Origin of the sequence: Streptomyces sp. Inha503 (genome assembly GCF_047215865.1) — a bacterium.
Classification (GTDB): domain Bacteria; phylum Actinomycetota; class Actinomycetes; order Streptomycetales; family Streptomycetaceae; genus Streptomyces; species Streptomyces lycopersici.
On sequence record NZ_CP178360.1, the window covers coordinates 2,576,964 to 2,634,634 of the forward strand.

At 69.9% G+C, this 57,671-nt stretch carries 41 protein-coding genes and 1 pseudogene (2 of these 42 cut by a window edge); 19 read left to right on the forward strand and 23 right to left on the reverse strand.

Annotated elements, in window-relative coordinates; all coding sequences use genetic code 11:
• From ACJX2R_RS10325 to ACJX2R_RS10340, 4 genes are all read left to right on the forward strand, one after another.
• Positions 1 to 290 carry the 3' portion of an amino acid adenylation domain-containing protein gene (locus ACJX2R_RS10325; RefSeq protein WP_413099817.1) on the forward strand. 4,651 nt of this gene lie to the left of the window's left edge, so the window shows 290 of its 4,941 coding nt (coding positions 4,652–4,941); its start codon lies off the left edge, out of view; its stop codon occupies positions 288 to 290.
• Positions 291 to 460: 170 nt separating this feature from the next.
• Positions 461 to 3,658, forward strand: a complete 3,198-nt coding sequence (locus ACJX2R_RS10330) for an amino acid adenylation domain-containing protein (RefSeq protein ID WP_413099818.1) — start codon at positions 461 to 463, stop codon at positions 3,656 to 3,658.
• Positions 3,655 to 4,455: an alpha/beta fold hydrolase gene (locus tag ACJX2R_RS10335; protein WP_413099819.1), complete on the forward strand. Its 801-nt coding sequence runs from the start codon at positions 3,655 to 3,657 to the stop codon at positions 4,453 to 4,455. Before ACJX2R_RS10330 ends, ACJX2R_RS10335 begins: the two co-directional genes overlap by 4 nt.
• A gap of 122 nt (positions 4,456 to 4,577) precedes the next feature.
• Positions 4,578 to 5,759 carry a GNAT family N-acetyltransferase gene (locus ACJX2R_RS10340; protein ID WP_413099820.1) on the forward strand — a complete coding sequence of 394 codons (1,182 nt, stop codon included), beginning with the start codon at positions 4,578 to 4,580 and terminating at the stop codon, positions 5,757 to 5,759.
• Positions 5,760 to 5,855: 96 nt separating this feature from the next.
• Here ACJX2R_RS10340 and ACJX2R_RS10345 read toward each other — a convergent pair whose 3' ends face one another.
• The 11 genes from ACJX2R_RS10345 to ACJX2R_RS10395 form a co-directional block, all read right to left on the reverse strand.
• Positions 5,856 to 7,694 carry a BTAD domain-containing putative transcriptional regulator gene (locus tag ACJX2R_RS10345; RefSeq protein ID WP_413099821.1) on the reverse strand — a complete coding sequence of 613 codons (1,839 nt, stop codon included), beginning with the start codon at positions 7,692 to 7,694 and terminating at the stop codon, positions 5,856 to 5,858.
• Between the two features lie 211 nt (positions 7,695 to 7,905).
• Positions 7,906 to 8,931, reverse strand: coding sequence for an isopenicillin N synthase family dioxygenase (locus tag ACJX2R_RS10350; protein ID WP_413099822.1), 1,026 nt, complete (start codon positions 8,929 to 8,931; stop codon positions 7,906 to 7,908).
• A complete protein-coding gene (locus ACJX2R_RS10355) occupies positions 8,928 to 9,617 on the reverse strand; it encodes a 7-cyano-7-deazaguanine synthase (RefSeq protein ID WP_413099823.1) in 690 nt (229 codons plus the stop codon). Before ACJX2R_RS10355 ends, ACJX2R_RS10350 begins: the two co-directional genes overlap by 4 nt.
• Before the next feature lies 1 nt (position 9,618).
• Entirely contained in the window at positions 9,619 to 10,599 is a 981-nt protein-coding gene (locus ACJX2R_RS10360; protein ID WP_262703185.1) for an aspartyl/asparaginyl beta-hydroxylase domain-containing protein, read from the reverse strand.
• Positions 10,600 to 10,682: 83 nt separating this feature from the next.
• Positions 10,683 to 11,273 carry a GTP cyclohydrolase I gene (folE, locus tag ACJX2R_RS10365; RefSeq protein ID WP_020872973.1) on the reverse strand — a complete coding sequence of 197 codons (591 nt, stop codon included), beginning with the start codon at positions 11,271 to 11,273 and terminating at the stop codon, positions 10,683 to 10,685.
• A gap of 37 nt (positions 11,274 to 11,310) precedes the next feature.
• Positions 11,311 to 11,673, reverse strand: coding sequence for a 6-pyruvoyl trahydropterin synthase family protein (locus ACJX2R_RS10370; protein WP_262703183.1), 363 nt, complete (start codon positions 11,671 to 11,673; stop codon positions 11,311 to 11,313).
• A gap of 37 nt (positions 11,674 to 11,710) precedes the next feature.
• A complete protein-coding gene (locus ACJX2R_RS10375) occupies positions 11,711 to 12,424 on the reverse strand; it encodes a 7-carboxy-7-deazaguanine synthase QueE (protein WP_262703182.1) in 714 nt (237 codons plus the stop codon).
• 13 nt (positions 12,425 to 12,437) lie between these two features.
• Positions 12,438 to 13,220 (reverse strand): class I SAM-dependent methyltransferase, encoded by a 783-nt coding sequence (locus tag ACJX2R_RS10380; protein WP_262703181.1) that lies wholly within the window; start codon positions 13,218 to 13,220, stop codon positions 12,438 to 12,440.
• A gap of 345 nt (positions 13,221 to 13,565) precedes the next feature.
• Entirely contained in the window at positions 13,566 to 16,481 is a 2,916-nt protein-coding gene (locus ACJX2R_RS10385; protein WP_413099824.1) for a BTAD domain-containing putative transcriptional regulator, read from the reverse strand.
• Between the two features lie 565 nt (positions 16,482 to 17,046).
• Complete coding sequence (locus ACJX2R_RS10390; protein WP_413099825.1) at positions 17,047 to 18,297, reverse strand: amidohydrolase; 1,251 nt, start codon at positions 18,295 to 18,297, stop codon at positions 17,047 to 17,049.
• Positions 18,298 to 18,438: 141 nt separating this feature from the next.
• The gene (locus tag ACJX2R_RS10395; protein WP_413099826.1) at positions 18,439 to 19,449 is read right to left on the reverse strand and encodes an Lrp/AsnC family transcriptional regulator; all 1,011 of its coding nucleotides are present in this window, start codon (positions 19,447 to 19,449) and stop codon (positions 18,439 to 18,441) included.
• A 274-nt stretch (positions 19,450 to 19,723) separates the two neighbouring features.
• Here ACJX2R_RS10395 and ACJX2R_RS10400 point away from each other — a divergent pair, with 274 nt between their 5' ends.
• Genes ACJX2R_RS10400 through ACJX2R_RS10415 form a run of 4 tightly spaced genes read left to right on the forward strand, consistent with a single transcriptional unit; the run spans position 19,724 to position 24,820 of the window.
• Positions 19,724 to 21,274, forward strand: a complete 1,551-nt coding sequence (locus ACJX2R_RS10400; RefSeq protein WP_413099827.1) for an ABC transporter substrate-binding protein — start codon at positions 19,724 to 19,726, stop codon at positions 21,272 to 21,274.
• Between the two features lie 19 nt (positions 21,275 to 21,293).
• Positions 21,294 to 22,277 carry an ABC transporter permease gene (locus tag ACJX2R_RS10405; protein WP_413099828.1) on the forward strand — a complete coding sequence of 328 codons (984 nt, stop codon included), beginning with the start codon at positions 21,294 to 21,296 and terminating at the stop codon, positions 22,275 to 22,277.
• The gene (locus ACJX2R_RS10410) at positions 22,264 to 23,982 is read left to right on the forward strand and encodes a dipeptide/oligopeptide/nickel ABC transporter permease/ATP-binding protein (RefSeq protein WP_413099829.1); all 1,719 of its coding nucleotides are present in this window, start codon (positions 22,264 to 22,266) and stop codon (positions 23,980 to 23,982) included. The genes ACJX2R_RS10405 and ACJX2R_RS10410 overlap by 14 nt, the downstream gene beginning before the upstream one ends.
• Positions 23,975 to 24,820: an ATP-binding cassette domain-containing protein gene (locus ACJX2R_RS10415; protein WP_413099830.1), complete on the forward strand. Its 846-nt coding sequence runs from the start codon at positions 23,975 to 23,977 to the stop codon at positions 24,818 to 24,820. The genes ACJX2R_RS10410 and ACJX2R_RS10415 overlap by 8 nt, the downstream gene beginning before the upstream one ends.
• 243 nt (positions 24,821 to 25,063) lie before the next feature.
• On the opposite strand, the pseudogene ACJX2R_RS10420 reads toward ACJX2R_RS10415, so the two are convergent.
• From ACJX2R_RS10420 to ACJX2R_RS10445, 6 genes and pseudogenes are all read right to left on the reverse strand, one after another.
• Positions 25,064 to 25,282 (reverse strand): annotated as a pseudogene (locus ACJX2R_RS10420) (thioesterase domain-containing protein); the annotation flags it as partial.
• Between the two features lie 264 nt (positions 25,283 to 25,546).
• On the reverse strand, positions 25,547 to 26,581 hold the full coding sequence (locus tag ACJX2R_RS10425) for a MerR family transcriptional regulator (RefSeq protein WP_413099831.1): 1,035 nt from the start codon (positions 26,579 to 26,581) through the stop codon (positions 25,547 to 25,549).
• On the reverse strand, positions 26,575 to 27,285 hold the full coding sequence (locus ACJX2R_RS10430; RefSeq protein WP_413099832.1) for a HEAT repeat domain-containing protein: 711 nt from the start codon (positions 27,283 to 27,285) through the stop codon (positions 26,575 to 26,577). Before ACJX2R_RS10430 ends, ACJX2R_RS10425 begins: the two co-directional genes overlap by 7 nt.
• Positions 27,286 to 27,388: 103 nt before the next feature.
• Positions 27,389 to 28,174, reverse strand: a complete 786-nt coding sequence (locus ACJX2R_RS10435) for an ABC transporter permease (RefSeq protein WP_413099833.1) — start codon at positions 28,172 to 28,174, stop codon at positions 27,389 to 27,391.
• Positions 28,174 to 28,362 (reverse strand): hypothetical protein, encoded by a 189-nt coding sequence (locus ACJX2R_RS10440; RefSeq protein ID WP_413099834.1) that lies wholly within the window; start codon positions 28,360 to 28,362, stop codon positions 28,174 to 28,176. The genes ACJX2R_RS10435 and ACJX2R_RS10440 overlap by 1 nt, the downstream gene beginning before the upstream one ends.
• 33 nt (positions 28,363 to 28,395) lie before the next feature.
• A complete protein-coding gene (locus ACJX2R_RS10445) occupies positions 28,396 to 28,851 on the reverse strand; it encodes a hypothetical protein (RefSeq protein WP_413099835.1) in 456 nt (151 codons plus the stop codon).
• Between the two features lie 347 nt (positions 28,852 to 29,198).
• On the opposite strand from ACJX2R_RS10445, the gene ACJX2R_RS10450 reads away from it, so the two are divergent.
• Positions 29,199 to 30,821: a translation initiation factor 2 gene (locus ACJX2R_RS10450; protein WP_413105818.1), complete on the forward strand. Its 1,623-nt coding sequence runs from the start codon at positions 29,199 to 29,201 to the stop codon at positions 30,819 to 30,821.
• Positions 30,822 to 30,855: 34 nt separating this feature from the next.
• On the opposite strand, the gene ACJX2R_RS10455 is transcribed toward ACJX2R_RS10450, so the two are convergent.
• Complete coding sequence (locus ACJX2R_RS10455; protein WP_413099836.1) at positions 30,856 to 32,874, reverse strand: hypothetical protein; 2,019 nt, start codon at positions 32,872 to 32,874, stop codon at positions 30,856 to 30,858.
• 165 nt (positions 32,875 to 33,039) lie between these two features.
• Here ACJX2R_RS10455 and ACJX2R_RS10460 point away from each other — a divergent pair, with 165 nt between their 5' ends.
• Together ACJX2R_RS10460 and ACJX2R_RS10465 are read left to right on the forward strand one after the other, a co-directional pair.
• Positions 33,040 to 37,224, forward strand: a complete 4,185-nt coding sequence (locus ACJX2R_RS10460; RefSeq protein WP_413099837.1) for a trypsin-like peptidase domain-containing protein — start codon at positions 33,040 to 33,042, stop codon at positions 37,222 to 37,224.
• A 118-nt stretch (positions 37,225 to 37,342) separates the two neighbouring features.
• Positions 37,343 to 40,081, forward strand: a complete 2,739-nt coding sequence (locus ACJX2R_RS10465; protein WP_413099838.1) for a SpoIIE family protein phosphatase — start codon at positions 37,343 to 37,345, stop codon at positions 40,079 to 40,081.
• On the opposite strand, the gene ACJX2R_RS10470 is transcribed toward ACJX2R_RS10465, so the two are convergent.
• Both ACJX2R_RS10470 and ACJX2R_RS10475 read right to left on the reverse strand, forming a co-directional pair.
• Positions 40,066 to 40,674, reverse strand: a complete 609-nt coding sequence (locus tag ACJX2R_RS10470; RefSeq protein ID WP_413099839.1) for a helix-turn-helix domain-containing protein — start codon at positions 40,672 to 40,674, stop codon at positions 40,066 to 40,068. The genes ACJX2R_RS10465 and ACJX2R_RS10470 overlap by 16 nt on opposite strands.
• Before the next feature lie 90 nt (positions 40,675 to 40,764).
• Positions 40,765 to 41,991: a PucR family transcriptional regulator gene (locus ACJX2R_RS10475; protein ID WP_413099840.1), complete on the reverse strand. Its 1,227-nt coding sequence runs from the start codon at positions 41,989 to 41,991 to the stop codon at positions 40,765 to 40,767.
• 243 nt (positions 41,992 to 42,234) lie between these two features.
• Between ACJX2R_RS10475 and ACJX2R_RS10480 the strand changes: the two genes are divergently transcribed.
• The 7 genes from ACJX2R_RS10480 (at position 42,235) to ACJX2R_RS10510 (ending at position 53,829) form a co-directional block, all read left to right on the forward strand.
• On the forward strand, positions 42,235 to 43,722 hold the full coding sequence (locus tag ACJX2R_RS10480) for an APC family permease (protein ID WP_413099841.1): 1,488 nt from the start codon (positions 42,235 to 42,237) through the stop codon (positions 43,720 to 43,722).
• Between the two features lie 190 nt (positions 43,723 to 43,912).
• Positions 43,913 to 46,972 (forward strand): aminotransferase class III-fold pyridoxal phosphate-dependent enzyme, encoded by a 3,060-nt coding sequence (locus tag ACJX2R_RS10485; RefSeq protein ID WP_413099842.1) that lies wholly within the window; start codon positions 43,913 to 43,915, stop codon positions 46,970 to 46,972.
• A gap of 13 nt (positions 46,973 to 46,985) precedes the next feature.
• The gene (locus tag ACJX2R_RS10490) at positions 46,986 to 48,425 is read left to right on the forward strand and encodes a gamma-aminobutyraldehyde dehydrogenase (RefSeq protein ID WP_413099843.1); all 1,440 of its coding nucleotides are present in this window, start codon (positions 46,986 to 46,988) and stop codon (positions 48,423 to 48,425) included.
• Positions 48,426 to 48,482: 57 nt separating this feature from the next.
• Positions 48,483 to 48,833: a hypothetical protein gene (locus ACJX2R_RS10495; RefSeq protein ID WP_413099844.1), complete on the forward strand. Its 351-nt coding sequence runs from the start codon at positions 48,483 to 48,485 to the stop codon at positions 48,831 to 48,833.
• A gap of 2 nt (positions 48,834 to 48,835) precedes the next feature.
• Entirely contained in the window at positions 48,836 to 50,548 is a 1,713-nt protein-coding gene (locus tag ACJX2R_RS10500; RefSeq protein WP_413099845.1) for a phytoene desaturase family protein, read from the forward strand.
• A 166-nt stretch (positions 50,549 to 50,714) separates the two neighbouring features.
• Positions 50,715 to 52,388, forward strand: coding sequence for a gamma-glutamyltransferase family protein (locus tag ACJX2R_RS10505; protein WP_413099846.1), 1,674 nt, complete (start codon positions 50,715 to 50,717; stop codon positions 52,386 to 52,388).
• A 97-nt stretch (positions 52,389 to 52,485) separates the two neighbouring features.
• Positions 52,486 to 53,829, forward strand: coding sequence for an MFS transporter (locus ACJX2R_RS10510; protein ID WP_413099847.1), 1,344 nt, complete (start codon positions 52,486 to 52,488; stop codon positions 53,827 to 53,829).
• 73 nt (positions 53,830 to 53,902) lie between these two features.
• Here ACJX2R_RS10510 and ACJX2R_RS10515 read toward each other — a convergent pair whose 3' ends face one another.
• Positions 53,903 to 55,435, reverse strand: a complete 1,533-nt coding sequence (locus tag ACJX2R_RS10515) for a monooxygenase (protein ID WP_413099848.1) — start codon at positions 55,433 to 55,435, stop codon at positions 53,903 to 53,905.
• Between the two features lie 61 nt (positions 55,436 to 55,496).
• Here ACJX2R_RS10515 and ACJX2R_RS10520 point away from each other — a divergent pair, with 61 nt between their 5' ends.
• A complete protein-coding gene (locus ACJX2R_RS10520) occupies positions 55,497 to 56,165 on the forward strand; it encodes a TetR/AcrR family transcriptional regulator (RefSeq protein ID WP_413099849.1) in 669 nt (222 codons plus the stop codon).
• Here ACJX2R_RS10520 and ACJX2R_RS10525 read toward each other — a convergent pair.
• Together ACJX2R_RS10525 and ACJX2R_RS10530 are read right to left on the reverse strand one after the other, a co-directional pair.
• Entirely contained in the window at positions 56,152 to 57,183 is a 1,032-nt protein-coding gene (locus ACJX2R_RS10525) for an NADP-dependent oxidoreductase (protein ID WP_413099850.1), read from the reverse strand. The two genes, ACJX2R_RS10520 and ACJX2R_RS10525, sit on opposite strands and share 14 nt — an antisense overlap.
• Before the next feature lie 39 nt (positions 57,184 to 57,222).
• Positions 57,223 to 57,671: the 3' end of an FAD-dependent oxidoreductase gene (locus ACJX2R_RS10530; protein ID WP_413099851.1), read on the reverse strand. 1,534 nt of this gene lie beyond the right edge of the window; 449 of the gene's 1,983 nt are visible here — the last part of the coding sequence; the start codon falls outside the window, past its right edge; its stop codon occupies positions 57,223 to 57,225.

Sequence of the window (57,671 nt, forward strand, 5' to 3'; positions counted from 1 at the left end):
ACGCCCTGCCCGACCCACGTCCGGTGTCCGCCGCGGCCCCCGTCACCCGCCGGGCCGTCACCAAGCAGCAGCTCCTCGTCGCCGACGTATGGCGGGAGTGCCTGGGCGTCGAGGAGGACTTCGGGCCACAGGACGACTTCTTCGACGTCGGCGGCACCTCGTTGACCATCACCACGGTCGCGGGCCGGCTCAGCGAGCGGCTCGGGCGCCGGGTCTCGCCGGTCCTGGTCTTCAGGAACCCCACCGTCGAGGGCCTTGCCGAGGCGCTCGGGGAGGACACCCAGCGATGAGCGGACGGCTCCGGCCGGCGGCACCCCGCGGACCCGGCATCCACGACCCGTATCGAACTGCTAGATCACGAGAGACCAGCGAGGGACGTGCCAAGATGATCCCCGGTGAAGAGGAAATGGGAAAGAGAGTGGTTTCCAGGAGTCCCGCGTCCGTTCCCGGCTATGACCGTGTGCGACATGGTATCCACAACCTTCAGCGTGCTGAGGTCATCGCCGATCCGCGAGTGTACTGGAACGCGATTGCGGAGCTCCCGCCGATCTTCTACGAAGAAGTAGGAGGCGTCTGGGTCTGCTCCGGCTATTCCGAGGCGGCCGAGATCCTCACCAATGGCCGAGCCTTCTCCTCTGCCCGTCATCACGCCCCTGGAGAGCTACAGCAGCGTGGTATGGAACATTTCCTGCCGACCGCGGAAATGCTTTCGGCGCAGTTCCTGTTCAGCGATCCGCCCGAGCACACCAGAATCCGGGACGCGCTGCGCGGGCAGTTCACCCGGGCGAGCGTGCGGCGGCACGATCCGGCGATGCGGGAGATGGTCGCCGAGTTGCTGCGCTCGCTGCCCGACCACGGGACCGTCGACGTCGTAGCGGACTTCGCTGAGCAGTTGCCGACGCGCCTGATGACGTATCTGCTGGGCATGGACGGCCGGGCCGAGGAGCTGACCCGGTGGGCGGATGCCTATGAGCGGCTGCTGAGCAGCATGTCCACCTTCCCCAGCCGGACGGACATCGAGATCGTTTCGGTTATCGACGAGGCACTGGCCGGGCTCCGCCAGATGACGGCAGAACGTCTGGCCACGCCCGGTGACGACCTCCTCTCCACGCTCGCGACCGCCCTGCGGGGCGACTTCGGCCCTCGCTCGGTTTCCTCTGGAAGTCCGCCCCAGGAACTGCTCCAGTTGGTCGCGACCAACGCCATGGTTCTCATCGCCGGCGGCTACCAGACCCTCACTCACCTGGTATCCACCGGGCTGCTGCTGCTCACCGAGCGACCTGAACAGCTCGAGCGGCTGCGCGCCGAGCCGTCCCTCATCGACTCCGCGGTGGACGAGGTGATGCGCATCGACGGATCGAGTCAGTACGTGGGACGCCATGTGGTGCGCGATGTCGAGGTCGGCGGAGTGCCCCTCAAGGCCGGGGCGAGTGTCATCGTGCTTCTCGGCGCCGCCAACCTCGACCCGCGGAAGTTCAGGGACCCGCTCGTCTTCGACATAGGCCGCCGTGAGGGGCGCCACCTGGGCTTCGGAGCGGGAGCGCACTACTGCCTCGGCGCGCCCTTCGCGGAACGGCTGGCCGGATTGGCGATTCAGGGCTTCATCGAGAAATACCAGGAGTTCGCACCGTCCGGCGGGCCGGCGGGTGCCGTCCAGTGGGGTCGGCACGGCAACACGCGGTCCCGGGCCCACGCCGGGATGACCGTTCAGCGCGGCGCCGGGGAGGACGCGCCCGGTATCGAGCCACCGGACAGGGCGCAGGATGTCCTCCCGGAGCCCCTCCCGGAGCCGAAGACGGTCACCGAACTCGAGCGGCACCAGCTGGTCACGGAGTGGAACGAAACCGGCGCCCCGGCCGGCACCTCCGCCTTGGCCTGCTGGCATGTGCTGTTCGAGGAGCGAGCCCTTCTGACACCGGACGCCATAGCGGTCGAGGACCAAGGCGTGCCCTACTCGTACGCCAGGATCGACGCGCTCGCGAACGGCAACGCACACCGCCTGCGCGCGCTCGGCGTCGAACCCGAGTCTGTCGTCGCCATCACCATGCGACGGTCCGTGGACCTCGTCGTGGCGCTACTGGCCGTTGCCAAGGCGGGCGGCGCCTTCCTGCTGGCGGACGCCGCGTGCCCCGCCGAACGCCTGAAGACGATGCTCGACCAGGCGCATGTGCGGGTGGTCCTCACCGATGACAGGACCGTCGACCGGGTCGAAGGGCTCGATGTCTCCGCGGCCGTCACCCTGTTGGACACGGCCACTGCGGCGGCCGAACCGCCCATCACGGGTGTCCTGCCGGGCAACACCGCGTACGTCGTGTTCACCAGCGGCACCACGGGCCAGCCGAAAGCCATCGTCAACAGCCATGAGTCGCTGGCGAACCTGCACATTGCCCAGCGACGTGTGTTCCGGGTGCGTCCCCAGGACCGGGTGCTGCAATTCCTCTCCCTGAACTTCGACGGCTGCATATCCGAAATCGTGCTGGCGCTGCTGTGCGGAGCGACCCTCGTTCTGGCGAGCACTGAGGCGCTGATGCCGGGCCCGTCCCTGGCGCGCCTGTTGCGCGAACGGCGGGTGACCATCGCGATCATGACCCCATCGGTATGGGCCGTGATTCCCTCTCCGGACCTGCCCGACCTGCGGATCGCCGCGTTCGCCGGCGAGCGGTTGCGCGGCGATCTGGTGCGCCGGTGGCGGGTGCGGGGACGCCGGTTGCTCAACCTGTACGGGCCCGCGGAGGCCGCGATCTGGTCCACGTGGCACGAGTGCTCGGAGGACGACGACGCCCCGCCGATCGGGCGGCCGGTCCATGGAAAACGCGTCTATGTGCTCGACGACGACCGGCGGCTGCTGCCCGTAGGCTGCCCGGGCGAGCTGTATATCGGAGGGGTGGGCGTCGGTAGATACCTCGGCCGTCCGGACCGTATGGCCGACTCGTTCGTGCCGGACGCGTTCACCGACGAGCCGGGACGGCTGCTGTACCGGACCGGTGATCTGTGCGTGTGGCGCGCGGACGGGGTTCTGGAGTACGTGGGCCGTCGCGACCGGCAGGTCAAGATCCGAGGGCAGCGGGTGGAGCTGGACGAAGTGGAGCGCGTCCTGGAGGGGGCGCCAGGGGTGAGCGCGTGCCTCGTCGCGGAACGCGACGGTCGGCTGACGGCCCTCGTCGTGCCCTCGTCGCCCGGTTCCTGGCGCGAGGCCGAGGTACGTACGTACCTCGCGGCGCACCTGCACACCGGGATGGTCCCCGCGACGTTCACCCTCGCCGACCGGCTGCCGATCACTCGCAATGGCAAGGCGGGGCACGAGGGGCCGGAGCCGGTTCCCGCCCAGGCGATCGAACCGGGCGGCGACGGGCCGGCCGCGGCGTCCCCCCGCGCGGTCTCCCGGCCCGCCGAAGTCCGCACCCAGGGCGCCGACGACCCGTCGTACGTCACCTGGGAGCTGGCCCGGCTCTTCTCGTCCTGCCTGGGCTTGCCGCAGGCGGCCGTCAAGTTGGACACCGACTTCTTCTCGGCGGGTGGCGACTCGCTGGCCATCGCCGAGTTCATGGTGACCGCCGAAGAGCGGTTCGACGTGGAGATCCGAGTGGAGGAACTGCTCACAGACCCCACGCTGGCCGGTCTGGTGCGGTTGGTGGGGCAGCGGGAGGAAGCGCGGTGAGCGGGTTGTCGACCACGGAACCGAGTGGGCCGCGGGTCAGGCCCGCCGTCAGCAAGGTTGGCGGCGCGGTCACCGCGACGGCTGGTCCGGTGGTGTTCGTGCATGGCTCCATGGACCACAGCATCAGCTTCCGGCGGGTCGTGGACCACCTCCCTGGGCGTCCGGTCGTCGCCTACGACCGGCGCGGGTGGGGCCGTTCACGGTCGATGGGCGGTCCGAACGTGTCCATGGCGACGCATGTGGACGACCTCTGTGCGGTCCTGGCGGAGCTGGACTCGCCGCCCGTGGTGGTGGGCCACAGCTTCGGCGCGCTGGTGGCGTTGGCCGCCGCCGCCCGCAGGCCGGAGTCGACCGCGGGCGTCGTCGCGTTCGAACCTCCGGTGCGGTGGCTGCCGTGGTGGCCTGCCTCCGACCCTTGGGAGGAAATGGTCAGCCGCAGCTCGGCCGACGGGGGACCCGAGCAGGCGGCTCGCGCGATGCTCACCGAAATCCTCGGCCGGGCAGGGCGCTTGGTGCTCGCTCGTGCGGAGCCGGCGGATCTCGCCGCCGACGGAGCCTCGCTGTTGGCCGAGATGGCGGATCCGACCGTCGATGTGCCGTTCTTCGACCCGCTGGACTTCCACACGCCCACCGTTGTCGCCGCCGGCTCCCTGTCCGTCCCCCATCACCGTGAGGTCGCTCGACGACTCGCCGACCTGCTGCCGCGCGGGCGGTTCGTGGAGATCCAGGACGCACGACATGCCGCCCACACCAGTCATCCCCAGGAGTTCGCCCGCCTGATCGACGAGCTCGAATGATGCTCCCCACAGTACGGAATGCCGTCTCGCGCTGTAAGTCGGCTTGAACCGCACTTGAGACGCCCCTCCTATCATCCCCATTCAGTGACGCCCTCGGCCTGAGGCCGACTCAGGAGATTTCTATGTCTGTCTCTGTCCATGACTCCTTCGCGGAGCTGCCTGCCGCTGACTGGGACACGCTCACGGTCGGCGCCAACATATATTCCACCAGCGGATTCGCGGGAGTGCGCGAGGAGGCGCTACCACCCGAAGCGCACGCCCGCTACCTGCTGGCACGCGACAGCGGCGGCACCCCGGTCGCGGGCCTGGAGGTGTACTCCTTCAGCACCGCACCGCACGATCTCTACACCCCCGGGGAATTGCTGGGCGAAGTGATCAGTGCTGAGCGAACGGCCCACCTGAACACGAGGCCGATATCCATCGCGGCGGGCTGGTCGGAGTTTCGCGGACAGGTGCCCGGCCACGTGAACGCCTCGGCAGAGCAGCGGGAGTCGGCTCTCAGCCGGCTCGGTGCGGAGGCGTTGCGGCTGGCCGAGCAAGCGGGCTCGAGCGTGCTGGCCTACTGCTACCTACCGCTGGAGACCGCACGCGAGTTGGCGAAGGCTCACGCCTCGGACGGAGCGGTACTGCTCCTGCACAACGTCGAGACCGCCATGCCGATCGGCCTGTGGGCGGACTTCGACGACTACGCTGCCTGGCTGCCCCCCGGCCGCCGGCAGCGCGTCCGCCGCGAGCTGCGCAGATTCCGGGAGAGTGGGCGCGTCGTGACCGAACTGCCGCTGCCCGAGGTGGTCAAGGAGATCGCGCCGCTGAACAGCGCGCTCATGCGGAAGTACGGGCACACCGCATACGACGAGGAGCGCGCGGTGGCCACCTTCGACCGGCAGAGCCGTTTCCTCGGCGATGAAAGCTCGGTACTGCTCTGCAAGGAGAACGGCAAGGCTGTCGGTTTCCTGCTGCGCTACCGGCAGCACGACACGCTGTACGCCCGAGCCGCCGGGTTCGACTACTCGGTTCCCAACGCCGACGACTACTACAACTTGATGTTCTACCACCAGATTGCCGCCGGTGTGGGCCGCAGCGTCTCCAACATCCACCTGGGCATCAACACCTATGAGGCCAAGATGCGCCGAGGAGCCCAGCCCACCCCGCTCTACAGCGTGTTCGTCGGCGTGGACCGGCCGTTGGAGGCGCGGGACAGTGCTGTGCGCGAGTACAACCGGACACATGCGATGGATTTCTTGACCAAGTATGACAAATACGTGGTGGGTGGCATCAACACCGACGACTGGCTGCTGGACTGACCTCGTGCGGGGCACGGACCGGGAACCGGCCTCGTCGCACCACGCGCCGGAGACGCGCGGCACGACGGGCGGGATCGTCCTGGAGCGTGACCGTCATCAGGCGGAGCACATGACCGGCGCGCCGCTGCTGCTCTGCCGTGTCGCGAGAGGGCGCACCCCAGGCTCCCACTCGTAGGAGAACCGGCCGTTCACACACGGGTGCCGCGCGCGCAGCAGATAGCTCTCGGACAGTTCCTCCAGCAGATCCTCGGCCCGTTGGTCGCTGATCCCCAGGGCCACGGCGGCAAGCGCCGGCGTGAGCCGATCGGGGACGCCGGGAGACAACAGCGCGTACGCCAGGGACCGCGACTCGGCGGGCAGCGTCGCGAGCGTCCGGTCGAATCCGGCCCGCACGCCCAGCGGATCGCTGTCGGCGCCCCCGGACGCGAGGGCCCAGGCGATGGCCTGCCGGGCCGTCCAGTGCGGGCGGCGGCGCAGCTGCGAAGCGACCGCGAAGAGCGCGCCCGGCAGCCCCCGGCACAGCCCGGCCAGCCGTCGCAGCCCCTCCGGGTCCATGGTGGTCCGGTGGCTCGGCACGGAGGATGCCAGCAGGCGCAGACCGTCGTCGAAGGGCAGTCCCGCCAGTTCGACGTGGACCGCGGACGATGACACGAACAGCCGCCGCCGGCTGCCGATCACCACACCGCAGCCGCTGCCGGACGGCAGCAGCGGCGTCAAGTCCCCCGCGTCGCACACGTCGTCGAGTACCACCAGGACGCGCAGGTCGGCGGTCCAGCTACGGAACAGCAGGCTCAGGTCGGTCGTACCCAGCCGCAACTGCTCCTCCGTCGCGCCGAGTCCGCGCAGGAACGAGCGGAGGATCTCGGCGGGCCGCACCAGCCGGCCGGCGCCGTCGCGGAGCCGCGCGTAGAGCCGTCCGTCCGGGTAGTGACCGCTCACCTGATGCGCGGCGTGCAGGCACAGCTCGCTCTTCCCCGTGCCGGGGGCGCCCCCCACGATCACGAGCGGCCGGTCCACCCGGGTCCGGCCGGCCAGCGCCTCGGTGATGCACGCCAGTTGGCCGGCGCGTCCGGTCAGCCGCTCGCGCGGGGCGGGCAGATGGCGGGGCGTCCGGGTGGCGCCGGTCACGGCCGTGAGCCGCCCGGCGGGACGCAGCAGCTCCTCGTCCGAGGTGAGCACGGCCGTGTGCAGGGCCTGGAGTTCGGGGGAAGGGTCGAGACCCAGCTCGGTGGCGATCCGTTCGCGGGCCCGCTGGTAGACCTGGAGCGCCTCCACCCGCCGGTCCATGCGGTAGAGAGCCGTCATCAGATTGCGCTGGGCCCACTCGTTCGTGGGTTCCCGCTTGGCCATCGAGGTGAGTTCGCCGAGCACCTCGTGGTGCCGGCCGAGGTGCAGGTCGGCTTCGATCCGCAGGTGGTGTGCGCTGGTGCGCAACTCCTTCAGGCGGACGGCCTCGGCCTGGAGCGCGGGCCCCTTGCGCACGTCCACCAGGGCGTCGTCCCGCCACAGCTGAAGCGCCGCGGCGGCCGTGTCACGGGCCCGCGCGAAGTCCTCGTCACGGAACTCCGCACGGGCACGGGCGAGCAGCGGCTCGCACCGGAAGACGTCCACGTGGTCGGCGGGCAGCGACAGCTGGTAGCCGCCGTCGACCGTGCCCAGCAGCGGGCCGGCCGCCCGTACCGCGCCGCCGCTCCTCGGGTTGCCGAGGGAGAACCGCTTCCTGAGCTGGTACACATACGTTTGCAGAGCGGTGTGCGCGCTGGCCGGCGGGTCGTCGTCCCACAGCTCGTCCATGAGTTGCTCGAAGCGCACCACCCGGCCCGCGTTCAGCACGAGCATCGCCAGCGTCTGACGTACTTTCTGGGCGGCCGGCGCCAGATCGACGCGGTGATCGTCCCCGTAGGCCTGGAGCGGCCCGAGAAGGTTGATTCTCATGAAATTCGCCCTGCCTCATGTTCGTTCGGTCCCCGTCAGAGGGGTTCGGTGCCGGATCGCGGCCGGCCGGCCCGGCGTCACCCCGGCCGGTGACGCCGTCCGCCCGGGCCCCTCCGGGTGAGTGGCCCGGCGAACGAAAGTCGAACTTCATCACTCCGACGCGGCTGAATCGGCCGGCCCGCCCGGTGACCTGCTCGGATGTGCCTTCCGGTCAGGCACTCGTGGACTTGGCCGCCGTGGCCAGGGCCGGGTGGTGCCGGGCCACGATGTCGGGGAAGGAGCGGATCAGCCCCTTCATGACGTTGTCGCCGTACAGTGCGAACAGCGGGTTGTCGGCGACGTCGATGACTCCGCCGGCGCCCTCGACATACGGGCTGGGCAGTGGCTGCATCGTGGCGTCCAGCCGAGGGTTGTAGAAGAAGGGAATGGAGTAGCGGTTGACGCCCGGGGCGGGCCGGACCACCCGGTGGAGGGTGGCACGCACATAGCCCCTCGTCGCCACCTCCAGCAGCTCTCCCAGGTTGACCACGAACGCCCCCGGGATCACCGGCACATCGACGAACGTGTCCTCCTCGACCGCGACCTGGAGGCCGCCGTTGTCGTCCTGGACGAGCAGGGTGAGCAGCCCGAGGTCGTTGTGGATGCCGGTCCCCTGGCCGGAGCCGTCGTCCTCGCTCGGCCGCGTGGGACCGGGGTAGTGCAGAAGCTTGAGGTGGATCTGCGGATCCGGATCGACCACATCGTCCAGGAACCCGGCGGGGGCGTCCAGCGACTCGAGCATCAGCCGTAGCAGCCGATGTGACAGATCGGTCAGCCGGGCGATCCATGACTCGATGGCCGGGCGCAGCTCGGGCATCGCCTCGGGCCACTCGTTCGGGCCGATCAGACACCGGTAGGCGGGATCGTCGGGCGCGGACGTCGTCGCGGGCTGCTCCGGGCCGATGTCCAGCTGCTGGCGCTGGTCGGGGATGCCCTTGGTGTGTTCGCGGCCGAGTTCGGAGTAGCCGCGGAACAGCGGTGAGTCGAGGATGTTCAGGGCGAGCCGATCGGGCTCGGGCAGGGCGAAGAACCGGCGGGCCAGCTCGAGCATGTCCTCGGCGTCATCGACACCGTGGCCGACGAGCTGGAAGAAGCCGACCTCGTGAATGGCCTTGCGCAACCGGTTCAGGAACTCTGCCCGGGTCTCTTCCGAACCGGCGGCGTCACGGAGGTCGAGTACCGGAAAGGGGTCGGTCATGGCAGCACCTTCGCATCGCTGGTCTGGTAGGTCGTCGGGTCGGTCACGCCCGCGTCTTGGAACGCTTCCTGCCGGTCCCAGCAGGAAGCGCACCGTCCGCAGTGCGCCGCGCCGCCCCGCATGCAGGTCCAGGTCTCGGTCCAGGGGACGCCGAGCTCCTCGCCGAGCGACACCACACCGCTCTTGCGCAGCTCGGCCAGCGGCGCCGTCAAGGTCAGCTCGGGGTGCGCGTATCCGCGGGTCGCGATCTTCTCCATGGCGAGGAAGGAGTCGAGAAACGCGGTATTGGCGTCGGGTGCGGCCTGTGGGTCGTCGATCACCCCGATGGCCACCGCCTCCGCCTTCTCGGCGACGGCGACCGCGAAGGCGACGGACAGCAGCAGGGCGTTGCGGTTGGGCACGACGTTCGGGCTCTCGCCGGGCGAATCCCTCTTCTGATCCGGCACGTCGACGTCCGGGTCGGTGAGCGAGGAGCCGTGCATGAGCTTGCCGACCGGGCTGAGATCGACGACGTCGTGCGGCGCCCCGAGCGTTCGAGCCGCCTTCGCGGCGAACTCGTGCTCGATGAGGTGGCGCTGCCCGTAGTTCACGGACAGCAGTCGGAGTGTGTGTCCCTGTGCGTGGAGGTGATAGGCCATGGTGACCGAGTCCAGGCCACCGGAGACGATTGCGACGGTTTTGGGCATATCAGGCCGCCAGCGTGGCCGGGGCGACCAGCCGGGTGGCTCGCCGGCCCCTGCGGTAGGTCAGCTCGACCTCGGGCCGCGGGCCGTCCAGCCGCATGGTCACGGTTCGCTCCTCGCTCCACCCGACCAAGCGGTACTCGTGTCCTCCGAGGGCCACCAGCGGGAACAGGTGGTCCCGGGGAGACCGGATGGCGAGTTCCGTGCCGGTGTCGACGACATGGAAGGTGGCCTGCGGCTGCGGGCCGGTGAGCGACCCGAACTCCTCCACCTCCAGCAGGTGCGCCGGCGCGTCGAACGAACACGGAGCCGCTTCCCGCTCGCTGTCGGCCAAGGCCACCGCCGACCGGTTGTAGAGCACGTCCGGGCCGTTGAAGTAGTCGGCCCAGTCAGCCGGGAAGAGCTGTGCGAGCTCCGGTGTGACGAGTACGTCCACGACGAGGTGCACCCGGTGCTCGGGGCCGAGGTTCTCGATCTGGTGCATGCGGCTGAAGTCACCGAACCAGAACTCGCCGGGCTGCCAGCGATAGGTCGCTCCGTCAAGCTCCAGCGTGGCCTTCTCATGGGTGATGACCGGGATGTGCAGCCGGGCCATTCCCCAGTCCGGGGCGAACTTGGGGTCGCAGTGGCGGTATCCGACGGTGTCGGGTCCGAGATCCATGAACCGGGCCGCGAAGAGGGGGCCGGGGATCGAACGCAGGATCTCCCGCACATACGGCATATGGTCCAGCCACTCGGTGTCGGCGAACTCCGCGCCACCGGGGCCACCCGGGTCGGTACGTGTCTTGTCGCCACCGGGGCTGCGCACCGCGAGGCAGCGCCAGTCCTCCTCGGCCTGCCTGACCACCGCCCCGTCCCGGTACACACGCTGCTGGTCCCACAGGTGGTCGCGCGCCGTCATGAGGTCGGCCACCAGCCGGTCGGCGTCCAGCGCGGGCAGCAGCCGAACCGCTTCCGCGGGCGTCAAAGAGTCATTGTCGTTCATCGTTGTCCTTTCATGACGAGAAAACCCACCGCTCCGGCGATGCTGGCGAGTCGGTCAGCGCCGATTTCGAATCGGATGGCTCGTCACGCCCTGAGCAGGTCGAACAGCTCGCCCCGGAGCCCGGCGTCCGTGCTGAACTCCCCGCGATACGCGGTCGATGTCATCTGCGCGGCAGCCTTGATGCCGCGCATCGACATGCAGAGGTGCTCGCCCTTCGCTATGACCGCGACGTCCGGGGTGCCGCTCAGGGTGCTGATCTCAAGCGCGATCTGGTCCACGAGGCGCTCCTGGACCTGTAGCTTGTGCGCGTACTGATGGGCGACCCGGGCGAACTTCGACAGCCCGAGCAGTTGCCCCGCCGGGCGGTAGGCGATCGTCACGGAGCAGTTGAACGGCAGCAGGTGGTGCTCGCACAGGGACCAGACCTGAATGTCCGAGACGACTACGAGCTGGCTCGTGCCGATGGACTCGAAAAGAGTGCCCAGCGAACCCGGGTCGTAGTTGATGAACTCTCGCCACCAGCGGGCGAACCGCGCGGGTGTGTCGCGCAGTCCGTCGCGATTCGGGTCCTCGCCGATCTCCTCCAGCAGTTGGCGGGCGATCCCGACCAGTGGGTCCTCGGTCGTCCTCGACGCCGACGAGTCACCATCGAGGTCCAATTCTGTCACCGACATGCGGTCACCTTTCGTCTGGGCTTCGGAGTCACTGACCTCACGGCCGGTACTCGGCCCAAGTCTTGGGAGTTTCCGAGACACGCACGGAGGTCAGCTCGGGAAACTCCATCGACCATGTCTTGTAGACCCAGGCTGCCATATTCTCAGCCGTCGGATTTTCGTCCATCACATCGTTCAGATGCCGGTGATCAAGATGGTTGTCCAGCCAGACCTTGAATACGGACAGCTCTCCGTAATCCCGAACGAAGCCCACGGGCGACAGATTCGCATCATCGGCCGAAAGCTCCAACTCGATCACATAGTTGTGCCCGTGCATTCGGGCACACTGGTGCTCAGGAGCAAGGCCGGTAAGCCGATGACTGGCCGAGAATTCAAATTTCTTCGTGATTCGAAATGTCATCGATCCGAGTTCCCTTCTCCTTTGCGTGTGCCGTTGCTCACACGCCGCGTTTTTCGTCCCACAACAAGGTGTGAAGTCTGGTCGTCAGGTTCCAGCCGCGCTCCACCACGGCGTCGGCCAACTCGCTCATATGTTTTGTGACATCGTCGGCGGTGCGCCCGATCGGCATGATCCATACCGAGGACAGATCGAAGGTGGAAACCAGCTGGGCGACTTCTTCGAGGTCGCCGGTGTTCTGGCAGACGAACTTGAACGTGCTTCCCGGCAGTGCCGAGAGGCTGGTGAGCGCGTCAGGGACGATCCTGCGCCGCAGGGGGTCGCCCGAGTGCGACAGCTTCGGTGAGACGTTGAACCTGACGCCGGCGGCGATGAGTTCGGGGTGCGCGGCGTGTGTCCCGTTGGTCTCGATCTCGATCTCTTTACCGCGTCCGGTCAGTTCCGCCACCAGAGGAATCAGTCGCTCTTGCTGACCCAGGGGCTCACCGCCGGAGATCACGATCAGCTCGGTGTCGAATGCGAGCAACTCCGCGACGACATCTCCGACCGGGCGGCGGTGCAGTTCCTTGCGCGGATCGTGGGCGACCCCGCTCTCACTGGCTCCGGTCCAGTCCCACGTGTACGGCGTATCGCACCACGAGCACGACAGGTTGCACCCGCCGAGTCGCAGGAACGCGCATCTGCGTCCCAGGGACCGGCCCTCGCCCTGGACGGTCGGACCGAAGATTTCGTTGACTACGAGATCCTGCTCCATGGCGCACCGTTTCCTATGAGTGGGACGGCTCGACGGCCGTCGGCTTCTGCGCCTGCACTATGAACCAATGCCGACTCAGCCGGACGCCCTGATCGGCGGTCGCCGCGGCGACATATCGATCGAATGCCTCCTTGTCCGCCGCCGAATCGTAGTTGTCGAGGATTGGCACTTGGTGCAGAAAAGTGTCCAGATCGCCCGGCGAGTGGTAGAACTCCTCGAACCGGAACGCTTGGTTTCTTGTCACGACGAAGCCCGCGTCGGACAGTTCTTGAGCGATCCCCTCCGACAAGGGCCTGCCGTTCCAGCTGTCGAAGTCCTGGCCGCGGCCGAACGTCTCCTTCAGCTCACGCGCGTCCTGCTCCCCGATTCCCATGTACACCACGGCCCCACCGGGGCGGAGCACCCGCTCGAACTCTCCGGCGATCAGCGGCCCGCGGCGGGAGGTGACCACATCTGCGTGCCCGTCGGGCAACCCGGTGTGGGCGGCATCGCACAGCTCGAACGTGACGTGTTCCAGGCCCGCCTCGGCTCGATACCGCGCGGCGCATTCCAGCATCGACGGCGACAGGTCTATCCCGGTCGCGGCGCCGTACGCGGGAGAGACGCGCAACAAGCTACGCCCGTCGGCGCAGCCGACATCCAGCAGTCGGGCCTGCGGCGTTCCCAGTGCGGTCACCAGTTCATCGAAGACGGCGTCCGGGCGGCCGTCGGGGAATACGTCGGTGCTCCGCGCATCGCTGAAGTAGCCGCCGAACCGCTCGGCCACCCGGGAGTAGAACTCCGCGTCCATCGTCATCGGCCGTGCACCTTCCCCTGAGTCTCGGTGGTCACTACGGTCCTTCGGACCACTCCTTGAGAGCCGTCCCCCGAAGGGGCTCCGAGGTCGGCAGGACCCAATCTCCGATGTCGTCCTATCGGCCCGGCATCACGGCGCATCCACGGCGGGACAGGGCCGGGATAGGGCGGTGATAGCGCGAGCATGCGGCCGCGATGGGTACCTGGTTCACGCTGGTCCCAAGAAGCAACGCCCGGACGAATCGCGAAGGGAAGGGAACCGAGATGGCCATCAAGAGGTCGCCGGCCGGCGAAAAGCCCGTCGGCAACACGCCGTGGACGTGACGGACCGGCATGCCGCCCGGTATCAGCCGACCGACGTCATCGGCCTGCCCAGGATGGCAACGATGTCAGCCCGCACGACGGCGGCTCCTCTGTGGTCCATGATCCGCTCCCGGATCCTGGCCGACTGCGAGTAGTACTGGACGGCCTGTTCCACGCGACGCAGATGGGCGTTGACCCGGCCGAGGTCGTGCAGCACATAGCCCTCTCCGACCAGGTCGCCGCTGGCTCTGACCATGGCGAGGACCTCGAGCAGGGTCCGTTCCGCCGCCTCGTACCGGTGCTGGTACATCAGCATCTGGCCCAGCCGCCGCAGGGTGAGGGCCTGGCCCCGGTCGAAGCCGGCCGACCGGCAGATCCCGAGGGCCTCGTCGAGATACGAACGGGTCCGCGCGAAGTCCGCTCGCCGCATCGTGATGTGCGCCATCTCGCCGAGCACATACGCCCGGCCGATGACGTCCCGCGCCCGCACGAAGTTGCGCTCGGCTCTCTCGTAGAGGGCCAGCGCCCGATCGTCGTCACCGTGGTGCCGCTCGACGCGCGCCAGGTCACGCAGGCACAGCGCCTGGCCACCCAGCTCCCCGATCCGCTCGAAGATCTCCAAAGCGGTGCTGAGGTAAGGACCCGCCGCCTCGTGCTCGCCCCGGTGCAGGTGCAGGGTCCCCAACGAGCCGAGAACCGCCGCCTGACCCCGTTCATTGCCGGTCTTCCGCACCGCGGTCAGCGCTATCTGATGGGTGCGCTCCCAGAGCTCGGGATAGCCACGGGCCTCGAAGAGCGTCACCAGAGTCGTGGCCAGCTCCCAGCACAACTCGTCCAGCCCATACCGGGCCGCCAACTCGACCGCGTTCAACAGGTTGGTCTGCTGGCTCTCCAGCCAGCCGAGCGGGTCGCGCAGGCACCGCCGGACATGGTCCTCCGGCGGATGCCACCGTTCGCCCCGGCCCGTCACGATGGTGTACGCACCGCCGTAGATCTCTCTGTGTGCCCTCTCCGCGAGCGCCATCCAGCCACCGACCATGCGCCGCACCGCTCCGGCGCGCTCCGCCTCGGGAATCTCCATGGGCAGCCGTTCGTGTGCGAACGTCCGTACGATCTGCGACAGTCCGCATCGGAACTCCCCGCCCTGGTCCATGGCGGTGATGTCGAGGAGCCGTCTGTCGATAAGCGGTTCCAGCAGATCAGCCGGGTGCGGCGTGCGGTCGTCGATCAGGGCGGCACCCAGCCAGCTTGGAATCTCCGTCCCCTCTGCCAGGCTGATCAGGCATAACAGGCGACGGTCGGCCGCCGCCAGGCCGTCGTAGCTGAGCGAGAGACTCGCCCGGATCGACAGCTCGCCGTACGCCAGCTCGTCCAACCGGCGGTGCTCGTTCTCGAGCCGGTGCCACATGGAGGTCAGTGACCAGTGCGGGCGCGCGGCCAGGCGGGCGCCGATGATACGCAGCGCGAGGGGCAGCCCGCCCACCAAGCCTGTGAGGGCCCGCGCCGCCTCCCGCTCGCTCTCCACACGCCGCTCTCCGATGATCCGCCCCAGGAGCCGGACGGCCGGTTCCGGGCTCAGCGGCTCCAAGTCGAACCGGCGGGTGCCCGGCAGCGCCGTGAGCTGGCCGCGGCTGGTGACCAGCACACCGCTGCTGCCGGTTCCGGGCAGCAGCGGCATCACCTGCGACTCGCTCACCGCGTGGTCCAGCAACACCAGGATCCGGCGATCGGCCAGCAGACTGCGGTACATCTCCGCGCGCTCGTCGAGCGCGTCGGGTATGGCCTGGCCCGGTACGCCCAGCGCTCGGAGGAACCGCCCCAACGCCTGGGCGGGGCCCACCGGTTCTCCGCCCGGCCCTCGGAGGTCGCAGTAGAGCTGTCCGTCCGGGAAGTACTCGGTCGCGAGTCGGTGCGCCACGTGCCTGGCCAAGGTGCTTTTGCCGACACCGGGTCCGCCGAGCACCAGGACCACGTTCAGCTGCCCCTTTTCCTGTCCCCCGGTCACGGCGTCGGAGACGGCTGAGACGATCACGTCGTCGGCCACGAGGTCGCCGATGTCGGCGGGAAGTTGCCTCGGGGTCACGACCGGGCTGGGATCGGCGCCACGCTCCCGCACCGCCTCGGGGACCGGCGTCGCCCCGAGAGAACGTGGTTCGGCCCGTTCGGCCGGTGCCAGGTCGGCGTCGTCGGTCAGGATCGCCTGCGCCAGGTCGCGTAGTTCCCTTCCCGGATCCAGGCCCAGTTCTTCGGTGAGCATCGCGCGGCCCTGGTGGTAGACGTCCAGCGCCTCCGCCTGCCGGCCCGAGCGGTACAACGCCATCATGAGGTGCCCCCGCAGCCGTTCGCGCAGCGGATGGCCTGCGACGAGCTGCTGAAGTTCGCCGACCAGACGCTCGTGACGGCCCAGCTCCAGCTCCAGCCGTATGCAGGTCTCCACCGCTTCCAGGCGGCTCTCGTCCAACTGCGCCGCCGTACCGGCCAGGACTTCGCTGGGCACACCGGCCAGGCACCGGCCCCGCCACAGACCTATCGCCGGGCGGAGCGCGTCCACCGCGGCCACCTTCAGACCGTCACGGGCCAGGGCATGCGCCTCAGTCACCAGGCGATGGAAGTCGCCGACGTCGGTCGCGCCCTCCGGCGCCCTCAGGACGTACCCGTGAGCGCGGGTCTCGATGGTGGCGTCGACTCCCCCGTCCGCCAGCGCCCTGCGGAGCCGGGAGACGCAGATCTGCACCTGGGTGCGCGCGGTCTTCGGCGGATCGTGGGCCCAGATGACATCCACCAGATAGGCGGTCTCCACCACCCGGTTCAGTGCGAGCACCAGAGCCCCGAGGACGATCTCCTGTCGCCCCGGTGCCACGTACACGGCCCCCAGCTCGCCGCTCACCTCAAGCGGCCCGAGCACCCGGAAGTGAACCGCCGTCACGCCGCTGCCGTTGTTGTCTGCCGAAGACGCCATGCACACCCTGTTTCTGTGGTACCCGCCAGGCCTGGTCCGGCTCGCCCAATCGGGCGGAACCCATGCCGACCTGGCCGCTCATCCGCAGCCGTTGGCCAACGCTACTGCTGCCACAGTCAGGTACATGTGCATCTGACACGAAAGGTTCCACGGATATCACTAGTCCGTTCGGCAGGCGACGCACCGTGCTTCTCCCGGCACTTCGGCGATGTGTCTCGACGGACAGCGGCGAGGTCAGGACATCCCCCACCGGGGACCATCGGTGCGAACCTGTGCGCGACAACGGCCCCACGAGGCCGGTACCGGCGCCCGTGATGACGGCCACGCGGCCGAATTTCCTGGTTCACGGGTCTCTCGTCTTTCAAGTGCGTGGGGGGGGTATACAACCGCTCGCGTCTCCGCTGCTTCCGAAGCCTAGGAAGAGCGGCACGGCGCAGACTTGAACCACAGCGACGTTCCGATAGAACATCAGCGCCACATGCGAGAGTCACGAGGGCGTTGTGGCCAGACACGCCGACGCATCGGGAGCGCCCACGGCGATCCCGATGTGTCGGCGGACGGCGGATCAACCGCGGATCAGCGATTCAAGGATCTCGATCGCGGTCGGAATCGATTCCTCCGCGATGTCGAAGTTCTCGCTGTGATGAGGCCCCGGGCTGCCCGCTCCGACCATCAGATAGGCGCCCTTGCCCCCGCGCCGCTGGACATGCCTGATGAGAAGGTTGGCGTCATCGCTTCCGGCGAACGCCCGGGTCCGGATGACCTCGGTGACACCGTCCTGCGCGGTGGCCACGTCGACGATGCGGTCGACCAGTTCGTCGTCCGGCGCGACGGTCGCGGATTGGCCCATCACCGCGACGTCCGCCCGGACCCCCTGGGCCAGGCTCGCCCCTTCCACAATCGATCGGACCCGGTCGACCAGCTCATCGACGACCTCGTCGTCGGTCGCGCGCGCCTCGCAGGTCATCACCGCGGAGGAGGGCACGATGTTCACCCCGTCGCCGGCGACGAGCGTGCCGACGTTGAGCCGCGTGTCCGCGGAGCTGAAGCGCGGGAGCCCCATGATGCCCAGCGCGGACATCGATGCCGCGAGCAGCGCGTTGCGGCCGGCCTCCGGCGTGCCGGCCGCATGAGCGGCCCTGCCCGCGAAGTCGACCTTCAGCTTGCGGGTCGCCATGCCACCGGTGAAGCTCCCCACGACCCCGCCAACGGCCATGTCTCCGGCCATATGCACCGCGAGCATGTTGTCGATCTCGTCGGCCACCCCGGCGTCGATCATCGTCTGCGCTCCCCTGACCCCCTCCTCGGCAGGCTGGAACAGGACCCGGAGCGTGCCCGCGAAGTCATGGTCCGACAGGCGGTGGAGCAGGCCGACACCGATGGTGGCGTGGGCGTCGTGGCCGCACGCGTGCATCGCGCCGTTCGTCGCGGCGAATCCGCCTGCCACCGGGAAATGAGCGGCATCGGCCGATTCGCGCATCGGAAGCGCGTCGATGTCGACGCGAAGCCCCCAGCGCGGCCCCGGGCGGGCGCCCACGACATCGACGACCAGCGCGGTGCCGTTCTCCCGGAAGTACCGGACCCGCTCTTCCGGGACACCCGACTGCACCGCGCGAGCCGCCCATTCGTCCAGGGTTTCCGGGGCCGGGAAGTTGACGACACCAGAGAGATCCTGAGCGGCCTTCCCCGTGCGGACGCGTATCTCCAGTCCCTCGAGGGCCTGCTCGATCCGAGCCGCCGTGCCGATCTCCAGGAACGCGGGTTCCGGGTTCCGGTGCAGTTCTCGGCGAAATGCTACGAGCTGCTCGGGATCCACGAGTGCCCTCTCTTTTCTCGGTGCGCGGGCGCCCGTCCGGGCCGCCTGGCTCCGAGGCTAGGAGAAGCGCCGCGAATCCGGTCCGCATACCGGTTCATCCGCACGGATCACCGGAATCCGGGCCTGGACACGCATGGTTTCTCAGTCCTCGAACACCGGGTGATGGCCGAGGGGGACCCAGCGACGGTGCCGGCTGTCCAAGTCGAGGACGTGCCCGGCCCGCTTCGCGATCCTCGGGACGATCCACCGGTCCTTGATCAGCACCTTGGGAAACACCCTGGTCAGCCGGTGCTCGATCTCGTCCAGCTCTTGCAGGTTGCGCAGCCAGAGGAACACCGCGAGGTTGGCGTCGCCGGTCACGGAGGCACACAGCCGCACATGGTTCAGCTGCCGGAGCGAGGCGACGACACGCTCCAGCTCCAAGGGTTCGACATCCAGCCACAGCGCCGCCGCGGCGGACCAGCCCATGAGGGCATGTGCGAAGTCCACCCGCCATCTGACCCAGCTCGCGGCGAGTACCGCGTCGATGTCCCGCGAGATCATGGAAAGGGACCGGCCGAGCTCCCGCTGCATGTCCGCGGCGGTGCGACGGGCGTCCGCCTCGAGCGCGGCGACGACCGCCCGGTGGGCGTCCCTGCGCTGCTTGGGCGGATCGGTCGGCCGGAGGTCGTGAACCGCCTTGACCTGCTCCTTGGAGAGCGTCTTCAACCGCCAGCTCGACCCTTCGAAGTAGATCTTTCGCAGATAGTGGGTGCGGGTGCCGAGGATGCCGGGGATCACGGCGATCCGCTCGTCGATGTACCGGTCCATGGAAAGCAGGCTGTCGGTCGAGATCATGATGTACAGGTCCCGCGGGCCGGAAGTGCAGTGCACGCTGGAGACGGGCCCCTGCCGGCCGAGTTCGGCGAGCACCTGTTCCCGTCGGCCGGGGGTGCAGCTGATCTCGACCAGGGCGGAGATCATCTGGTCGCGGAGGTGCGGGGCGTCGCCCTCGGAACAGCTCGTCCACACCTGCCGCCGGCCGGTGAGGGCCGTCCACCGGCGGGAAATCGTCGAGGGGTCAACCCGGAGGATCCTCCCGAGCTGAGCCCATGAGACCCGGGGATGGATCTGTAGTGCGTTGATGATCTGGAAGTCCAGCGCGTCGGCCATGCACAGCATCATGCGGTGAGGACGTCGATCCGGCCAGAAACGTGCGCGCTCCCGGCGCCGGCCGGGCTGATGCGGCTCCGCCGGACCTGGTATGCCGTGCTTTCGTGCAGGCGACCGCAACATGGCCGAAACCTACTGGTGGGTCGTGCGGAAATACCGTGCACCAGCGTCGCGCCTTTGCCGAATTTCTTGCGTGGTGCGTCCCGGTGGGTCAGCGACGGATGTGTGCGACTTAGGCTCCGGGCACCTTTTCGGCCGTTGCGTGGGAGGCGTCGTGTTTCGTCGGGGTGCTGTGCTGGCGGTGGTGGCCGCGTTGGGGTTGAGCGCCACCGGGTGCGGAGTGGATGAGGCCGCGCTGAGGGGGTCCACGGACACGATCAACATGTCGTTGAACACCGATCCGGCGACCTTCGATCCGGCGTTGGCCGCCGGCGGCGACGACTACACCGTGGCCCGGCTGCTGTACGACACGCTGGTGCGCAAGGACTCCGGCAACCGCCTGGTGGGTGGGATCGCGGCGACCTGGAAGGCGGCGGACGCCGCCCACTACACGTTCACCATCCGCAAGGGGCTGACCTGCTCCGACGGGAGCCCGATCACACCGTCCGCGGTGGCGCGGTCGCTGACCCGTTTCGCCTCGCCGGAGACCGGCTCCCCGGGCCGGACCCTGGCGCTGGGGTCGGCCACGGCGACGTTCACGGCCGACGACGGAGCGGGCACGGTGAAGGCCAGGCTGTCCGCTCCCTGGTCGGACTTCCTCACCGGGCTCAGTCTGCCGTCGGCCGGGATCGTGTGCCCGGCGGGATTGGACCATGCCAAGCAGTTGGCGACCGGCAAGGTCAAGGGGGCGTTCTCGGGCCCCTACACCTTGACCTCCGCCCGGCCGGCCGTGTCGTACGGGCTCACCCTGCGGCGCGGCTACCGGGCCTGGCCGAGGTTCGCCAAGCCGCTGCGCGGGGTTCCCGCCAAGCATCTGGACCTCACACCGATCACCGACTACTCGACGATCGCCACCAAGCTGGTGTCCTACGGCCTGGACGTGGGCGTGGTCGCCGACGAGAACGTGAACCGGTTCGACGGCGACTCCCGGTTCGCCACCTCCAGCGCGTCGAACACCACGACCTATCTGCTGTTCAACGAGCGTCCGGGGACCGTCTTCGCGAACCGGCCCGATCTGCGCACAGCGGTGGCGCGGGCCATCGACGCCGAGACCTTCAGCGACATCGTCAGCGGCAAGCGGGGCAGCGTGATCCGCTCGGTCGCGTCGGCCAAGGTGCCCTGTGTCAACACCGACCGGTCGTCGCTGGTCGCCGCCGACCGCGCCGCCGCCGCCAAGAAGCTGAAGGGGGTCCGTTTCCGCATCGTGGGCACGACCCTGCTCCGCGGCGGCAACGACTACATCGCCGAAGCGCTGCGCAAGGCCGGGGCGACGGTGAAGGTCGACTCCCTGGACAACGCCAACTGGTCCACCGTGACCTCCGCCGGCGGCAAGGACTGGGACATCAACGTCCAGGGCGACAACAACATGATGGGCACGCTCACCTCCTCCCTCCTGCGCGTCATGGGCCCGCCGACCGAGAAGGGCGGCCGCAACAAGACGGGGCTGGTCAACGACGAGGGATACGCGGCCGTCGACCGGGCCATGAGCAAGCTCGACCGCACCGCGCGGTGCGCCGCTCTCCACTCCGCGCAGAAGTCGTTCCTGAAGCGGGTCGACGCGATCCCGCTGTCGACCCTGCCGTCCACCACGGTCGTCGCCGAGGGATACAGCATCCGCACCTTCGACGACTATCTCGACCCCGCCACCCTCCGCATCGACAAGTAGCCGGAAGGCCGCACACACCATGACCCAACGCTCCTCGCCCTGGCTCGGATTCGCCCTCCGACGGCTCACCGGCCTGGTCACGATCTTCCTCGCGCTGCTCGTCGTGTCCTTCCTGATCGTCCAGCTCATCCCCGGCGACCCGGCGGCGGGCATCGCCGGCGCCAACGCCGACCTCGCGGACACCGCACGCGTCAGACACGAACTCCGGCTCGATCGACCGGTCTGGGAACGGTTCGTCGACTACGTGGGAGATGTCTTCTCCGGACACCTGGGTACGTCGTTCATGTACCGGCAGCCCGTGGAAACGATCATCTTCAACCGCCTCCCCTTCACGGCCACCATCGCGCTGGCGGGGATCGTCATCGTCCTGCTGGTCGCGATTCCGCTGGGAATGATCGTCGGTGTGCTCACGCGCGGTGGCCGACGCACATGGCTGGACACGGCGTTCGGGGTGGTCACCGGTTTCCTCGACGCCGTTCCCGGCTACATCATGGCGTCGTTCCTCGTCGTGACGTTCGCCGTCGGCATCGGAGTGGTGCCGCTCTATCCTCCGGCGTACACCCCCCGCTTCGCCGCCCAGTCGTTCGTCCTGCCCATCGCGTCGATCGTGATCGGACCGATCTGCACCGTCTCCCGGGTGGTCCGCCGCGAAACGGCGGTCGTGCTCGACAACGACTACATGCGCACCGCGCACGGCTGGCGGCTGCCCGCCCACAAGCGCTACGTCAGGTGGGCGCTGCCGAACCTCCTCACCACCACGCTCACCCTGAGCGGGCTCATCCTGACCGGGATGATCGGCGGGGCCATCATCATCGAGTCCGTGTTCGCGCTGCCCGGTCTCGGCAGCGGCATCATCAAGGCCATTCTCGACCGCGACTACCCGGTGATCCAGGGCATGGTGATCGTCATCGGCATGATCGCGGCCATCGTCAACCTCCTCGTCGACGTCCTGCTGGGGCTGATCGACCAACGGACCCTCGGGGGGTCACATGTCTCCGCGTAGCCGACACCGCCGTGGGAACCCCGGACTCGTCCTCGGTCTGGCCCTGCTGGGCATCGTCGTCCTGATCGCCGTACTGGCACCGGTGTTCTTCACCGGCGAGGCGGACGCGCTGGGCAGCCGGTTCGCGCAGCCCTCGTCCGGCCATCCGCTCGGCACCGACGCCGCCGGTCACGATGTGCTGCTGCGCGCCATGGTCGCCACCCGGCTGACCCTGCTGATGACCGTGGGCGCGACGGCGATCGCGGTCGGCCTCGGCATCCTCCTGGGCACCAGCGTGTGGCTCATGGGGCCCCGGTCCCGGGAGGTCTGTCTGCGCGTCATCGACGCGATGGTCGCCTTCCCCGGTCTCCTTCTCGCGCTCGTCGTCGCGGCGGTGCTCGGCGCGGGCGGTTCCTCGGTGGTGATCGCCATCGGCCTGGCCGGGATACCGTACTTCGCCCGCCTCACCGCGAATCTCGCCGCGAAGGTGTCCCAGCAGGAGTACGTCCGGACCGCGCGCCTGCTCGGGGTGAGCCATCGGCGGATCGCGATCAGGCACATGCTGCCCAATATGGCCGAGCCACTGCTGGTGCTGTCGGCGTCGACGTTCGCCAGCACGCTCACCGCCCTCTCCGCCCTGTCGTTCGTGGGGATCGGCGTCCAGTCGCCCTCCTACGACTGGGGAAGGCTGCTCAGCGAGGCGCTGCCGTCGCTGCTGGCGGGGCGGCCGTTCCAGATGGTGGGCCCGGCGGCGCTCGTCATCGTGACCGGGCTCGCCGCGATCCTGATCGGCGACGGTCTCGCGGCCGCGGCGAACCCGCGAACGGCCAGGAGGGCAGCGGGAGGAAGAGGGGCCCGGGACACCGAGCGGGACACGCCGGTACCGAGGGACGGGTATCTGGTCGACGTACAGGACCTGTGGGTTCACAGCGGGGACAAGCCGCTGGTCAAGGGCGTCTCGTTCGGCATCAGGCCGGGTGAGATCGTCGGTGTCGTGGGCGAGAGCGGTTCGGGCAAGACCCTGACCGCGATGTCCCTCGCCCGGCTTCTGCCCGACGGCCTCACCCTCAGCTCCTCCCGCATGTCCATCGGCGAGCTCGATCTCCGCGGACCGGTCCCGCCGGGCCTCATGGCCGAGACGATCAGCCTCGTCTACCAGGACCCGGGCTCGACGTTCAACCCGGCCCTGGCGCTCGGAACCCAGCTCACCGAGGTGCTGCGCACCCACAAGCGCATCGGCGCGCGGGCGGCGAGGGGCCGCATGGTGGAGGCGCTCCAGACGGTGCGCCTGACGCATCCGGAGCGCCGCATGAAGCAGTATCCGCATGAACTCTCGGGCGGCATGCGACAGCGGGCGATGATCGCGACGGCGCTGGCGACCGAGCCGCGGCTGATCATCGCCGACGAGCCGACCACGGCCCTGGATGTGACGGTCCAGGCGGAGATCCTGCGCGAACTGGAGCGCGTCAACGACCGGCTCGGCACCTCGATCATGTTCATCTCGCACGACATCGGGGTGGTACGGGCGCTGTGCCATCGCGTGATCGTCATGTACCACGGCGAGGTGGTGGAGGAGATCGACGCGGCGGACCTCACCGTGGAAGCCGCCCGGCATCCCTACACCAGGGCGCTCCTGGCGGCCACACCCGACATCGACCGGCCGGTGGAGACGCTGCCCGGCATGACGTGGACCCCGGAAAAGGCGAAGGAGCACACGCATGGCTGAGCAGACGGCGGCACAAGCGGCAGCACAGACGGAGGCACAGTCGGCGGCCGTCCAGGTCCGTGACCTCGAGGTGAGCTACGGCTGGGGAAGGAGAGCGACGCGGATCCTGCACGGGATCACGATGGATGTCACCAGGGGACAAACCGTCGGCATCGTGGGGGAATCGGGATCGGGGAAGTCCACTCTGGCGAAGACCCTCACCGGTACGATCCGGCCGACGAGGGGGAGCGTCCGGATCGCCGGCCTGGACGTGTTCGGCACCCGCGGTGCGGACCGCACGGGAATGCGGCGGCGGGTCCAGATGATCCCGCAGGACCCCTACTCCTCGCTCAACCCCCGTCGAACCATCGGCGAGGCGCTCGCCGAAGCGGTGGACCCGCGCCACGCCAAGGTGAGGAAGCACCAGGAGGAGATCGTCCACTGGCTCGAGACCGTCAGAATGCCCGCGGACACCATCCACCAGTATCCCCACGAGTGCTCGGGCGGGCAGCGCCAGCGGATCGCGATCGCGCGCGGGCTGATCCTCCGGCCCGAGGTGGTGATCGCGGACGAGATCACCTCGGCGCTCGATGTCTCGGTCCAGGCGGAGATCCTCAACCTCATCGCGGGGCTGCGCCGAGAACTCGGCCTGACCATGGTGTTCATCTCGCACAACCTCGCCGTCGTCAGGCATGTCAGTGACGAGGTCGCGGTGTTGTACCGCGGCGACATCGTGGAACGCGGTGCGACCGCGGACCTCTACGAGCGCCCGCGACACGCCTACACCCGTGCACTGCTCGACGCGGTCCCGGGCGCGGCCAGGCCGGCCAGGCCCGGCAGCGGGTGTACGCGGGCATGACGCCGCGGAGCCCACGGTCAACAAACCGGGCCGGCCCTCAGCCACTGGTGGATGGCGAGTGCGGTGGTACGGGCGTGTTCCTCCAGCATGGTGAAGTGGTCCCCGTCCAGACGACCTCGGCGTGCGGCAGGCTCCAGTCCGGGGCGGGTTCGGCGCCCGGCAGCGGGTCCCGGGCTCGTACGTACAGGGTGGGGCACCGGCGGAGGCGGATTCCGCCGCCCGGCGCAGCATGTCCGACGTCATCGCCGAGAGCGCCTGGCTCCGGTCGCCGTGACCGGGGGGATGGGTGTCCACCAGGACGGGGGCCGCCGGGGCGGCGCCCTCGGACTCCAGGCGCTCGGCCACGGCATGGGCCACCCAGCCACCGGCCGACCGCCCCAGCGGTACCAGGGGGCCTTCGGCCGCGGCCGCGCGGACGGCGATGGCCTGGGTGGTGACGAGAGCGTCCAGCGTGGCGGGCAGGGCCTCTCAGGGCTCGAACCCCGGGGTGCCGCACCGCGGAAACCGGCCGCAGCCCGCGCAGCCCGGCACCGAGGCGCGCGTACTCCCGCGGTCCGGACACCGCGCTGAGCGCGGGGGCGACGGGCGTGGTCCCCGAGCAGTTCCGGCAGCGGTCTGACGATGTCGGCGTGCGTACGCACCGCATGACTTCCTTGAGGCGACCCGTCGTTGAGGACGACGGCGCGATCCACTTGGTTGCCGGCGGTCGCGCGCGTGCGGGAATCCTCAGTCCTCGTCGCCTCGGTCTTCGGGGGACCGGGCGTCGAGGACTCCGATGAAGTACGAGGCGACGAGGGCGACAGCGCGGTCCTCGTCGTGGGCCAGTTGGCGCAGGACCCCCTGCGCGGCGGTCCCCGACAGCTCGATCAGCGCTTGGGTCAGCCGTATCCGCGTCGCGGAGTCCGCGGCGGGCGCGGCGAGTTCGCCGACCAGTGCGGTCATGATCCGGTCCGCGCACCCGGGGTCCTGGGACAGCGTTCCCAGAACCTCCGCCGCGTCGACGTCGCTGGAGCCCTCGACCACCAGGCCGACGAGTGCGGGCACGGCCGCGGTCACGCCACGCCTGCCCAACGCCAGGGCGGCGTGCCTGCGCACCGTCGCGTCCGGGTCCCCGAGCGCGTCCGCGAGCACCGCGGTCGCATCCGGGGCCGCGCGCATTCCGGCGATCGCCAGCACCGCGCGCCGCCGGACGTCGACGTCCTCCGACCGCGCGCCGGCGGCCAGCGTCGCCACGCCGTCGCCGCCCGAGCGGGCCAGCGCCCAGCGCAGGGCTCCCGCGACGTTGGGGTCGGATTCGGCCAGGACCGCCCCGGCCAGCAGCTCGGCGGGAACCGTCATGCCCTCCGGCCGGGCCAGGACCGCCTGTTGCCTGCGCGCGGCGCTGGTCGAGCTGAGCCCCTGCATGAGTTCGACCATGCGCAGGACGTCCTGCCAGCCGGTGGGCGCCGACGCATCGATCGTACGGAGCCGCTCGAGCAGTTCCGCTTCCCGCTCCAAGCGGTCTTCCGTCCAGCGGATGAGGTCGCTGACCAGGGCGGACGGTGTGAAGGCCGGGTCCTCCAGCGCGCGCCCGATCTGCTTGAGCGAGAGCCCGAGGGACCGCAGGCTCTCCACGTGGAAGATCCTGCGGACGTCCTCGGCGGAGTATTCGCGGTAGCCGCCGACGGTGCGGCCGGTCGGTCGCACCAGCCCGAGGGCGTCGTAGTGCCGGAGCATCCGGGCGCTCACCCCCGAGTGACGGGCCACATCACCGATCAGCAATCCGCGATCTCCGCACGCTTCGCGGCCCCGGCGGCCTCGGCGGCCTCCGCCGACTCGGTCGTCTCCGCGGCAGCGGCAGCCGCTCGTTCCGGGCCGAGGGCGACGACTCGCTTCGCCTCGTCGATGGCCGCGTCGAAACCGGTCTCCGGGTTCTGCCGGAGCAGCTCGGTGGCGCGGGCGTGCGCGGCCACCTCCGGGTCGGGGTTCGCCGCGGCCTTCTCCAGAGCGGGCCCGGTCACGTCGCCGAGGTCGACGAGGGCCCGGCTCAGGCTCAGCCGCACACCGCGGTCGCTGCGGCCGAGCTGCATGACCAGTTCGTCGGCCAAGTCCTTCTTCTCGTCCTCGGGCACGAGGACGACCGCGACGCGCCACGCGGTCCGCGCGACCTCGCCGTCGGCGTCGCGCAGCATGTCGCGCGTGGTCCAGGCCCATGCGCTCTTGTCGCCGATCTTGGAGAGGGTGTGCAACGCCTGGCTGCGGGCCCGAGCGCGCTCGGAGCCGAGTTCCTGGCGGATCCGGGGCAGGGTGATCTCCGGCGAGAGGCGGGTCAGCGCCCAGGACAGCATGTCCCGTACGAAGAAGTCCGGCTCGACCGCGCACCGCTCGACGAGCGTTTCCAGGAGGCCGGGGTCGGGGTTGGAGCCCGCCGCCAGGGCCGCCTGAAGCCGGACCGACGAGTCCTCGGCGCGAAGGGCGTTGGCCACGCGGGTGTTCTCAGGGGTTCCGTTTGTCGTGTTGATCGGGACCACCTCCGGCACCAAGGGGAAACCTTATCACCGTGTCAAGGTCAAGCCCGTGACCGGCGGATCACAAGGTCCGCCGGTCACGCGGCCGCTCGGACGCGCCCACGATCCGTCCCCGCGCGACCAGCTCCAAAGTGGCCCAGACCGCGATGGACTGCACGGCCAGCAGCGCGACGAGGACGAACAGCTGGACCGCCCCGGCCTCGACGGGTGAGGATCCGCCGAGCAGCATGCCGACATAGGCACCGGGGAGCCCGACGAGACCGACCGTGCGGGTCTGGTCGAGGCCGGGGATCAGCGCGTCGGAGGCCGCGGGGCGGGCGATCTCCAGGCGGGCGTCGCGGTCCGGGAAGCCCAGGGCGAGGGCCGCCTCCACCTCTCCTCTGCGGGCGGTGAGTTCCTCGAGGGCGCGGCGTCCGGCGAGGACCGTGGCGGTGAGCGCTCCGCCCGTAAGGATGCCGGCCACCGGAATCAGGGCGATGCCCCTCGACGGCAGCAATCCGGTCAGGAGGAGCACCGCGAGGACGGGAAGCACACCGCACACGATCGGCGCCGCCGCCCAACGCCAGCTGCGATGGCGGGTGATGCGGTGGCCCGCGGTCCAGGCGGCTACCGACAGCATCAGGACGACGAAGCCGAGCGTCAGCGGCAAGACGTGCACGACCACACCGACGACCACCGAGACCACGGCGAGTTGCAGCGCGGCACGCGCCCCGGCGACGGCGATCTCCTTCCCGTAGCGCCGGGTGCCGCGGGCATCGCCGAAGTTCGCCCGTACGGCGATGGCGACCGCGGCGGCGAGGAGTGCCGCCATGACGACGCCGAGGGTCGCGTTGACGGGCAGCAGCATCAGCGCCGCCTGTCGGCGACGGCGCGGGTCAGGGCACGGACGGCGTCCCTCCAGTCGGCCACCAGTCCAATGTCGCACTGATCGAACACCGGCGCGCCGGGATCGTGATTGATCGCGACGAGGGCGTGGGCGCGTGCCACCCGCGCCATGTTCGCGCGCAGTGCCCAGTCACCCGGAGCCACGGTCACGAGCGATGACCCCTCCGAGGGGCCAACGGAAGGTCACCGGGGCCGGCAGCATTCCTGCGCCACCGATACGAAGGCCAGCTTCGCACGGTTGAGTTCGTCCGGCCTCTCATGGCGCCGCAGACAGTCGACGAGGTGCTGTGCCGCGGCGGCGGCGTCGGGCGGGCCTTCCAGGAGTACGCCGCTCAGGGCGCGTTGCAGCAGGACGTCGTCGTCGGCTTGGCCCCGGCCGTTCCGCTCGGTGAGGATCCTCGCCTCCGCGGCTCCGAGGAACTCCGCGTAGGTCTGGCGGCGAAGGGCGAACTCGCGGTGGCCGGACTCCGCGCGAAGCGTCATGCGAACGGATTCGAGTAGCGCGTCCGCCTGGCGGTCCCCGGCGTGACGTGCCGCGGCGGCCTGCCGGATGCCGGCACCGCGGGCGTACCAGCCGGTTACCACGCTGCCCGCGATCGCCGAGCCCGCGGCGATCAGGGCGATTCCCCAGTCACTCATGCCGCCATCCTCGCGATCAGCCGTGGCATGCCACACCACCCTTGCCCAATGTGCGGCGCGGATCACTCTCCGCGACCCTCGAACAGCGCGCGATAGGATCGGTTCATGTCGCCCGACGACGCTAACGAACCTACCTCGACCTGCGGAAACAGCGGCTTCCGGCCGCCGGATTCCGTTAGGCTGAACACTTATACGGGCGACGGGCGACGGGCGACGGGCGACGGGCGACGGGCGACGGGCGACGGGCGACGGGCGACGGGCGACGGGCGACGGGCGACGGGCGACGGGCGACGGGCGACGGGCGAACGGTTCTGTTCGCGGCTCGGTCGGCGGTTGCCCTATATCGCCTGCTCGACGTCCTTCCGGTCTTCTCCGGAGACGCCAGGATCACCCGCCTGTTCACCCTCGTCCCCGGTTCCGACTTCGGAGCCGACGCCTTCTCCGCGATCGACGCCCTCGGAGGGCGCACGGTGCCGTGGAGCGAAGCGTGCGGTCGCTCGTACGACCTGATCGTCGCCGCGAGCCCGAAGGGTGACCTCAGGCTGCTGCGCGGCCCACACGTCCTCATCCCTCACGGCGCGGGCTTCAACAAGTCGATCCGCGGCGAAGGTTCGGCGCACTCGGCATCCGGACTGGACCCGGCGTATCTGCGACGAAGCCACGACCGCTCCCCGGCAGCGCTGCACGCCTTGGCCCACCCCGATCAGATCGCCAGGCTGGCCGCCGCGGACCCGCGGGCCGCCCGGCGCGCGAAGGTGATCGGCGATCTCACTCTGGAACGCGTCCTCGCCTCGACGTCCCTGCGCGACCGCTACCGGGCGGCGCTGGGCACCGGGGCGCGTAAGCTGCTGGCCCTGGTCTCCACCTGGGGGCCCGAGTCCCTCGTCCGGCGGCATCCCGGACTGCCCGCCCAGCTTGCGGCCCAACTGCCCTACGACGAATACCAGTTGGCGCTGGTGATCCACCCCAATGAGCGCAGCCGGCTGGGGACGTACGAGCTGACCGAACGCCTCGCCCGGGCCCTCGACGCGGGACTGGTCCTGCCGGATCCGCACGAGGAGTGGGCCTCCGTCCTGATCGCCGCGGACGCCCTGGTCACCGACCACGGATCGGCCGCCCTGTACTACTGCGCCGCCCAGGATCGCCCCGTCGTGGGCGTCCACCAAGGCGGCGGCGAACTGATCCCCGGCAGCCCGATGGACATACTCCTCGACGGGATACCTCAGTTGAGCCGAGCCGAGGACATCGCCGACGCACTCCGGGCGTACCGGCCGGGTCCCGGCCACGCCGCCGCGCAGGCCGCGTTCGCGCCCGCCGGTGAGGCCGTGGACCGGCTGCGAACCGAGGTCTACGGCCTGCTCGGCCTCGCGCCGCCCGCCCACGGCGTCATACCCCGGCCGCTGCCCTCGCCCGCTCCCGCCACACGTGCCCCCGCGGCGTTCGACGTCCATGTGACGACCACCACGGCCGGCGTCCGGATCACCCGGCACCCGGCCGGCACCGGGCTGCTCGGCCACCACCTGGCCGTGGAGCACGGCGCTGCCGCCGAAAAGTTCGCCCGTTCCGCGGGCCTGTTGTACCGCCGTCCGCTCCCGGCCTCCGCCGCCCCCGTGGACCTGGTCTGGACCGCCGACGGGTGGACCCGGCATGCCCTCGCCACTTACCCCGGTTGCCGTTCCGCGGCCGCTGTGCTGCCGTCCGGCGGGTGCCTGCTCAGAGTCCGCGGTCATGAGCGGATGTACGCCGCCCAGGTCGAACCCCGGTCCGAAGCAGGCCGGATCGTACGGATCGACCCGGCCATCGCGCTGTCGGCCGTCCACGCCCGCCTGATATCCCCTCAGCCCGCCGCCCCGGACAGCCCCACCGTGTTGAACTGCCTCGTCGGAGAGCGGACTTTCCGGATCACCCTCCGCCCGGCCACGGACGCCGAAGCCGCGCAAGCGATCCAGGGCCCTTCTGACGGCCCCTAGGGTCCTTCCTCCACGGAGATCCGTCAGAAGGGCCCTAGACCAGGCCGTTGCGCCGCCGGAAGGTGCGGGCCGCCATACGGTGCTCCTCGGCCTCGGCCAGGTGCCCTTCGGCCGCGTCCAGTTCGGCGAGAGCGTCGTGGACACGTGCCAGATCGAAGCCCGAACGCCGCTTGCCCGCCTGCCCGAGCGACCGCTCGTACAGCTCACGGGCCTCGTCCATCCGGCCGAGGCGGTACAGGACGCCGGCGAGGGCGAACGCTGAGCGTCCGATCAGCCTCTCGCGCTTCTTCGCCACGAACCCGGCATGCGCCTCGGACAGCAGACGATGCGCTGCCTCAAGGTCACCCGCCTTGGCGCTCGCCTCTCCCATGCGGTAGGTCTGGAGCAGCACGCCATAGGGGTTGGGGATCGCCCGGTGCATATCGCGGGAGGCCGTGAAGTCGGCCAGGGCGGCATTCCACTCGCCTCGTACGCCCTTGAGCATGCCGCGGTGCTCAACGGCCGACGCGGCAAGCTTGCGGTCCCGTTCGGAGTCCCCCAGCAGTTCAAGGGCGGACATCGCGCTGTCGATCTGCTCCTGGGCCTCGTTCAGCTCCTCCGACTCCCACAGCGGCCTGGCCAGCTGGCAGCGCGTGCGCACCAGCCATCCCGCGTTCCCCCCGTGCCGTACGGCCGAGTCGACGGCGCGCCGGAAGACCTCGATGACCTCGGACTGGTGGGGATGGTCCAGGGCATGCGTCCACACGGGCTCGGACAGGGCCACGACCTCGGTGTCCATTCCACTGCCGTGGGCCAGCCGCGAGCACGCGAACAGCACATGCCGTTCCTCCTCGAGCCAGCGGGCCGCGCGTGCGGCGTGCTCGGCCCTGGCCTCGTCGTCCACGGCCGCTTCCGGATCCTCAAGTGGAACGTCCGGCACACCGGGAATGGGTTCGGACAGGTCCACGACGGTCAGCCGGCGGCCGGCGGCGAACCGGTCGGCCAGCTGGGCCTGCCGGACGAACCAGCGCACCAGCCTCGTCTGCGCCGCGGCCACCTCCTCTTCCGCCGCCTCGCGGCGGGACTGGCGCAGGGCGTGTGCGCGCAGCGGTCCTGCCAGCCTCATCTGGCCGGCCTCGGTCAGCGACAGCAGACGCAGGTCCAGTAACCCGGCCCGGTCCAGTTCCTCCAGGGCGTCCTGGCAATCCTCCAGTCCCAGCCCCAACATCGCGGTGGCGGAGTGGAGTGTGAACGTCTCACCGGGATGGTGCGCCAGCGACCGGTAGAGGAGGGCCGCCGGGCGGGACAGCTCGGCATAGGCCGTGTCCCAGATCCGCTCCACGCCGGACACGCCCTTCTCGTCCAGCTCGGCCCTGAGATCGGCGAGGAGACGGGAGAGCGGACGCAGCCGGTGCGTGCGCACCCACCGGCCGGCCACGTGCAGCGCCGCGGGAAGGCCGTCGCACAACCGGATCACCGCCCGCGCCGCCTCCGGATCCGCGGCCAGCCGGTGGTCACGGACGATCAGCTCCAGCAGCTCGGTCGCGGCCCGCTCGTCCAGTGGCGGCAGCACCAGATCCACCGCGGCGCCGGCCTCGAGGTCGTGGAGTGGACCGTGGCTCGTGATGATCACCACGCTGGCGCCCGATGCCGGGAGCAGGGGAACGACCTCCGAGGCGTAGCGAGCGTTGTCCAGCAGGAGGACCAGTTTCGCGTCGGAGGTCCTGTTCCAGTACTGCCGGCACCGAGCCGCGTACTGGGCCCGCACCTGGTCCGGGAGCACCCCGAGGGAATCCAGCAACTGGGAGAGCACATCACCGGGGTCCAGCACGCCGTCCGCGCGGAAGTCGTCCAGATCGACGGAGAGCACACCATCCGTGAAGGGAAATCGCTCGCCCAGAGTGCGGGCGATCAGGACAGCCAACTCCGTCTTTCCCAAGCCGCCTGGCCCGCTCAGCGCGAGGACCAGCGGGCGGGACCGGCTCCGCCAGTCCGTCACGGCGCGCAAGGCGCGTTCCCGCTCATCATCGCGGTTGACGAAGTACACCGGCTCCGGCGGAAGTTCGACCCTCACAACAGCCCCCTCGACCATCTGCGGTGCCCTGCGCGCACTACCCGACGATCACGCACTCTAGAGACTTTCCGCCGGGACCTCGACCAAGAGCCGGGTGTGGCGAACGCTCGGGCCCTGAAGCGTGTCCAGCTTGTCACGGCTGTGGCAGCGGGCCATCATCTGCGGATGAGCAGCGGGCGGGACGACGGCAGGGCCGTCACGTCCAACACGGTGGCGGGGGACGTCTGCGGAGTGGTCGTGCAGGCCGGTTCGGTCGCCGGCGGAGTGCACTTCCACCATCACACGACACCCGGTCAACCCCTCTCCCGGGTGGGGCGATTGGCGCAGCGGCCCCCATGGCTGGCACGGCTGCCGTGCGGGGACGACACGGTCGCCGGGGCGGGCATGCTGGTCGACGAGCGGCATGTGGTCACGTGTGCCCACGTTGTGGGGCAGCAGGTCGGGCGGCCCCCGGCCACGGCGGGCGCCGGGCAGCGGGCGCGGGGCGAAGTCCTCGTCGAATTCCCGTTCGCGGCCGGTGTGACCACTCGCCGTGCGACGGTCGTGGGCTGGCAGCCCATCGCCGGTGATGGTTCCGGGGATGCCGCGGTACTGCGGCTGGTCGAACCGGTCGCGCTGACACCGGCGCCCCTGGCGTGCGGGCCATCGCCGCACGGTCACGGTTTCTGGGTGCACGGCTTCCCGGGAGGCCGCCCCGCGGCTGGACGAGCGCGGGGACGATTGGGCGGTTCCGGCGGTCCCGCCGGCGAGTGGATCGACGTCGAGCCGGGCGACACGGATCAGGCACTGCCCGACGCCGGCTTCTCCGGGGCGCCGGTGTTCGACCAGGACGCCGACGCGGTGGTGGGGATCTACGTATCCCGCGATGAGCGCGGCAGGCCATACCTCCTGCCCGTGTCCTACCTCCGTGCGCTGTGGCCGTGGCTGGAGCTCAGGGTCGGCTGGCGGCTGGATCTGGATCCGGCTCTGAAGACGCACTGGCTTCCGCGGGCTCGTGGTTCGGAGGTCGAGTCCGACAGCGGTGTCTGGTATTTCTCCGGACGGCGGGCGGCCCGTCAGAGGATCTGCGACTGGCTGGCCGATCCCGATCAACCGGCGCTGGTGGTGACGGGCGGCCCGGGGACGGGGAAGTCGGCGCTCCTCTCCCATCTGCTGGTCGCCGCGGACCCCATCCTCGCGAGCGACGTGCCCACCGGCGGCCCGCGCCCGCCCCGTGGCGCCTTCGACGTGGCCGTACAGGTCACCGGGATGTCGCGGGACGAAGTGGTGGAGCGGCTGGCCGCCGCCTCCGGAGTCGAGGCCGCGACTCCGCAGGAGCTGCTGGTCGCGCTGCGGGAGCGCCGCCGGACCGACCGCCGGGCCTTCACCGTGCTGGCCGACGCGTTGGAGGAAGCAGCCACCCATGAGGAGGCCCTGCGCATCGTGGCGCTCCTGCGCAACCTGGCCACCAGTCGCGCGGCGCGGGTACTGGCCGGTGTGCGTACGGCCCCGGCCGGCAGTGACCGCGCCCGCGTCCTCGAGTCGTTCGGCCGCACCACACCACGCGTCGACCTCGAGTCCTACGAGTTCCTGCGCAACCACGACATCGCCGAATACGCCGAACGCCGCCTCACCGGAGAGGACGGCGAATCCACCCGATATCGCGACCGTCCTCGCCATGAGCTGCGCGAGATCGGCCGCGCGGTGGCGCGCAAGGCCCGTTACAACTTCCTCATCGCCCAACTGGCGACCCGCTGGCTCACCCACCCCGCCACACCACCGCTCGATCTGGACGACCCGGCGTGGGAACACGGCCTCCCCGAAACCATCGGTCAGGCCATGGACGCCTATCTCGACACCTGCGGTCCCGATACGGCCCTGGTGCGGCGTCTGCTGACCGCGCTGGCCTTCGCCCGCGGCGACGGCCTGACCCGCGACGACTCCTGGCTGACCATCGCCGACGCCCTCCACCGCGGTCGCGCACACAGCCTCGGCGAACTGGAGACCGTGTTCCACGGGGCGGCGAACTACCTCATCGAACGCTCCGGCGACAACGGCGAACAGCCCTCCTACCGGCTCTATCACAACGCTCTCGACGAGCACTTGCGCGAGCGGTGCCCCGCCCACGAGCCGCAACGGGCCATCGCCGCGGCCCTCGCCGCCGCGGCACCGCTGCGGGACGGGCGGCGCGACTGGGCCGCCACCGCCCCCTATACCCGCACCCACCTCGCCGGCCACGCCGCGCAGGCGGACCAGCTCGATGATCTGCTGGCAGACGTCGGCTTCCTCCTCCACGCCGAACCCGGCCCCCTGCTGACGGCCCTGCCCCACGCCACCACCGAGAAGGGGCGCCTCACAGCCGTTGTCTACCGCATGACCAACCACCAGCACCGCCAGGCCCGCCCCGGCACCCGCTGCCGCGTCCTCGCGCTCGACGCCGCCCGGCTCGGCGCCAGGGAGCTCCAACACCAGCTCAACGCCGCCCGGTCCCGGCTGGGCGAGGACACCGCGGGATCCGCCTGGCGCGTGCGCTTCGCCACCGGAAGCTCCCTCCCCACGGCCACGATCGGCACCCTCACCGGCCATGAACACGGTGTCGGAGCGGTGGCTGTCACCGAACTCGACGACCGGCCCGTCGCCGTCGTCGGCGGATACAACAGCGGCACGTTATGGCTGTGGGACCTCGCCGAGCAACAGCTGCTCGGCCGGTTCGCCGCCAGGTACACGGGAGGCGTCAGGGCGTTGGCGGTGGCCGAGCTGGACGGCCGCCCCATCGCCTTGACGGGTGGCCTCATCGGCGGCGATATTCCGGTGTGGGATCTGACGGAACAACGCCAGATCGGCCACTGCCGTGACTTCGGCGGAGCCACCAGTCTGGCGGTGGGAGAGTGGGACGGCCGCCCCATCGCCGTCACCGGACAAGACCGGAACCAAACAGTACGAGTGTGGGATCTGGCCGAGTGCCGACTGCTCGCCGAGATCGCGACTGGCTGCCGCCGCGGCATCCGTGGGGTCGCGGCGGGAGAGCTGGACGGACGTCCCATCGCGGTCACCGGCGGCATCGGCGATCCCCATGTGCGGGTGTGGGACCTGGCCGGACAGCATCAGATCGGGCAGCCCCTCACCGGACACACCCGCGGCATCGGGGCCGTGGCGGTGGGGAAGCTCGACGGCCGCACCGTCGCCGTCACCGGCGGCGGCGTGAGGGACGGAACCGTGCGCGTGTGGGACCTCGCGGAGCAGCGCCAGATCGGGCAACCCCTCACCGGACACACCGAGGGCATCAGCGCGATCGCGGTGGGAACGCTCGGCGACCGCGCCATCGCCGTCACCGGCGGCGGCCTGGGGGACGGAACCGTGCGCCTGTGGGACCTGGCCGAGCAGCGCCAGATCGGGCGGCCCCTCATCGGACACTCCCAGGACGTGAGCGCCGTGGCGGTGGCCGAACTGGACGGCCTCCCCATCGCGATCACCGGAGGAGGCGGCGACGAGACGGTACGGGTGTGGAACCTCGCCGAACAGCACCGGATCGGCCACCCTGTCACCGGCCACAGGAGCGATATCAAGGCAGTGGCGGTAGGCGAGGTGGACGGCCGCTCCATCGCCCTCACCGGCGACAGCTTCGGCGACTGCGCCGTGCGGGTGTGGGACCTGGCCGGACAGCGCCGGACCGGGCGGCCCCTCACCGGACACGGCGCGGGTATCAGCGCCATCGCGGTGGGGGAACTGGACGATCTTCCCGTGGCCATCACCGCCAGCGGCCTCGACAAGACGGCACGGATCTGGGACCTGGCCGGCCAACGCGAGATCGGACGGTACCCCGTCGGCGACCTGATCGGCAGCGACGCCGTGGCCATCGGGGAGCTGAACGGGCGCCCGATCACCATCCACAGTGGGATCGGGGGCAAGCTGCGGGTGTGGGACCTCGTTGAGCAGCGCGCGGTCGGGCAGCCCCTCATCGGACACACCCACATGGTCAACTCGATCGCCGTGGGTGAGCTCGACGGCCGCGCCATCGTGGTCTCCGGTGGTGTCGAGAACGTGGTGCGGGTGTGGGACCTCGCCGAGCAGCGCCAGATCGGACACATCTCGACCACGCACAGCCGTGGCGTCACCGCGGTGGCGGTCGGAGAACTCAACGGCCGGGCCGTCGTCGTCACCGGCGGTGGCACCTGGGACGAGACGGCCCGGGTCTGGGACCTGCACGACGGCCGTTGCGTCGACGAGCTGACCATGCCTGGTCCCGTCGCATGCATGGCCCTCGGGCGGGACGGGGCACTCGCCCTCGGGTTCGGCCACGACATCGCGGTCTTCGACACGGATTTCCACAACACGGCCCGCATACGCCTGCGCACTCGGTCCGCTCCATGACACCCGGGCCGCGGCACCTCGCGGCAGCAGGCCGGCCATGCGTCACCTCCCGAGCATCTATGGAACTATCGCAAATAGCGCAATTTCTGCCTAAGCGATGAATGATCGGACTCTTGCGATGGAAGATCTCCGTCGATCAAAGCCCTCGTCGGAGGCTCCTCCCTCGGGCGACCCCATACGCAGGCAGCCGAAAGGGGTGAGGCCACTACTGAGTGTGCACAGCGTGGTGGGCCAGCTGTTCATCTTGCAGGTGGCGATCATCGTGCTGCTGGCGGTCGGAGCCGTATTCCTGCTGGTGCTGACGGTCCAGCGCGACGCCGAGCGGAACGCCGCCGACCGCTCACTCGCGATATCGGAGGGTTTCGCCCGCTCCCCGGGAATCGCGAACGCCCTGAAGTCACCCGATCCGACGGCGGTGCTACAGCCGAGGGCCGAGGCGGCCAGGAAGGCATCCGGTGTCGGGGCCATCGTCGTCGTGAACCGGGACGGGATCCGCTACACCCACCCTCAGCCCGAGCTCATCGGCCGGCGCTGGACGAGGGGGGACGTGATGGGCACCCTCCTGGCCGGGCGAACGGTCAAGGGAAAGTACACGAGCCCCTTCGGCCCGCTGTTCACGGCCATTGTCCCGGTGAGGGACGCCAAAGGCTCCGTGAACGGCGCGGTCGGCGCCAGTGTCACGGTCGAAAACGTCAACGGTGTGGTCGCCCGGCACCTCCCGGCCGTACTCGGTGCCGCCGCCGCGGCCATGACCATCACCACGGGCGGGGCGGCGGTGCTCAGCCGCCGGCTGCTGCGCCAGACCCGTGGGCTCGGCCCGTCCGAGATCACCCGGCTGTATGAGCACCACGACGCGGTCCTGCACGCCGCACGTGAAGGGATCGTCATCGTCGACGCCGACCGTCGTCTGTTGCTGGCCAACCACCAGGCACGGCATCTGCTCGGCCTTCCCCCGGATGCCGTGGGCCGTCCCGTGGCCGAGCTCGGTCTCCCCCCGCCGACCACCGAGCTGCTGGCTTCGGGACGTGAGGCCGACGACGAGATACATCCCGTGGCCGGTCGGGTACTGGCCGCCAATCAGCGGCCCCTGGACGGGCCCGGAGGTCCATCCGGCAGCGTCGCGACGCTGCGTGACTCCACGGAACTCCAGGTGCTCTCCGGCCGGGCGGAAGCGGCGCGGGAACGCCTGCGGGTGCTGTACGGCGCGAGCGTGTCCATCGGCACCTCGCTCGATGTGACGCGGACCGCCGAGGAGCTGGCCGAGGTGGCGGTGCCGCGATTCGCCGACTTCGTCACCGTCGATCTCGCCGAGCCCGTCCTGACCGGCGACGAGCCGGTGGACACGGGGCAGCGGCTCCGCCGTATCGTCATGAGGGGCATCCACGACGACCCTCCGATCCATCGCACAGGCGAACCGATCGGCTTCGTCCCCTCCACACCTCAGGCCACGGGCATGACCCTCGGGGACGCGGTCATCGAGCCCGAGCTGCGCAAGGCCCACGGATGGCGAGAACAGGATCCGGCGGGTGCTCAACGGATCATCGACTACGGAATGCACTCCCTCATCACCGTCCCGCTGCTCGCCCGTGGGGTGACTCTGGGAGTGGTGAGCTTCTGGCGTTCGGAGGAGCCGGAGCCCTTCGAGGAGGACGACCTGGCCCTGGCCGAGGAATTGGGCACCCGCGCCGCGGTCTGCATCGACAACGCACGGCGGTACACCCGTGAACACGCCATGGCCGTGACGCTGCAACACAGCCTGCTGCCCCGGGACCTGCCCGAGCAGAACGCCCTCGAAGTCGCCCACCGCTATCTGCCCGCCCAGTCGGGTGTGGGCGGGGACTGGTTCGACGTCATCCCCCTGCCCGGTGCGCGCGTCGCGCTCGTGGTGGGCGACGTCGTCGGCCAGGGCCTGCACGCCGCGGCCACCATGGGGCGTCTGCGCACCGCCGTCCGCAACTTCTCCTCTCTGGACCTGCCGCCCGACGAACTGCTCGCACGTCTCGACGAACTCATCGACGGCGACGACCGCACGCGGGAGAACGCGGACTTCTCCGATGCGACCCTCGGGGCCACCTGTCTGTACGCCATCTACGACCCGGTCGAACGAAGCTGCGCCATGGCTCGGGCCGGCCACCCGCCTCCCGCGTTGGTCCACCCCGACAACACGGTGGAGTTCCTGGAGCTGCCGGCCGGGCCACCGCTGGGTCTGGGCGGTCTGCCCTTCGAGGCCGCCGAGGTGGAACTGCCCGAAGGCAGCAGGCTCGTGCTCTACACCGACGGCCTGGTCGAGGACCGTGACCGGGACATCGAGGAGGGTCTCGACATCCTGCGCACCACGTTGAGCCGCGCGGACGGAGAGCCGGAAGACACCTGCCACGCACTGCTCGAAGCCTGGCTGCCCCGCCGCTCCCGCGATGACATCGCACTCCTGGTGGCCCGCACTCGCGTACTGCCCCCGGATCAGGTCGCGCGGTGGGACGTTCCCCGCGACCCCGCCGCCGTAGGACAGATGCGCGGCGCCGTCGGAGACCAGCTCGCCGCATGGGGGCTGGACGATCTCGCCTTCCTCACGGAACTGATCCTCAGCGAGCTGATCACCAACGCCATCCGTCACGCCACCGGGCCCATCGGCGTCCGGTTGCTACTCGATCGCAAGCTGGTCTGCGAGGTCTCCGACAGCAGCAGCACCTCCCCCCATCTGCGGTATGCCGACACCGCGGATGAAGGCGGGCGGGGCCTCTTCCTGGTCGCCCAGTTGGCCGACCGCTGGGGTACCCGCTACACCCCGGGCGGCAAGGTCATCTGGTCCGAGCAGCGGCTTCCGGACGAGACGCCAGGAGCTCACCGCGGGTTCTGAGCCCGGGACGGCCGATGAGGGTCGGTGCGTACGTGCGCGCGTATCCCTTGCAGACCGAAGAGGATGAGAAGCTCAACCGCGCCGCCGTCGGCGCTGCCCAGCCAGTGGGGCAAGGACGTGTCGAACTCGGCCGCCTCACCGGGCGGCAGCGTCAGATCGCGCTCGCCGATCACGAGTCGCAGGCGTCCGCTGAGCACGTAGAGCCATTCGAAGCCCTCGTGGGTCTGCGGGGTCGGTTCGAGTGGTTCCGGCCCGGCGGGAATGATCATCTTGAACGCGTGCACACCGCCCGGTCGCCGGGACAGGGGCACGAACGTCATGCCGAACCGCCTGATCGGCTTGAGGTGTATCCGAGGGTCGCCGGTGCGCGGGGCACCGACGAGGTCGTCCAGCGGAACGTCATAGATACGGGCCAGCGGCAGCAGCAGTTCCAGGGTCGGCCGACGCTGCCCGCTCTCCAGCCGGGACAGGGTGCTCTCCGACACTCCGGTCCTCGTCGCGAGGTCGGCGAGGGTGATGCCGCGGTCACGACGCAGCACCCGTAGCCGCGGCCCCACCGCGGCGAGCACGTCGTCGTCCGTCGTGAGATCCATGAGGCCCACCTTGCCACTGCCGCAAGATTTCGTGCCAGATCGTGGTGGGCCCGCCAAGACCGAGCGCCTGGACGGCCGCCCGCGATGCCGTCAGTCCAAGGCGCCCCGCTGCCGCAGATAGCCCTGCCCCGTGGTGGTCCTGAGCCACTCCGTGGCCATGGCCAGCAGAGCCGCGTCCGCGGGCACCGCCAGGCTCAGCCCTGTCGCGTGCTCGACGGCTTGGAGCCGGTTGCGCACCGTGTTGCGATGCCGGTACGTGCGGTCGGCGACTTCGGTGACGGAGCCGAGCGCGAGGTAGTGCCGCAGTGTCTCGATCAGGCTTTCGTGATCACGCGCCGCCATCAGCGGAGCGAGCACATCGCGGGCCATGACACCGGTGAGCTCCTCGTCCCCCGACATGATCGCGCCGATCCAGTGGCGCCGGATGGGGCGCAGCCCGGGGACGGCATCGCTTCGGATCGCCGCGCGGGCCAGCCGTACGCCGCGAGGCGTACCCGCCAAGCCGTCGACGTCGACGGTGCCGCACCTCCAGGCCCCCAGCGGGGCGAGGTGGTCGTGGACGGCCCCGCTGGACCGACGGCCCCGGTTGATCACTCCGAGCAGTTCGTCGCCGAGGTAACCGAAGTGATAGGGGAGGTTGGCCCGCCGCAGCGCCTGGTGACAGTCGGCAAGGGACCGGTCACTGGTGGGGACTCCCTCGGCCACGAGGACCACCAAGGGGGCATCAACCGGAATGCCGAGCTTGGCCGAGGCATCGGCCACGACGGCGGTGTCCCGCTCGCCTTCCAGCACCAGGCGTTCGAAGGCGCGGCTGCGGACCTGTAGTCGATGACTCGTGAGATCGCGTTCCGCGCGGTGGTAGGCGTCGACGACCTCGACGCTGTTGGTGTCCGTCGCTTCCCAGACCAACAGCAGACCATCGAGGAACCCGGGGTCGCCGGCGAGGCCCCGTTTCCGGCCCTCCTCGACGAACGCCTCCCACAGCACCCGGAAGTCCAGCTGGAACGAATGCACCAGCGCCGGAAGAGGAAAGCCCTGTTCAGCGCGCTGGCGACCGACATCTGAGGTGGCTCGGGCGACGTCCGGCGGGACGGCGTCTCCGGACAGCCGGGTCAAGGCGAGTTCGAGGGTCCGTCGCATACCGGCCAGTTTCACGGCGGGCTCCACGGGCATGTCCGCGTACGCCCGTTCCTGGCGGTCCAGACGAGCCTGCGCATTCGTCGCCAGCTCCTCCAGACGCTCGGCGAGCAGCATCCGGGCGATCGAACGCACCGCCTCCGCGTGCCGCCCCGAAGGGTGTCGCTCCGGAATGTGCATGGTCCCCCTGATCCCTGACCCCGGCGGGATTGACCTCAGGACACCACTTCGACACATTCAAGCCACACGGCATCGCGTCGAAATGTAGTGTCACGGGTGCGCAATCCGCCCGTAAACAGATAAGTGAAATTGTGCGTGTGCACATCCTAGGCCGGTCAAGGGTGGTCATCACATCCATTGAGCGGCGCTGTCCGGCGGTGCTCCACTGGGCTGCACTTCACCCAGGAGAGAGTTGGTGTTCACATGACCGCGCCCCCTCCGGCTCCCACAGCGGTCTCCGGATCGGATCGGGCCGACCGGCCCCTCACCGGGCTCAAGCAGAACAGCATCGGTGCCGCCGGCATCGTGTTCTTCATCATCGCCGCCGCCGCGCCGCTCACCGTGGTGATCGCCCTGTTCCCCGTCATCGTGAACGCCGGGAACGGCATCGGCATCGCGGGGGCCTTTCTGGCCGTGGCGCTGGTGCTGCTGCTGTTCTCGGTCGGCTATGTCGCCATGAGCCGGCATGTCACCAACGCCGGCGCCTTCTACTCGTACGTCACCCTGGGCCTCGGCCGGCCTCTCGGCCTCGGCTCGGCGTCCCTCGCGATCTTCGGCTACAACGCGATCCAGCTCGGGCTCTACGGCGGTATCGGCTATTACGCACACGAGTTGGTCCTCGATGAACTGCACATCGATCTGCCCTGGTGGGCCTTCGCCTTCGTGGCCCTGGCCGCCTGTCTGGCCCTCGGCCTCAACCGCGTCCACGCGGGGGCGGTCTTCCTGGGCGTACTGCTGACCCTGGAAACCGCGGTCATCGGGGTGCTCGATGTCGCCATCCTCGTCAATTCCGCCACCCCCGTCAGCGGCTTCTCCTTCCAGCCGTTCGCACCGTCGACCGTCTTCGCCGGCTCGGTGGGTGTGGCCCTGATGTTCGCGCACGCCTCGTTCATCGGCTTCGAGGGCAGCGCGATCTACGGCGAGGAGGCGCGCGATCCGAAGCGCACGGTCCCCCGGGCCACCTACATCGCGGTCGTCTTCATGGGTGCCTTCTACGCGATCACCGCCTGGCTCATGGTCAACTCCCTCGGCGTGGACAACGCGGTCCACGTGGCGAACAAGGAGTCCGGCGACCTGGTCTTCGCCGTCAGTGGCTCCGTCCTCGGCGGCTGGGCGACCCTGGCTTTCCGCGTCCTGATCATCAGCAGCATGTTCGCGGCGATCGTCACCTTCCACAACAACGTCGCCCGCTATCTCTTCTCCCTCGGCCGTCAGGGAGCCCTGCCGACGGCACTCGGCCGGTGCCACCCGACGAAGAACTCACCGTCCACGGCCTGTGTCGTCCAGACCGTGATGGTCGGCCTGGTGGTCGCTCTCTTCGCCGTCTTCGGGCTCGACCCCTACACGGCCCTATTCACCTGGATGACCGGCATCGGTGCCATGTCCATCATCCTGCTCCAGTTCATCGCCAGCGTCGCGGTCTTCGTCTTCTTCCGCCGCAGCACTCTCGACAAGCGCGTCTGGAACACGATCACCGCGCCACTGCTCGGCATCGCGGGCCTGCTGCCGATCCTTTACTACGCCCTGGACGGGGTGGACGTGCTGCTCGGTACGGACGGCTGGCTCGCCGTGCTCCTCGTCGGACTCATGGTCCTGTCGCTGCTCGGCGGGACGCTGTGGGGGCTCGGGGCCAGACGGTGGAAACCGGCGATGTACGCGCGGCTGATGACCGAGGTCGGTGACCGGGGCTGATCCACGGCCGGTACCGCCTCCGTCAGGCATCGCATCACCCCGCGATGTGCACCGCGCACAAATCCACCGCCGAACTCACGTTCTCCCGCCCATGGAGTCCCCACCCGATTCGGCGTTGGATTCAGCCAAGCTCCTGAATCACCTCCGGACCCTGTCCCGTCCGGCCAGCCCACGAGAGTGAGACGCTTCGATGACTTCGGCCGCCCCCTTCGACGCCGACCGGCAGCCCGACTCACCAACCGTCCCCACCTTGCCGGTATCCGTCCTCGAGCGGGTACTGGAGGAGCATTACGGCCTCACCGTCACAGGGCATGAGCGGCTCGGCGGGGAGATAGACCAGAACTTCAAGGTCGTGGACGATTCCGGGCACCCGCGCTTCGTCCGGGTGACCCGCACCGGACCCGACTCGGCCGAACTCCGCTGGCAGAACTCCCTGCTGCTGCACCTGGCCAGGACGGCCCCCGAGCTCCCGGTGCCGCAACTCGTGCCGACGACATCGGGCGCGCTCCAGTCCGGCGTCGAATACGAGGGACAGGCATACGCGGTCCGGGTGATGACCTGGATGCCCGGCCTCGTGATGGCGGACATCGGCCACCACCCGACCGGCCTGCTGCGAGAACTCGGCGTGATGGCCGGCCGGCTGAGCCTGGGCCTGTCCGGCATGGATGAGCCGGACAGCCTGGCCGAGCACGACTGGGACATGCGCCGCGCGTCCGAAGTGATCGACGACGCGCTGCCTTCCGTGAACGACCGGAACGACGCCGCCGACGTCCGGCGGATCATGTCCTGGTACGACGGCATCAGGCCCGCGCTGGCCACACTGCCGCACAGCGTGGTCCATCAGGACCTCAACGACGCCAACGTACTCGCCGACACCGATGAGACCGGCACGCTGCGCATCAGCGGCATCGTCGACGTCGGGGACGCCATGTTCAGCGTCCGGGCCACCGAGCTGGCGGTCGCGGCCGGATACGCGATGGTCCGCAAGGACGATCCGCTCGCCGCCGCCACCGAGGTGGTGGCCGGCTTCCAGTCGGTACTGCCGCTCACCGCCGAGGAACTGGCGGTGGTGTATCCGCTGGCCGCCGCTCGGCTGTGCATGAACGCGGTCACCTGGAACCGGCGGATCGCGGAGTCGGGATCCGCCTACGGGCGGACACGCATGCGGCACACCTGGCCGACCATCCGCAAGCTCGCGCGGATTCCACCCGAACTGGCCGAAGCGGCCTTCCGCGCGGCCTGCTCCCTGCCGACGGCCGAGGCGTCGCCCGCCGCCGAAGCCCTCGGGACCGCCCTCGCCGGGCTCTTCGCCGACGCCGTGCACATCGACGCACGCCCGGCCGCCGATCTCTACGACGAACTCGACTGGGACGACCGTGCCGCCGTCCGGGACGCCGTCGACACCCGCCGGGGCCACCGGCCCGGTGTCCTGGGCCACCTCGAACCCTCGTTGTTGTGGGCGGAACAGCGCGCTCATGGCCGTAACGAGCCCGCCACCATACGTCTGGGCACGACCGTTCTGCTCACCGCGGGCACCGAGGTCCGCTCCCCCGGCCACGGCGTCGTCGAATCCGCCCCCACGGACGAACGGCCGCTCGTGCTGCGCCACGACGGCGACGACTCCGCGCTGTTCACCGTCTGGTGGCACCTCGACAGCCCCCACCTCCCCGGCGAGACCGTCAAGGCCGGAGAGGCGGTCGGCACCGTGCGCGACGGCGACGTCGAGCCGGGCCTGGGGTCCGGCGTACAGATCCAGACGCTCTCCTCGGCACACCTCGCCGCCTTCCCGCCGCCGCGCCGCGTCGCCCCGTCCCAGCGGGCCGCCTGGCGCCGGCTGACATCGGACCCGACACCAGGGCTCGGCCGGGTGCCGGAACCGGATCGGGAGCCGACCGTCGACGACGTGCTCGCCATCCGGTCCCGCCATATCGCCCGCTCCCAGCGCAACTACTACGCACGGCCGATGAACCTCGTCCGCGGACGCGATGTGTGGTTCTACGACGAGGACGGCCTGGGCTACCTCGACTCGCTGAACAACGTCACACACGTCGGTCACGCGGAACCCCGGGTCACCGCGGCGGCGCTGCGCCAGATGCGCAAGCTCAACACCAACAGCCGGTTCGTCTACCCCCAGATCGCCGGCTACGTGGAGAAGCTGACCGCCACCCTGCCCGACCCCCTGGAGGTCGTCTTCCTGGTCTGCTCCGGCAGCGAGGCGAACGACCTCGCCCTGCGCATCGCCCGCCAGGTGACCGGCCGCCGGCATGTGGTCAACATCGACGGCGCCTACCACGGCAACACCGGCGTCGTCACCGGCATCAGCCCCAACCGGTACAAGGGGCCCGGTGGTCAGGGCGCCCCTCCCACCACCCACGAGGTGGCCATCCCGGACCGCTACCGCGGCGCGTACGGCTACGACGACCCGGACGCCGGTGGCAAGTACGCGCGCGACGCGGCCCGGGTGATCGAGCGCGTCGACAGCGACGGACGGCGTCCGGCCGCCTTCATCGCCGAGTCGCTCATGGGATCGGCGGGCAACATCGTCTTCCCCGACGGCTACCTCGCCGGCGCGTTCGCCGCCGCCCGGCGGGCGGGCGCGCTGTGCATATCCGACGAGGTGCAGGTCGGGGTGGGCCGCCTGGGCCCCTGGTGGGGCTTCGAGCTACAGGGAGTCGTCCCGGACATCGTGACGATGGGCAAGCCACTGGGCAACGGCCATCCGCTGGCGGCCGTCGTGACCACCCGTGAGATCGCCGACGCCTTCGACACCGGCATGAAGTACTTCAACACCTTCGGCGGCAACCCGGTGTCCTGCGCCATCGGTGAGGCCGTACTGGACATCGTCGAGCGCGACGGGCTGCGGGCCCACGCCACCGAGGTCGGGGACTACTTCGCGCGGAGCCTGCGGCAGCTCCAGGAGACGCGGCCGCTCATCGGCGACGTCCGCGCCCGGGGGCTGTACCTCGGTGTGGAGCTCGTCCGGGACCGTGCCACCAAAGAGCCGGCGACCGCGGAGGCGTTCCAGGTCACCGAGCTGATGAAGGAACGGGGCGTCGTCGTCTTCCCGAACGGCGTGCATGACAACGTCCTCAAGATCAAACCACCCATGACCTTCCGGCGCGAGCACGTGGACCTCTACGTCGAGGCGCTCGCGGAGGTCCTGTCCCTGCCCGAGCTCTCCAGGTCCGAGCTCCCCATGTCCGAAGTCGCCGCCGGCGGCAGGCCCGGCGCCACGTCCCCGAAGAAGTGAGGATGCCACTCTCATGACCACCCCCGACCTGTCGATGTTCATCGCCGGAAACGCCGTCCCCGCCATCTCCGGCCGGGCCGAGGACGTCCTCAACCCGGCGACGGGCGAGACGATCGCCACCGTCCCCCTGGGCGGCGAGGAGGACGTCGACCGCGCCGTCGCCGCCGCTGACGCCGCCTTCTGGGGCTGGGCGGAGACCCCTCCGGCGGAACGCGCCCGGGCCCTGCTCCGCCTGGCCGACCGGGTGGAGGAGCACGCCGAGGAGATCGCCGCCCTTGAGTCGGCCAACGTCGGCAAGCCCCTGCACATCGCCCGGGAGGAAGTGGACTTCGCGGTCGACAACTTCCGGTTCTTCGCCGGCGCCGCACGCGTTCTGGAGGGCAGGGCGGCCGGCGAGTACTCCCCCACCCACACCAGCTTCATCCGCCGCGATCCCCTGGGCGTCGTGGGCAGCGTGGCTCCCTGGAACTTCCCGCTGGTCATGGCCGCGTGGAAGATCGGCCCCGCACTGATGACGGGCAACACCCTGGTCCTGAAACCGAGCGAACAGACCCCGCTGACCGCCCTCAAGCTCGCCGAGCTCGCGGCCGACCTCCTCCCCAAGGGTGTTCTCAACGTGGTCACCGGGCACGGCGACACCGTGGGCGAGGCCATCACCGGGCACCCCCGCGTACGGATGACCTCGCTGACCGGGGACACCTCCACCGGAAAGCGGGTCGCGGTCGCCGCGAGCGGCAACCTCAAGCGTCTGCATCTCGAGCTCGGCGGCAAGGCACCGGTCCTCGTCTTCGAGGACGCCGACGTCGAACTCGCCGTCCGCAAGATCCGCGAGGGCGGCTACGGCAACTCCGGCCAGGACTGCATGGCGGCCTCCCGCGTCTACGTGGCCGAATCGATCCACGACGACTTCGCCGCCGAGCTGGCGAAGGCGGTCGCGGAGGTCAGGATGGGCGACCCGCGGCTGCCCACCACCGAGATGGGACCGGTGATCTCCCAGGCCCATCGGGACCGGGTCGCGGGCTTCGTCGACCGGGCCCTGGAGGACGGGCATGCCGAGCTGGCGGTCGGCGGCCCCGCCGACGGCCCCGGCTTCTGGTACCGGCCCACGCTGCTCGTCGGCGCGCCACAGCGTTCCGAGATCGTGCAGAAGGAGGTGTTCGGACCGGTCGTCACCACCACGCCCTTCGCCGCCGAGGAGCAGGCGCTCACCTGGGCCAACGACGTCGAGTACGGGCTGGCCGCCTCCGTCTTCACCTCCAGCGTGTCGCGCTCCATGCGGGCGGCCCGGCGGCTTCAGTTCGGCACGGTGTGGATCAACGAACACCTGCCCATCGTCTCCGAGATGCCGCACGGCGGCTTCAAGCAGTCCGGGCACGGCAACGACATGTCGATGTACTCGCTGGAGGAATACACCGAGATCAAACATGTGATGGTCAACCTCGTGGAGGGCTGACGGCCACCGGCCGCGCCGACCGTATCCGCTCCCCGTCCCTCTCATCCAAGGAATCCGATGGCACAGCCCACCCCCGACGGCCCCGCTCTGGTCGTCAACATGTTCCGAATGCGCCCCGGCATCCCGCCGGACCGGTTCGCGGAGTTCTCGGCCACCGTCGACCAGCCCCTGTGCCTGGCCCACTCGGACATCGTCACGCGTTTCGACGCCTTCCGGGTCGCGGGCCCGGCCGGGGAGGCGGTCGGCGCCGACATCGTCGAAGTGATGGAGGTCAACGACTGGAACGCCTGGGTGCGGGTCCGCGACCACCATCCGTCGCTCCGCCCGGTGATGTCCGGATTCGACGAGCTCGTCGACCCGGCGTCCGTCCGCTCCTCGTTCGTCGTCCCGATCCTGAGGGGGCAGTAACCATGCCGCAGTCCTACGACGCCATCGTCATCGGAGCCGGTCACAACGGGCTGATCTCCGCCAACTACCTCGCCCGGGCGGGCAAGCGGGTGCTCGTCCTCGAAGCCCGTGACGTCGTCGGCGGTGCGTGCACGACCGAACGGCTGATCCCGGGATCCGAGTCCCGATGGTCCTCCTGCGCGTTCATCGCCGGCCTGCTCCGCCCCGAGATCATCGATGACCTCGAACTGGAACGCCACGGCCTCGATATGTACCAGACCGAGGCCATGGAGGTCGTCATCTTCGAGGACGGCAGCCACATGTTCATGTGGAAGGACATCGACCGCACGCTCAAGGAGCTGGAGAAGTTCTCCAAGGCCGACGCCAGGTCGTTCCTCGACTTCGGCCTGCGCGTCAAGCAGTTCGCCTCGATCATCACCCCGTTCCTCATGCGTCCGCCGACAAGCCGTTCCGAGGTGCTGCGGGCCTTCGAGGAGGCCGGCGCCGAGGACCTGTTCGACGAGTTCGTGCTGTCCTCCACCAAGGACCTGCTCGACCGCTACTTCGAATCCGAACACATCAAGGGCCTGTTCACCTTCTTCGGCATGATCTCGGTCTGGGGCGGACCGTCGACCCCGGGCACCGGATATGTCTACGGCCACCATTCCGTCGGCGAGTTCAAGGGACATCTGGGCCAGTGGGGCCTGGTCAAGGGCGGCATGGGCGGCATCACCCAGGCCATGACCCGCGCGGCCGAGGCCCACGGCACCGAGGTACGGCTCAGCGCCCCGGTCGAGGAGGTGCTGGTCTCCGGCGGGCGGGCCCGCGGGGTACGGCTGGTCTCGGGTGAGGAGATCCTCGCGCCCGTCGTCCTGTCCAACGCCGACCCCGCCCGCTCCATGCTGAAGCTCCTGCCCAAGGGCACCCTCAAGCCCGCGCTGGAGAAGGCCGTCGGCGCCTACGACAACCGGGGCTCGATGGCTCGGATCCACCTGCTCATCGACGAACTCCCCGAGTATGTGGGCTTCCCGGGCGGCAAGGGCCCGCAGCACGAGGCGCAGCAGATCATGGGTGCCTCGGTGGAGAACTTCGAGCTGGCGTGGGAGGCACAGCGGCGAGGTGTCCTCCCCGGGGAATACGTCATCGAGGCCATGATCCAGTCGACGACGGACCCCGGCCTGGCACCTGAGGGCCTGCACACCATGACGCTCGGCGTGCAGCAGCTGCCCTTCGAGCTGTCCGGCACCACCTGGGACAAGGCCAGGGACGAGTTCGCGGACGCGGTGCTGGAGAACCTGTACCGCTACGCGCCCAACCTGCGCGGACACATTCTGGACCGGGTCGTGATCACCCCACTGGACCTCGAACGCGACTACGGTCTGACCGGCGGCAACATCTTCCACGGCGCGATGTTCCTGGAGCAGCTCTTCGGCAGCCGCCCCACGCCGGAGCTCGCGGACTACCGCACACCCGTGAAGGGCTACTACCTGTGCGGCTCCGGAACCCATCCGGGCGGCGGCGTCATGGGGGCGAACGGCCACAACGCCGCGAAGGTCGTGCTCGACGACCTCGCGGGCCGTACGCCGGGCGGGGCGGCACCCGCCCGTACCACCTCGCACCGCTCGGTGCCGGATGTCCTCATGGGCACGAAGCTCGGGCGTGAGGTCGGCTACCGGGCCGCGCGGCAGCCCGCGCTGCGCAAGGTGGTCAGGCTCTTCACCCGCAGTGGCAACTGACCCCGTGGCACGACACCCGGACAAGTTCTCCCTCCCCCGAAAGGAATCGTTCGTGACGATGTCCGACCCGCGTCGCGGTGCGCAATGGGTGGATCGACGCCCGGCACGCGGAAGTGGCGCCGTTGTCGCAGCCGCCAGGTCTCACTCCACCGATGCCGCGCTGAGGATGCTGGAGGCAGGGGGAAACGCCGTGGACGCGGCCGTGGCCTGCGGCCTGGTCGCCGGTGTCGTCGAACCCACCGAAACGACCCTGGGCGGGAGCGGGTTCATGCTCGTCCACGACCCGGTACGGAGCCGGGACTGGTCGATCGAGTTCCCGGCACGGGCGCCCCGGGGCGCCAGGCCGGACATGTTCACCCTCGCCGGACGCCAGGAAGGGACCCGCCTCGTCGCGCTGTCCGCGGTCGTCGACGACGCCAACGTGGAAGGCCCCCTCGCCTGTGGCGTACCGGCCACGATGGCGGGGCTGCTGGCCGCCCACGAAGAGCTCGGGCGGCTGCCCCGCACCCAGGTCTTCGCACCGGCCATCGAACTGGCCCACAACGGGTTCGTCGTCGACAGCTACCACGCCCTCCAGACCCTGGCCGCCCTCCCGGAACTGCGCGCCCACCCCGACGCCGCGCGCATCTTCCTCACCGAACAGGGTCTGCCCCCGGTGCCCGCCTACCACGGCCAGGCGTCACTGGGTACCGGTCCCCTGCTACGGCAACAGGATCTCGGCTCGACACTGGAGCGCATCGCCGACCAGGGCCGGGCCGGGCTGTACGAAGGCCCCGTGGCCAGAGCCATCGGCGGCGCCTTCGCGGATCTGGGCGGAGTCCTGACCGAGCAGGACCTCGCCTCGTACCGCCCGGTCATCGGGGCGCCCCTGCGGTTGCGCTATCGCGACTGGGAGGTGCTGGCACCGGCCTCACCGTGCGGCGCGTGGACCGAGTTGCAGATCCTCGCCCTCCTCGGACACTTCGACCTCGGCCATGCCGGCACGGACCGCTTGCACCTGATCGCCCAGGCCTCTCGCCGCGCGTTCGCCGACCGGTACCACTGGCTGGCCGATCCGGATTTCGTGCGCGTTCCCCTCCGGACGTTGCTGAGCGAGTCCTACACCGGGGCCCTCGCGGACCGCGTCCGCGCGGACGAGATGGCTCCCTGGACGGCCCCGGGCGGGGCTCCGCCGTGGGAGGAATTCGCCGGCCGCGCGGTGCACCATCCCTGGCCGCGGCCCGGCGAAGCGCCGTCTTATACCGTCGCGTCCGGCGGCGGCACATTGAACTTGGATCATGGAACAACCCACTTCTCGGTCATCGACGCCGATGGGATGACGGTTTCCTGCACTCACACGGCGGCCAACGCCTTCGGCAACAAGATCGTCCCACCGGGTACCGGGCTGCTGTTCGACTCGGCGATGGCGTGGTTCAACGCCTCTCCTGGTGCCGCGAACTCCATCGCCCCGGGCAAACGCCCGCTGGCCAACATGGGCCCGCTCATCGCTCGCCGCGTCGATGGTGAACGGACCATCGCCCTGGGCGCGCCCGGCGGCAGGAGGATCATCAGCGCGGTCACCCAGGTGCTGTCCAACGTCGTCGACCGGGGCTTGGAGATACAGGAAGCGATCAGCGCACCCCGCATCGACGCCAGCGGTACCGCGGTACTGGTCTCCGAGCGCGTCGACGACGCCGAGCACGAGGCGCTCTCACTCCGGGGCTACACCACGGTGACCGTATCCGAGGAGCACGAGCCCTTCTCCTACGAACTCGCGCGTCCGGTCGCCTGCGCCGCGGACCGGCACCAACGCACCGCCGCGGCGGATCCGTTCACGATCGCGAGCACCGCGGCGCTGTAGTCCACCGCGGGCCCCCGGCAGCGGTACGTCCGGGGGAAGGCAGCGCACACGGTGCGGCCGGATTCCACTCACCCAAGCTCGACGCCCGGAGAGAACAATGCCAAACGCACAAGCACACGACGGCACACCGTTGAAACGCATCGCCTTCGCGAGCATGGTCGGCACGGTGATCGAGTGGTATGACTTCTTCCTCTTCGTGCTGTGCTCCTCGATCGTCTTTCCGCACATATTCTTCCCGCAGGGTGATCCCGCCAGCGCGACAATCGAGTCGTTCGCCGTTTTCGGCGTGGCATATGTGGCTCGCCCCGTGGGCGCGGCGGTGTTCGGGCACTACGGTGACAAGCTGGGCCGGAAGACCAGCCTGACCGCGACCCTCGTACTCATGGGCGGCGCGACACTGGGAATCGCCGCCCTGCCCACCTACGACTCCATCGGCCTCGCAGCACCCATCATCCTCACCTTCCTCCGCCTGTGTCAGGGTTTTGGACTCGGCGGGGAGTGGGGCGGGGCGGCGTTGCTGGCCGTCGAACACGCGCCCCCGGGGAAACGCGGCCTCTATGGATTGTTTCCCCAGCTGGGCAACCCGATCGGATTCTTCCTCTCCAACGCGGTTCTGCAACTGACTCTGCTCGCCGTGGGGCGCGATGGCTTCGAACGAGGTGGTTGGCGGGTGGCCTTCCTCATCGGTGGCGCCTTCATCTTCATCGGGCTCTACGTTCGGCTGAGGACCGTGGACTCCCCGGTCTTCACCGCCTCCAAGGCCCGCGGCGGAGGCCACGGCTCCTTCCCTCTCGGAGCGCTGTTGCGCAACCACTGGAAGGTCCTGGTGTCGAGCATCGTGATGCAAGCACCGTTCGCCGTCGGCTCCTACGGGCTGAACTCGTACTTCGGCACCTATCTCACGGATACGCTCGGCAAGCCCGCTTCCTGGGTGTTGACCGCCGGTATGGTGGGCTCGCTGTTGAGCATCCCCACGTACATCGCCTTCAGCGTGCTGTCCGACAAGATCGGGCGGAAACCCGTGTACGCCATCGGCGGTTTCGGCTGGCTCATCCTGGCCTTGCCGTTCTACTGGCTCATCTCAACCGGGTCGCTGATCGGTGTCGTCGTCGCGGTGACGCTCGGCTGGAGCATCTGCCACGCGGCCAGTTTCGCGGTGCAGTCCAGCTACCTCGCCGAGCTCTTCCCCACCGAAGTGCGCTACAGCGGTGCCTCGATGAGTTACCAGATGTCCTCGGTCATATTCGGTGCCCCGGCGGGAGCCATCGCCGCTTCCCTGTACGCGGATACCGGATCGATCTACAGCGTGTCGATCTACGTCATCATCGGCTGCGCGATCGGCTTGATCGCCCTCACCCGGGTCCGGGAGACGTTCCACACGTCCCTGGACGGCTCCCCGGAACTCGCTCGGGCATCCACCGCACCGCGGGCAACCCTTTAGCGCAAGCCTCGACGCGCCCGGTGGCCCAGGAGGAGCGGATGGCCCGCAGGATCCAGGTTGAGACGGGTCACGGTCACCGGGTGGCCATCCCCTGCGTCGCGCCGGCCCAGGCGGCGAGGGCGGTGGCCCGCTCGGCGCGCCGGGCGTCCGGCTCGGTGTCGCGAGTGGCCCAGGCGATATGCCCGTCGGGGCGGACAAGCACCTCGGTGACCCCGTCCAGTTCCGGATGGCCGTCGTACCGGGCGACGGTGACGGCGGTGACCCGCGAACCCCACCCGGCATCGACGGTCGGCCCCGAGCCGGCGTCACCGGCGAGGTCGAGGAGGACGAAGTGGCCCCGGGAGAACAGCTCGTACGCCCGTGTCGCCGCCGACGAGGCCTCGATGAGTCCGATGTCGGGCATCCGCCGGCCCGCCAACGGGTCGGCGGCGTGGGCGTCGCCGTCCGAGTAGCTGGTGGCGAGTGCGGAAACCTGGCCGGCGATCCGGCGATTGACCTCCGGAATGCCCAGCAGTTCGTCCAGCATGCCGCGCAGGGCGGCGGTGGGGCGGTGGTACTGGGGGACGAGCGTCAACTCCGCGAGCAGGGTCTGCACCTCGGTGTTCTCGGTGACGGCTCGCCCGACCGGCCGGCGCTCGGCGTCGTAGCCGTCCAGCAGACCGGGTGGCGCCCAGCCGTTGATCTCGGCGGCCAGCTTCCACCCCAGGTTCATGGCGTCCTGGAGACCAGTGTTCAGCCCCTGGCCGGCCGCGGGGAAATGGATGTGGGCGGCATCGCCCGCCAGGAGAACGCGGCCGCGCCGGTAGCTGTCCGCGAGGCGGGTGGCGTTGCCGAAGCGCGACAGCCACCGCGACTCGGCGACCCCGAGGTCGGAGCCGCAGATCCGGGTCAGCGACGTACGGAATTCCTCCAAGGACACGGGCACGCTGCTCGGGGTACGCATCCGCTCCGGATCCAGATACACCAAGCGGGTCAGTCCACCGTCCAAGGGCGCCACCAGCACGCCGCGCGCCCGCGCCCGGTCGAGCGCGGCCGGATCGGCATCGACCACCGCGAAGTCCCCGAGTACCCCGGTCAAGGTCTCGTCCGCACCCGGGAAGGCGATACCGGCGGCCTCGCGCACCCCGCTGCGACCGCCGTCGCACCCGACGACATACCGCGCGTACAGGGTCTCGGCGCGGCCGCCCGGCCCGCGGACCTGCACCTCGACGCCGTCCGCGTCCTGGCGGAGACCGGTGCTCTCATAGCCGCGGGTGATCTCCACCCCCAGCTCCAACGCCCGTTCCTGGAGCAGGAATTCGGTACGCGCCTGGGGCAGGAACAGGGTGTAGCCGTGCCGGCTGTCGAGCGCGGCGAAGTCGAGCCGGGTGTCCAGGCCCGCGAAGTGCCAGCCCGGCACCGTACGGCCGAGTGCGAGGAACCGGGGCGCGAGACCGCGCAGGTCCATCAGTTCCACACTGCGCGGATGCAGGGTCAGCGCACGGGAGTCTCGCTGCGGCTCGGTGCGCCGCTCGACGATCCGCGTGCGGACACCCGCCAGCGCCAGCTCGCAGGCGAGCATCAGGCCGGTCGGTCCGGCACCGACGACGATCACATCGGCATGCATGGATAGGGCCTCCATTTAGTGAACAACGTTCACGAGAACGCTGTTCACTATAGTTGGGCCCATGAGTTCCACGTCAAGTCCCGGCCGGGGCAGGCCCGCCCGGCTCGACCGGTCCAGCACCGTCGACACCGCCCTGCGCCTGCTGGACTCCCTCGGCCTCGACGACCTGACCATGCGCCGCCTGGCCGACTCCCTGGGTGTGCGGGTCGGAGCGCTGTACCGCCACTTCGCCACCAAGCAGGACCTGCTGACCGCGATGGCCGAACGGATGCTGGCCGACATCCCCATGCCCCGTGAGAACAGCGACTGGGACGAGCGCCTCGCCGACCTGGCCCGAGCGATGCGCACGGCCCTGCTCACCCACCCCGACGGCGCTCGTGTATTCGCCGGTACGCACTCGACGGGGCCGCACACCCTGCGCTTCTCCGAAGCCGTGACCGGCGTGCTGCGCGAGGCGGGCTTCGCCGATGAGGACGCGGCTCGCGCCCTGATGGCGGTGGCCAACTTCACGGTCGGCCACACCCTGGAGGAACAGGCCGCCCTCCGCACCGGCGACGAGGCGGACGCCGACCCCGAACGCCTGCGTCAGGCCGTGGAGTCCGGGCCGTTCCCGCACCTCGTCGCCGCCTTGCCCACCCTCACCGGCACCGACTTCACGGCCCACTTCGAATTCGGTCTGCGCCTGCTCATCCAGGGCCTACGGGCGCTCAACCGAGTCAGCCGAGGCTGACGAGCGTCTTTCCAGCCGTTCGGCCGGCGATCATCTCCGTCAGCGCATGCGGAGCCGACTCCAGACCCGCGAAAACCGTCTCGCGATAATCCAGCTCACCGCTGCGAAGCCACCCGGTCATCCGGCGTCGCATCCGCCCCATGAGACGCAGATTGCCGCTCCCGCGGAACCCACGGAGGGTCAGGTCCTTGGACACCGCGAGGAAGAGGTTCCGCGGCCCGGCCGGGCCCGACTCGTACTCCGAGATCGAGCCGCACATCGCCACGCGCCCGCCCCTCCTCAGGTGCGACAGGGCGGCCTCGAGGTGGGTCCCCCCGACGGAGTCGAAATAGACGTCGATTCCGTCGGGGGCGATGGCGCCCAGCCTCGCCTCGATGTTCCCCGTCCGGTAGTTGAAGGCGTCGGCGCCCAAGCGGTCGCGCAGCCAGTCGACCTTCTCGTCGGTGCCCGCGCTGGCCACCACCCGGTTGCCCATGAGCCGTGCGATCTGCACGGCCAGGCTGCCCACCGCCCCCGCGGCAGCCGAGACCCAGACCGTTTCGCCACCTCGTAGCGCGTCAACGACGTGCAGCCCGGCGTAGGCCGTCAGACCCATACCGCCCAGCGGGCCGAGATACCACCGCGGCTCGCATTCATCGACGTCCAGGCGGGTCAGGGTGCCGAGTCCGCTGAGCTGCTCGGCGCCCGCGGCCACGACGGCGTACTCGCGCCAGCCCTGGGCGTGCCACACCACGTCACCAGGGGCGAAGCCCTCGGCCCGGGACTCCACCACCTCCCCCACCGTCATGATGCCGTCCATGGCGCGGCCGAGAGCGAAGGCGGCGAAATAGCCGGAGGGCGCGTCGGGACGTAGCCGCAGCCGGAGGCCGGGGTCCACCGATGTCCATGTGTTGCGTACGAGCACCTGCCCCGGCCCGGGCCGGGGCACAGGGACCTCGACCACCTCGAAGTCGTCCGGGCTGACGCCGCCGACCGGGTATGCCCTGACCCGGATCTCCCGTCCAGTCCGTATCGCCATATTGAACTAATATCAGTTTGATTTGACCGGGCGCAATGGTCAAGCGCGACTGTGCGGCATACGGCGTCGTACAGCGGTGGCGATTCTTACGGCGGCCTCCCGCCCCTCGGCGACCGCGTGCGCCACACGTCGCGGAACCACGGCGTCGCCAATCGTCAGCACCAGGGGGACGGCGCAGTCCAGGGCGGTGCGCGGGCGGCGCTCCCCCACCACGACGACCCGGTCCGCGGGCACGGTGGTGGTCCCTCCGGAGGCGCGGTGCGCGACGGTGACGCCCTCGGGGCCGATGCCGGTCGCGGTGCACAGCGGCAGAATGTCCAGTTCGCAGGCGCCCGACAGACGTTCCAGCAACTGGACGCGGCTCTCGGGCGGGATCGCCCCGGCGAAGGCCGTTCCCGGCGTGACGAATGTGATGCGGGGAACCCCCGCGGCCACGGCCAGTTCCACGGCGTCGCACCCCGGCCACCAGCCGAACCCGTCGTCGGCCA

What these genes read in the sequence shown, in the direction of transcription:
- folE (WP_020872973.1), bottom strand. Translation starts at nt 11,273, where the DNA reads ATGTCGGTGACAGAATTGGACCTCGATGGTGACTCGTCGGCGTCGAGG.
- ACJX2R_RS10360 (WP_262703185.1), bottom strand. Translation starts at nt 10,599, where the DNA reads ATGAACGACAATGACTCTTTGACGCCCGCGGAAGCGGTTCGGCTGCTG.
- ACJX2R_RS10355 (WP_413099823.1), bottom strand. Translation starts at nt 9,617, where the DNA reads ATGCCCAAAACCGTCGCAATCGTCTCCGGTGGCCTGGACTCGGTCACC.
- ACJX2R_RS10470 (WP_413099839.1), bottom strand. Translation starts at nt 40,674, where the DNA reads ATGGATCTCACGACGGACGACGACGTGCTCGCCGCGGTGGGGCCGCGG.
- ACJX2R_RS10490 (WP_413099843.1), top strand. Translation starts at nt 46,986, where the DNA reads ATGACCACCCCCGACCTGTCGATGTTCATCGCCGGAAACGCCGTCCCC.
- ACJX2R_RS10415 (WP_413099830.1), top strand. Translation starts at nt 23,975, where the DNA reads ATGGCTGAGCAGACGGCGGCACAAGCGGCAGCACAGACGGAGGCACAG.
- ACJX2R_RS10475 (WP_413099840.1), bottom strand. Translation starts at nt 41,991, where the DNA reads ATGCACATTCCGGAGCGACACCCTTCGGGGCGGCACGCGGAGGCGGTG.
- ACJX2R_RS10520 (WP_413099849.1), top strand. Translation starts at nt 55,497, where the DNA reads ATGAGTTCCACGTCAAGTCCCGGCCGGGGCAGGCCCGCCCGGCTCGAC.
- ACJX2R_RS10405 (WP_413099828.1), top strand. Translation starts at nt 21,294, where the DNA reads ATGACCCAACGCTCCTCGCCCTGGCTCGGATTCGCCCTCCGACGGCTC.
- ACJX2R_RS10495 (WP_413099844.1), top strand. Translation starts at nt 48,483, where the DNA reads ATGGCACAGCCCACCCCCGACGGCCCCGCTCTGGTCGTCAACATGTTC.
- ACJX2R_RS10525 (WP_413099850.1), bottom strand. Translation starts at nt 57,183, where the DNA reads ATGGCGATACGGACTGGACGGGAGATCCGGGTCAGGGCATACCCGGTC.
- ACJX2R_RS10480 (WP_413099841.1), top strand. Translation starts at nt 42,235, where the DNA reads ATGACCGCGCCCCCTCCGGCTCCCACAGCGGTCTCCGGATCGGATCGG.
- ACJX2R_RS10460 (WP_413099837.1), top strand. Translation starts at nt 33,040, where the DNA reads ATGAGCAGCGGGCGGGACGACGGCAGGGCCGTCACGTCCAACACGGTG.
- ACJX2R_RS10445 (WP_413099835.1), bottom strand. Translation starts at nt 28,851, where the DNA reads ATGAGTGACTGGGGAATCGCCCTGATCGCCGCGGGCTCGGCGATCGCG.
- ACJX2R_RS10385 (WP_413099824.1), bottom strand. Translation starts at nt 16,481, where the DNA reads ATGGCGTCTTCGGCAGACAACAACGGCAGCGGCGTGACGGCGGTTCAC.
- ACJX2R_RS10500 (WP_413099845.1), top strand. Translation starts at nt 48,836, where the DNA reads ATGCCGCAGTCCTACGACGCCATCGTCATCGGAGCCGGTCACAACGGG.
- ACJX2R_RS10350 (WP_413099822.1), bottom strand. Translation starts at nt 8,931, where the DNA reads ATGACCGACCCCTTTCCGGTACTCGACCTCCGTGACGCCGCCGGTTCG.
- ACJX2R_RS10435 (WP_413099833.1), bottom strand. Translation starts at nt 28,174, where the DNA reads ATGCTGCTGCCCGTCAACGCGACCCTCGGCGTCGTCATGGCGGCACTC.
- ACJX2R_RS10505 (WP_413099846.1), top strand. Translation starts at nt 50,715, where the DNA reads ATGCTGGAGGCAGGGGGAAACGCCGTGGACGCGGCCGTGGCCTGCGGC.
- ACJX2R_RS10370 (WP_262703183.1), bottom strand. Translation starts at nt 11,673, where the DNA reads ATGACATTTCGAATCACGAAGAAATTTGAATTCTCGGCCAGTCATCGG.
- ACJX2R_RS10465 (WP_413099838.1), top strand. Translation starts at nt 37,343, where the DNA reads ATGGAAGATCTCCGTCGATCAAAGCCCTCGTCGGAGGCTCCTCCCTCG.
- ACJX2R_RS10380 (WP_262703181.1), bottom strand. Translation starts at nt 13,220, where the DNA reads ATGACGATGGACGCGGAGTTCTACTCCCGGGTGGCCGAGCGGTTCGGC.
- ACJX2R_RS10510 (WP_413099847.1), top strand. Translation starts at nt 52,486, where the DNA reads ATGCCAAACGCACAAGCACACGACGGCACACCGTTGAAACGCATCGCC.
- ACJX2R_RS10375 (WP_262703182.1), bottom strand. Translation starts at nt 12,424, where the DNA reads ATGGAGCAGGATCTCGTAGTCAACGAAATCTTCGGTCCGACCGTCCAG.
- ACJX2R_RS10410 (WP_413099829.1), top strand. Translation starts at nt 22,264, where the DNA reads ATGTCTCCGCGTAGCCGACACCGCCGTGGGAACCCCGGACTCGTCCTC.
- ACJX2R_RS10515 (WP_413099848.1), bottom strand. Translation starts at nt 55,435, where the DNA reads ATGCATGCCGATGTGATCGTCGTCGGTGCCGGACCGACCGGCCTGATG.
- ACJX2R_RS10340 (WP_413099820.1), top strand. Translation starts at nt 4,578, where the DNA reads ATGTCTGTCTCTGTCCATGACTCCTTCGCGGAGCTGCCTGCCGCTGAC.
- ACJX2R_RS10345 (WP_413099821.1), bottom strand. Translation starts at nt 7,694, where the DNA reads ATGAGAATCAACCTTCTCGGGCCGCTCCAGGCCTACGGGGACGATCAC.
- ACJX2R_RS10485 (WP_413099842.1), top strand. Translation starts at nt 43,913, where the DNA reads ATGACTTCGGCCGCCCCCTTCGACGCCGACCGGCAGCCCGACTCACCA.
- ACJX2R_RS10395 (WP_413099826.1), bottom strand. Translation starts at nt 19,449, where the DNA reads ATGGCCGACGCGCTGGACTTCCAGATCATCAACGCACTACAGATCCAT.